Here is a 54981-nt window from a genome sequence, read left to right as displayed (position 1 = left end):
TCGAGCTGGGCGACGCGCAGGTGAATTCCCGCGCCTATTGCTCCTCGTTCAACTTCAAGGGCGGTGATCAGCAGAAGAGGCTGAACCTGCTGTCCGGCGGTGAACGCAACCGGGTTCACATGGCGCGGCTGCTGAAAGAAGGCGGCAACGTGCTGCTGCTTGACGAGCCGACCAACGACCTGGATGTGGAAACCCTGCGGGCGCTGGAAGACGCGCTGGTCGATTTCGCCGGCTGCGCGGTGGTGATCTCGCACGACCGTTTCTTCCTCGACCGGATCTGCACCCATATTCTGGCCTTTGAGGGCGATGCCCATGTGGAGTGGTTCGAGGGCAACTTCGAGGACTACGAAGAGGACAAAAAGCGCCGCCTGGGACCGGACGCGCTGGAGCCCAAGCGCCTGAAGCACAAGAAGTTTGTGCGGTAATCATGCCGAAGCGGTGGCTCTTGGGTTTGGCCTTGGGGGCCGCATTTCCTCTTTCTGCTGAAGAGGTGCGCCTAAAGTCCGGCGTCAGCGCTGAACTTGCAAGTTCAGCGCTGGTAACTGCCCCTTCAAAATTTGGCGGGGCAGCAGCCGGCAACGCATTGGAGCTGACGTTTACGGTATCAGACACCGGCTACTTCCTGCAGCAGGATGCTCAATCCCTTTGCCGGGTAAATTGGTCCCGGCATTTCAACGCTCTCAAGGCGAAACTGGCGGCGGTTCAGATCAACTCCGGCGTCAGGCTGGTCAACACCAACGCTCCTCTTGTTGCCGTCAAAATCACTTTTAAGCCGGCGGCGTCAGAAACCGGAAACCAAGTGTCTATCGCCACGTTTCTGTGGCTGAATATGCGAGGTTTGAACAAATGCCAGCCTTAAACTTATGCAGCAACGCATGAGCAGAGCAGCTTCACCATCGGCGCAAACCTCTTTGTAGTTTCGCCTTCTTGCTCTTCCAGCGCAGCACAAGGCCCGCGCCTGACCTTGGGGAGGTGCGAATGCGCCTTCCCGGGGGGAAGGTCAGGCGCGGGCCGTGCCGCTGCGCGCCACGTCCCAGAGGGAACTCCTGCCGGCGATGCCCTTTGACTTGGACCGCTGGTTGCGCAGGGCTCCGCCCGTCCGAACCTCAAACGCTCCCCCGGAGCGTTTGCCGCTGCGCGGACCGGTTCGAACTCCGGGGGAGTTGAGACCGTCCAGGAAACTGTCCGGGGGACAGTTTCAGGTCGAAACGGGCGAAGCCCAAGGCGCGGGCCGTGCCGCTGCGCGCCACGTCCCAAGGGGCAGGACGTTACGCTCCCTTCTCCATTTCGCCTTTTCGCCGCTCTGCGCTACCATCGCGGCAGGCGCCCCGGCGCCATCTGTTGGGTAAAGCGTTGGAAAGGATCCCGCATGGCTTTGAAACCGGAAGAGGTGAAGGCACAGGTCGAGGCAACCAAGGGCAAGAAGGCCAAGCGCAAGAAGCTCAAGACTGAACCCGAAGGCACCTCGGAGAAGAAACTGCCCGGCGATCTGCGCAAAGGGCTGGAGGCGCATTTCGGCGGCAATCTGGGCAAGGTCAGGGTGCATGTCGGCGGCAATGCCAAGGACGTCTGCAAGGAACTGAAGGCCAAAGCCTTCACCGTCGGCAACAATATCTATGTGATGAAGCCTGCATTCGCCAAGGATTCCGAACTGCTGGCGCATGAACTGGCCCATGTTCTGGAGCAGGGCAAAGGCAAGATGCCAAAGGCCAAGGACGGCGTGGCGCTGACCTCAAAATAGCCCCGCACCTTCCTTTCGCGCTGTGCCGCTCTGCTTGTTGACACATTTTAAACCTTTTTTAAGCAAAATTGCCCGCAAGATAGCCTTGAGAGACACTGGGGCGGTCAGGCTAGATTGCTCCCGGAGAAGGAGTTGCCATGGTTTGGGCTGGATTGTTCGCAGGTATGATCACCGGGATGTGCGCAACGGCCTTTGGGTTTTTCGTGGCCGCGCTGCCGCTGTGGATGAGCCTGCTGCTGTATCCAGCAGCCGGCCTGGGCGCGACCGTGCTGGTTATTGCTGTTCTTTCCTTGCGCTGCTGGCTGCAATCGCAGCCGGTCCTCGGGCAGGCCTACGGCAACCGCGCCTAACCGCGCAGCCAGCTGACGATCCGGCCCTGCGGCATCGCGCCGGCCTGGCGCTTTTTCTCCTTGCCGCGCTCAAAGGCGACCAGGGTCGGGATGCCGCGGATCCGGTAGCGCGCACCGGTGGACGGGTGATCCTGGGTGTTCAGCTTGACCAACCGCGCTTTGCTGCCCAATGTCTTGGCAGCCTTGGCAAATTCCGGCGCCATCGTCCGGCAGGGCCCGCACCAGGGCGCCCAGAAATCGGCCACCAGCGGCAGATCGTCATTCTGCGCCGCCTTCTGCAAGATGGCCGGATCCACATCCACCGGCTTGCCCGGCATCAGCGCCGCGCCGCAACTGCCGCAATTGGGGCCTTTGCCCAGCTTGTCCTCCGGCACCCGGTTCAGCTGGGCACAGGCCAGGCAGGTCAGGGTCTTGGCGCCCATGATGGCTCCTCCGCATAAATCCTGCCCTGATATAGACGACCGCCGCGGGGCCGCAAGGGAAGCCGCCGGAGCTTCACAAACCTGTAATCAGCACTGGAAGCCGCAGGCCGCCGCTTCAATATCAAGGACATGCAACAGATACTCCGCCTCCTGCCGCCGCTTGCGGCCGTTCTGGCAGCCGCCGAGCTGGCGCATTTTATGAACCTGACCGCAGGACTGGGGGCACATCCCTGGTGGGCGGGCAAAGTGATCTGGCTGGGCGCCCTGCCCGGTCTTGCCCTGGCCCTTGCCGCCCGGCTGCTGCATCTGCCACGCTGGCTGACAGCCGCGGGTTTCGCGGTCTTCGGTGCTGCGGCCTTTGCCATCGCGGCAGCAGGCAAAGCGCAATTCGCCGCGTCTTACGCCGAGAACCTGTTGGCCGGGAAATTCTGGTACTTTGGCTGGATTGCCGTCTGCACCCTGGCTGCTGCTACGCTTGCAACACTTGCCGGCCCGTCTGCGGAAACCCGTTGACCCAGCGCATTCCGCGCCGGAAGATGATTAGAAGACACAACAGACATCCGGAGATTTAGCCATGATTTCACGCCGGAAAATTTTGAGCACTGGCACTGCGGCCGCCGCAGCAACCCTGCTTCCGCTGCCTGCGCTGGCCCGCAAGAAAGACCCCGCTCCCTTTGATCCCACCCCGCAGGAGGTCCGGATCCGCAAGGATTTTGCCCCGGGGCAAATCCTGGTGCTGCCGCGCTCTTACTACCTTTACTTTGTCACCGACAAGCGCAAGGCGATGCGCTATGGCGTTGGTGTCGGCAAGGCCGGTCTGGAGTTCACCGGCACCGCGGTGATCGAACGCAAGAAGGTCTGGCCCACCTGGCGCCCGACCGACGAGATGATCGAACGCGATCCGCGGGCCTATGCCAAATTCGTCGACAATGAGTACATTCAGCCCGGCGGGCCGGAAAATCCGTTGGGTGCGCGGGCCCTGTATCTGTTTCAGAACGGCATCGACACCTACTTCCGCATCCATGGCACCAACCAGCCGCAGACCATCGGGCACTCTGTATCCAACGGCTGCATCCGGATGATGAACGAGCATGTTATGGATCTGTATCAGCGGGTTCCGCTCGGCACGGTTGTGACAGTGCTTTAGGCACGGTTCTGCCGGAGACCCCGCGTCACTTTGGATTTTTTCTTGCGCCAGGGGTGATTCCTACTCAATTCTGTCACCGCAACGTTACGCGGGTATCATCACTGTTGCCTTACCGGCGCGGTCATGACCCTCTAGGTACCGCTGCCGTTCTGCCGCATGAAGCGGGCAGAGAATTGAGACGACTTAGGAGAATACGACGATGGCGACTGGCACCGTCAAATGGTTCAACACCACCAAAGGCTATGGCTTTATTGCACCCGACGATGGCGGCAAGGATATTTTTGTCCACATTTCCGCAGTTGAGCGATCGGGGCTGACCGGCCTGGCAGACAATCAGAAAGTGACCTTTGAGCTGCAGGCGGGCCGGGATGGCCGCGAGTCCGCGGTTGATATTGCACTGGCCTCCTGATCCGAACTTCTGATCACGCTTGAAAGCTTTCAAACAGCCCTGCCCGCCGGGGCTGTTTTCACTGGGTGATCATCTCGACCAGCTGCAGGGCAGCCGGCCCGATCGCAGCCACATTCAGCGCAACGCCCCGGGCATTGGGGTGGATACCGTCATCCTGCATATAAGCCTGCGCCGCAGCAGGGTCGCCACCCGCCTTTGCTGCAATGCCCGCAAAGGCATCCAGGTGCAGAACCGCGCCGAATTCGGCGGCCAGATCCGGGTAGATCGCATCAAAAGCGGCTTTATACTCCGGCCCGTAGTTGCCCGGCGCCTTCATGCCGACCAGAAGTGCTTTAATGCCCAGGGCCTTCGCTTCCTGCAGGATGAGGGCCAGGTTGGCCCGCGCCTCCTCTGGCGCCAGACCGCGCAACAGGTCATTGCCCCCTAAAAGCACGATCAACCCGTCGGGATTGTCCGACAGCGTCCACGCGGCCCGTTCCGCCCCGCCCGCTGTAGTGTCGCCGGACACACCGGCGTTCTGCAGAACCACTTCGGCGCCGTTTTCATTCATCCAGCGCTCCAGCTGCGGCACCAGGCCCTGGTCCTGCGGCAGCCCGTAGCCCTGCACCAGACTGTCGCCCAGGGCAGTGATCCGCAGCGGCTCAGCCCAGGCAGGACATGAAAAAAGCAGCAAACTCAACAGCGCCAGTATCTTGTGCATCGCCGCAAACACTCCATATCCGATAGGTGGATCCAACAGGCAGGCCCTATGACTGACAATAACAGCCCCGTTCTGCATCTGTTAGATGCATCCTTGACCCTGAATAGCAATACCGGCCCGGTAGAGATTTTGCACGGCATCTCGCTGGACATGCAGCAGGGGGAGACTTTGGGGCTGGTCGGGCCGTCCGGGTCCGGCAAGTCGTCGTTGCTGATGCTGATGGGCGGGCTGGAACAGGCAACCGGCGGCACGATCACCGCGCTTGGCCAGGATCTGACGGCGATGGGCGAGGACGCGCTGGCCCGGTTCCGCCGCAATAACATGGGCGTGGTATTCCAGAGCTTTCACCTGATCCCGACCATGACCGCGCTGGAAAACGTGGCAACGCCGCTGGAGCTGGCGGGCGTCAAGGATGCCTTCCCGCGCGCCCAGGCAGAGCTTGAAGCCGTCGGGCTGGGCCACCGGGCAGGCCATTTCCCAGCGCAGATGTCGGGTGGCGAGCAGCAGCGGGTGGCGCTGGCGCGGGCGTTGGCGCCGCGGCCTGCGATCCTCTTGGCGGACGAACCCACCGGCAACTTGGATGAAGCCAATGGCGAGGCGGTGATGGAGCTGCTGTTCGGTCTGCGCGACCGCTATGGCGCGACACTGGTGATGGTCACCCACGCGCCCGAACTGGCCGCGCGCTGCGACCGGGTGGTCCGGCTGCGCGACGGACGGGTCGATGACGAGGCCGCGCGCGAGGCCGCGGAATGAGCACTTCCGCCTTCCGTCTCGCCTGGCGCTTTGCCCTGCGCGAGCTGCGCGGCGGCCTCAAGGGCTTTCGCATTTTCCTGGCCTGCCTGGCGCTGGGAGTCGGGGTAATTGCTGCCATCGGCTCCATCCGGGCATCGATCGAGACCGGCCTGTCGCGCGAAGGCGCGACCATTCTGGGCGGCGATGCCGAGCTGAACTTCACCTACCGCTTTGCCAATGAAGACGAACGCGCCTGGCTGGACCGGAACGCGGTCCGCTATTCCGAGATTGCCGAGTTCCGCTCAATGGCCACGGTGGGCGAGGAACGCGGGCTGACCCAGGTGAAGGCGGTGGACGGGCTGTACCCGTTGAAGGGCGCGATGGACCTTGCGCCGAAGATGCCGCTGGAGACCGCCCTGGCCGGAGCGGAGGGCTTGCCCGGCGGGGTGATGGACCGGGTGCTGGCGGACCGGTTGGGGCTGCAGCCGGGCGATAGCTTCCGATTGGGGACTCAGGATTTCCGCCTGATGGCAGTGATTACCTTGGAGCCGGATGCCGCTGCCTCGGGCTTTGAACTGGGGCCGCGCACTATGGTGAGCACCGGGGATCTGGCGGAGTCAGGCCTGTTGGAGCCGGGCACGCTGTTTGACACCAAATACCGGATGGAACTGCCGGCGGGCAGCGATCTGAACACACTGCAGGCCGAGGCCGAGGGTCTGTTTGAAACCACCGGCATGCGCTGGCGGGATGCCCGCAACGGCGCGCCGGGGATTTCCTCCTTTGTCGAGCGTCTGGGCGGGTTTCTGGTGCTGGTGGGCCTGTCCGGACTGGCGGTGGGCGGGGTTGGCGTTTCCGCCGCCGTGCGGGCCTATCTGGCGACCAAAACCGCCACAATCGCCACCCTGCGCACGCTGGGGGCGGAGCGGCAGACGATTTTCCTGACCTATTTCCTGCAGATCGGCGCATTGACACTGATCGGGGTGGGTATTGGGTTGGTGCTGGGCGGCTTGGGGCCAGTGCTGCTGGGGCCGCTGATTGCGACGCAATTGCCGTTCCCGGCGGTGTTCTCGATCTATCCCTCGGCCCTGACTGAGGCCGCAATATATGGCGTGCTGACTGCTTTCATCTTTGCCTTGTGGCCGCTGGCGCGGGCCGAGCGCATCCGCGCCGCCTCCCTGTTCCGGGACGCTTTTGCCAGCCAAACGCGGCTGCCTGCGCCGCGCTATCTGCTGGCGACCGCGATGGCGCTGGCCGCACTGGTGGGACTGGCCGCCTGGTTCAGCGGCTCGGCGCAGCTGACGTTGTGGACAGCGGGCGGGCTGATGGGCGCGCTGATGGTGCTGCTGGCCGCGGCGCTTGGGATTGGCTTCCTGGCGCGCCGCGGCTCCGGTGCCTCCCGCGGGCGGCCCGCCCTTCGCTGGGCGCTGTCCTCCATTGGCAGTGCGCGGGACGGCGCAGTGCCTGCGGTGCTGGCGCTGGGGCTGGGGCTGACGGTACTGGCTGCCATCGGCCAGATCGACGGCAACATGCGCCGCGCTATTGCGGGCAACCTGCCGGATGTGGCGCCCAGTTATTTCTTTGTCGACATCCAGCGCAGCCAGATGCCCGGGTTTCTGGAACGGGTCGAGAATGACCCGGCTGTGAACCGGGTAGAGAACGCGCCGATGCTGCGCGGGGTGCTGACCCGGATCAACGGCCAGGCGGCCACGGAAGTTGCCGGTGATCACTGGGTGGTGCGCGGCGACCGCGGCATCACCTATGCCGCTACCCAGCCGGAGGCGACTGAGGTCACGGCAGGCAAGTGGTGGCCGGAGGATTATACCGGCGAACCGCAGATCAGCTTTGCCGCAGAAGAGGCGGAGGAACTGGGCTTGAAATTGGGCGATACGCTGACGCTGAACATCCTGGGCCGCGATATCAACGGCACCATCACCAGCTTTCGCAACGTGGATTTCTCCACCGCCGGGATGGGGTTTGTGATGGTGCTGAACGAGTCTGCCCTGGCCGGTGCACCGCACAGTTTCATCGCCACAGTTTACGCCGAGGAACGGGCCGAGGCCGCAATCCTGCGCGATCTGGCGCGCGAGATGCCGAACATCACTGCGATCCGGATGCGCGATGCGATTGACCGGGTGTCGGACATCCTGCGCCAGCTGGCCGCCGCCACCGCCTATGGCGCCGCAGCAACGCTGTTGACCGGGTTTCTGGTGCTGCTGGGCACCGCCGCGGCTGGAGAGCCTGCGCGCCGGTATGAGGCGGCACTGCTGAAAACACTGGGCGCGCCGCGCAAACAGATCCTGCTGAGTTTTGCCCTGCGCTCAGCCCTGCTGGGAGCGGCCGCCGGGCTGGTGGCGCTGGCGGCGGGCATTGCCGGGGCCTGGGCCATCAATGCCTATGTGTTCGAGACCAGCTATGCGGTGATCTGGCCCAATGCTCTGATGGTGATTTCAGGCGGGGTGCTGACAACCCTGCTGGCCGGACTGGCTTTTGCCCTGCGTCCGCTAGCGGCAAAACCCGCCCGCATCCTGCGCGCAAGGGAATAAATGGCGCTGCGGCGGCCTTAGCGGGCGCCGCAGGAAACCGGCTGCAGGATCCGCATCAGATCGTGGTTGTCACAGACCAGCGCTTCCAGTGTGATGTCATCCAGCGAGGTGTAAAACGCCTGCGCAGCATCAGCCAGTGCCACTTTCAGACGGCAGGCATCGGTCAACGGGCAGGTGTTATCTGCATCGGCAAAGCATTCCACCATCGGCAGGCCGCCTTCGACATCGCGGAACACGTCGCCGATGCGGATCTCTATTGCGGGTTTACCGAGGTTCATGCCACCGTTGCGGCCCCGCTGGGTCGCCAGATAGCCAAGCTGGCTCAGCTGGTTTATCACCTGCGCCAGGTGGTTTTCAGAGATGTTGCAGCATTCGGCAATCTCGGCCTTGGTCACCAGACGGTCTTCATGCGCGGCGCAATACATCAGCAGCCGCACGGCAATGTTGGTCCTTTTGGTAATGCGCATGGGTCGCTCCCGCAGCTATGGTGCATCGCTTATTGCACAGGCCGGGAAAAAGCGGTTTGACATACATCAATAACCGGAAACACCGCAGAAAGGCAGAGCGGATGACAGCCCCTTACTTCTTTGGCTACGGCAGCCTGGTGAACACGGTCACGCATGACTATGGCGGCGCCCGGCCTGCACGGTTGCAGGGTTGGCGGCGGGCCTGGGTTCATACCGCTCTGCGCGAGGTTGCATTTCTGTCGGCTGTTCCCTGCGCGGACAGCGTGATTGACGGGTTGATCGCCGAGGTGCCCGGGGCCGACTGGGCGGCGCTGGACGAACGCGAGTTCGCCTATGACCGGCTGCCTGCATCAGACAGGGTGCAGCACGGGTTGGAAGGAACGCCCGATATTTCTGTCTATGCCATTGCGGCGGGCAAGAAAAATGGCGCCACCGAGCAGCACCCAATCCTGCTCAGCTATCTGGATGTGGTGCTGCAGGGCTATTTGCAGATCTTTGGCGAGGCCGGGTTGCACGATTTTGTTGCAACCACTGATGGCTGGGACGCCCCGGTTCTGAATGACCGGGCCGCGCCGCGCTATCCGCGCCATCAGCCGGTTTCAACGGCCGAACGCAAATTGTTTGATGAACTGATCGGCAGTACAGGCGCGCGTCGGATAGACTCAGGGTCATGATAGAAAAGGCGCTGTTGCACCTCGGCCGGATTGCACGGCAGCTCTGGTTCAGGGTTGTTCTGATTTCCCTTTTTTCCCTGCTGGCCCTGCTGCTTGCGCCGCTGGCAAAACCGCTGCTGCCGGACGGTCTGAGCGAGGATTTCGGGCGCGAGGCGGTGCTGCCGGTGCTGACGATCCTTGCCTCTGGAATGCTGGCGGTCACCACATTTTCGCTCAACGTCATGGTCAGCGCCTACCGCACCGCGGCCTCGACGGCGACACCGCGGGTCTACCGGCTGCTGCTGGAGGACACCGTCACCCAGCGGGTGCTGGCGACATTTGTGGGCGGGTTTATCTATTCGCTGAGCGCGGTGATCCTGTTCCGGGCCCGCTATTACACACCGGAAGGCGCGCTGGCGGTCTTTGGCCTGACTATCATCGTGGTGATCTTGATCGTCGGCGCCATCCTGCGCTGGATTGATCACCTGTCCAGCCTTGGCAGCATGGACCACACCCTGCGGCTGATCGAGAACCGCACCCGCGCTAGCCTGCGCACCCGGGTGAAAAAGCCCTGCCTGGGCGGATTGTGCGCACGTGAAGATGCCAAACCCGAAGACGCAGTGGATATCCCCGCCGCCCAAAGCGGATTTGTCCGCTACGCGGGGCTGGCCCAGCTGAATGAGCTGGCCGCAGAGGCAGGCACGCAGATCACCCTGGCGCGCGCGCCGGGGCAATACATCCTGCGCGGCCAGCCGGTGGCCTGGGCCACGGGGGGCGGCAGCAAGTTCCGCAAGACGGCTTCTGCTGCGATCGACATCGGGGATGTGCGCAGTTTTGATCAGGATCCGTCTTTCGGCCTGACATTGCTGGCGGAGACCGCGCAAAAGGCGCTGTCGCCCGGTGTCAATGATCCCGGCACCGCGGTTGAAGTCATGGGCCGGCTGGAACGGTTGCTGTGGGAGAACACGCCGGCGGATGAGACCAGTGACGCCCGCGAGGCCGCCTACCCCAATGTCTGCATCCCCCCTGTTACCGCACAGCATCTGCTGGCATGCGCCTTTCCGCCGATTGCCCGCTGCGGCAGTGAGGCCCCATCAGTCATGCGCTGGATGGAAAAGTCGCTGGATGCGCTTGGCGAACATCCGAACCCGGAGATGGCAAAGGCTGCCAAGGAGATGTGCCAGGAGCTGAAAGACGGCAGCTGGGGCTGATCCGCCTGTGATTGGCGAAAGGGTATGCTCCCGCCTGTTCCGGCGCATGAAATATGCGCAGTGCACAGTTGGGCATGGCACCGCTCCCCATGGGGAGCGGTGCAGCGCCGCGCCTCAGCGCGGCGCCGGGCCCAACCGGTGGTACGGTATCTTTGATGCCGGTCCGACGGGCGGGAGCGCTCCGGAAAGAAAATGACGGCACCCTGAAGCGCCGCCATTTTTAATCTCTGACAAACTTCGATCAGCCGCGGGCGCGGACCTTTTCCATCAGCGACAGAAGTGCCGACATGTCCGGGCCGCGTTCCATGCCGGTTACCGCCTTGCGCAGCGGCATGAACAGCCCCTTGCCCTTGCGCCCCGTGGCCTCTTTCACCGCAGTGGTCCAGGTTTTCCAGCTGTCGGCGTCGTAGGGGCCTTCGGGCAGCATCGCCATAGCTTCGGCGATAAAGTCCTTGTCCTCATCCGCCACCAGCGGCTCGGCACCGTCGCGGCACAACTCCCACCAGCCTGCCAAATCTTTCAGCGTTGTGATGTTCTCTTTGGCCATGTCCCAGAAGGCGGCCTGCTTTTCGATTGGAACACCCAGCGCGTCCACGTGGCTCTGCACCGCCTCCAGCGGCAGCGACTGCAGATGGCGGGCGGTCAGCGGATAGAGATCCTCGGCATCGAACTTGGTCGGCGCCGCACCAAAGCGGTTGATGTCGAAACCTTCGATCAGCTCGGCCATTTCCGAACGCAGTTCGACCGGGTCGGAAGACCCCAGGCGCGCCATCAATGACAACAGCGCCATCGGCTGCACGCCCGCTTCGCGCAGGTCGCGCAATGCCAGCGTGCCCAAACGCTTGGACAGCGCCTCGCCCTGCGGGCCGGTCAGCAGCGAGTGGTGCGCGAACGACGGCACGGTGCCGCCCAGCGCCTCGATGATCTGGATCTGGGTCGCCGTATTGGTCACGTGGTCGGAACCGCGCACCACATTGGTCACACCCATTTCGGTGTCATCCACCACCGAGGCCAGGGTGTAAAGGAATTGGCCGTCGCCGCGGATCAGCACCGGATCGGAGACCGAAGCTGCATCGATGGAGATATCGCTGAGGATTCCATCGGTCCACTCGATGCGCTGATGGTCCAGCTTGAAGCGCCAGACACCGTCGCCGCGCTCCGCGCGCAGGGCGGCTTTCTCGTCGTCCGACAGGGCCAGCGCCGCGCGGTCATAAACCGGCGGCTTGCCCATGTTCAGCTGTTTCTTGCGCTTCAGGTCCAGCTCGACCGGGGTCTCGAACGCCTCGTAGAAACGGCCGATTTCGCGCAGTTTATCAGCGGCGGCGACATAGCGGTCCAGGCGTTCAGACTGGCGCTCAACCTTGTCCCAGGTCAGGCCCAGCCATTCCAGGTCCTGCTTGATGGCATCGACGTATTCTTCCTTTGACCGCTCCGGGTCGGTATCGTCGATGCGCAGGATGAAGGTGCCGCCGGCCTTGCGGGCGATCAGGTAGTTCATCAGCGCGGTGCGCAGGTTGCCGACGTGGATATAGCCGGTCGGCGACGGGGCAAATCGGGTGGTGGTCATCACGGTTCTCCTGTTGCCGTTGCCTTGTCACATGGGTCGCGGTTTGTCCAGTTTCAGGGGCGTTAACGCGCCTTTGGCGCGGTGCCTCCCCTCTCGGCGGCAAAGCCGCCTGCCGGCCTGCGGGCACGAGTATTTTCAAAAAGATGAAGAGGCTGCCGGGTCAATCCGGCTGCACCGGCCACATCGCATTAAGGTCTTTTAATCCGGTGCGAATGAGTTCGGACAGCACCTCCAGGTCGATATCGGCGAGCTTGTTCACGTAAAGGCAGCTTCTGCCCAGCTTGTGTTTGCCCAGGCACGCAAGGAAGGCGCCGTAGTCCTGATAGCCCGGCATGATGTAGATCGAATGGCGCGTCTTGCGTGGCGAGAAACCGGTGGCGAGAAAGTCTCCTTCGCGTCCCGTTGCATAGCGGTAGTGGTAGCGCCCGTAGCCGATGATGGAAGGGCCCCACATCTGCGGCTTGAAACCGGTGGTTTGGCAGAACAGGGCATCCAGCTCTTGTGCTTCTGCCGCCTTGCGCTCTGGTTCAACCGTGGCAAGGAAATCTGCAACGCTTTCTCCGGTCGGGACGGTCTTGTTTTGGCTCATGGCGGGAGCCCTCCTTCCTGCATCCTAACCCGCATCACGGGATTGTTTACAGCCCACTGCCGCCGCAGCGCTAGGATGCGGGCAGTCCAATGCAACTTGGAGGTTCCCTAATGACTGTTTCCCTGTCCCGCCGTGCTGCCTTGGCCGGCGCTGCCGCCCTGCCCCTTGCCGCAGCTGCAACACCTGTTCTGGCCGGCGCCCACGGCGGCCGTGCCGAAGCGCCCACCGCCCATTCGTTCAAACTGGGTGAGATGCCGGTCACCACACTGCTGGATGCCTCATCCTTGCGTGACGGACCGAAGCCGCTGTTTGGCGCAGCGGCCAGCGATGCGGAGTTTGCCGAAGTTTCTGCTGAGAACTTCGTCTCAGCAGAAACACTGCAGTTCTATTTCACTCCTACCCTGGTGGATACCGGCGCCGAGCTGGTGCTATTTGACACCGGGCTTGGCGCAGGCGGCATCGCCAAGGCGCTGGCGGCAGCCGGGGTCACGCCCGACCAGATCAATGTGGTTGTGATCACCCATATGCACCCGGACCACATTGGCGGGCTGATGACAGACGGTGCGCCCACCTTTGCCAATGCCCGCTACATCATGGGATCTGCCGAGTATAACTTCTGGTCCAAAATGGAGGCCGGCAACCGGGTCGGTGATCTGGTGGCCAGCAATGTGACGCCGCTGACAGAGAAGACCACGTTCATTGACAACGGCGCCAGCGTGGCGCCGGGGGTCACTGCGATGGCAAGCTTTGGCCACACGCCCGGGCATATGGGCTTCATGCTGGAAAGCGGCGGCCGGCAGCTGTTGCTGACTGCAGATCTGGCCAATCACTATGTCTACAGCTTTGCCCGGCCCGACTGGGCGTTCAGCTTTGATGCCGATGCCGAGGCGGCCAGCGCGTCACGCCGCCGGGTACTGGGGATGCTGGCCGCCGACAAGGTTCCGATGATCGGCTATCACATGCCCTTCCCCGCCGCCGGTTTTGTCGAAACGCGTGGCGAGGGTTTCCGCTATGTACCGGTCAGCTATCAGCTGATGGGCTAAGCGGCCCGGTTCAATAGCCGGTTTGCGGCCCGTATCCGCAGCCGTCCGTGAAACGGGACAGGCGGAAGTCGTGCGGGTCCACCACGGGTGCACCGCCGGTCACCAGATCGGCGGCCAGCTTGCCTGCCGCCGGGCCGATGCCAAAGCCGTGGCCAGAGAAGCCGGTAGCGACAAACAGCCCCGGCAGCCCATCGGCTTGCGAGATCACTGGAATCGCATCCGGTGTCACGTCGATCAACCCGCCCCAGCTCTGTACCACATCGGCACCTTGCAGCACCGGAAACGCCTTTTGCGCCGCCGCCCAGCCGCTTTTCAAGGCCTTTTGCGATGGGGCCGGGTCCAGCACCCGACACAGTTCAAACGGTGTGGTCTGGTTCGGCTGCCAGCGACGGGCCTCGGCCGCTTCCTCAGCCCAGCGGTTTGACAGGCGGAATTGCAACGCCCGCCACTCCTGGCGGTAGCTGGGCAGGAATTTCCAGCCCAGCCGGAAACTGTCGGGCACGATATCGACGATGTTTTCATGGGCATCGGCCACGGTGTAGCCGCCATCGGCGCGCTTGCGCAGGCCAAGGTTGGTAGCACGGATCGCGGTTTCCGGCCCGCCCTGTACTGGCGAAGTGCGCAGGACCGAATTCAGGACTTTCAATTGCGGCAGGTGCACACCGGCATTGCCCAGGAACAGCCGCGACCAGGCCCCGCCTGCCACAACAACAGCAGAGCAGGCAACCCGGCCGCGTTCGGTCATCACCCCGCTGATGCGGCCTGCGGCGGTCTCAACGCTGCGCACGGCGCATTCTGTCATCACCTTGGCGCCTGCGGCCTGCGCGGCGGAGGCAATCGCATGAGTGGCCAGTTGCGGTTCTGCCCGCCCGTCCATCGGCGTCAGCAGTCCGCTGCGGGTCTTGGTCTGGTGGCCCGGCATCAGCTGGCCGATCTGGTCGCCGCGGACCATGCGGGCGTTCTGTTCCCAGCCGTCAAGATTGCGCCGCCAGCGTTCCAGCTGGGCTTCGCGCTTACTGGTTTCCGCCGTGTAGAGGATGCCAGAGCGGGTAAAGCCCGTCTCGTGCCCCGTGCGGGCGTTCAGACCTTCCCAAAGCCGCAGCGCCTCGGCCATCAGCGGGATTTCCCGCGGATCACGGCAGGAAATCCGCACCCATCCCCAGTTGCGCGAGCTTTGCTCACCGGCGATCTGGCCTTTTTCGCACAACAGCACTGAACAGCCGCGCTCGGCCAGCTCAAGTGCGGTGGCGGCGCCAATGATGCCCCCGCCGATCACCACGGTGTCGACGGTTTTGGGCAAGGCCAGATCGGATTGAAAGTGAGGCAGCTTTGGTCCGGGCATGCAGGCATCTATGCCCGCTGCGGAATCGCCGGTCCAGCATGCAGGCGCGCGCCATGCGCTGGTTTCCGGCATTGTGATTTTTCCGCCGCATATCAGAGCGTTGCCGACGCCAGGCAAGGCTTTAGAGGCGGCCAAGATACCGTGAAAATATCCACGGCTTCAAAGGGTTAACGACCGAATCAGGATGGGTCGCGCCAGCGGTTCACGATCGGGTAGCGCCGGTCCAGCCAGAACGCGCTTGGAGTCAGGCGGGCGCCGGGCGCGGACTGGAAGCGTTTGTATTCGCTGATGTAAACTAGATGCTCAACCCGTTTGGCCACATCCCGGTCAAAGCCCGCCGCGACGCAATCTGCAATTGAACCGTCCTTGTCCACTAGAATTTCCAGCAGCGCGTCCAGCTCCGGGTAATCTGGCAGGCTGTCGCTGTCCTTCTGGTCCTCGCGCAGTTCGGCACTGGGCGGCTTGTCGATCACATTGGGGCGGATCACTTCGCCTTCAGGCCCCATCATCCAGGGACGATGATGGGCGTTGCGCCAGCGGCAGGTTTCAAACACCCGTGTCTTGTACATGTCCTTGATCGGGTTATAGCCACCGTTCATGTCACCATAAATGGTGGCATAGCCCACCGCGACTTCGGATTTGTTTCCGGTGGTCAGCAGCATTTCCCCGAACTTGTTGGACATCGCCATCAGCAGCAGACCGCGCAAGCGGGACTGGATGTTTTCCTCAGTCAGGCCCGGCTCCATTCCGGCGAACAGCGGTGCCAGCGTATTGGTGATTGCTTCGCGGCCCTCGGAAATCGGTACATAGTCGTAATGCACGCCCAGCGCCTTGCCGACGGCTTCGGCATCCTCCAGCGACTCGTCGGAGGTGTACTCAGAAGGCAGCATCACGCAGCGGACGTTTTCAGCGCCAAGCGCGTCCACCGCAATGGCCGCCACGATGGCCGAGTCCACGCCGCCGGACAGCCCCAACAGCACCCTCCTGAAACCGGTTTTTCCCATGTAGTCGCGCAAAGACTCGACCATCACACGGTAATCCTGCTCCCACGCGTCCGGCAGATGCGCTTTATCGCCCTCCACCGCGCACCAGCCCTCGTCTGTGCGTTCCAGGTCCAGATGGGCATAAGCCTCGTCAAACACCGGCATCTGCAGCGCCAGCGCGCCGCCCGGGTTCAAGACGAAGGAGCCGCCGTCAAACACCTGATCATCCTGGCCGCCCACCATGTTCAGATAGATCACCGGCAGATGGGTTTCGACAGCGCGCGCCACCATGTGGTTAAAGCGCACCTCCATCTTGTTGCGGAAATAGGGCGAGCCGTTTGGAATCAGCAGAAATTCGGCACCGGTTTCGGCAAGGGTTTCGGCGACATCCTCGTGCCAGCCATCCTCGCAGATGGGGGAGCCGATGCGGGTGTTGCCAACCGCGTAAGGGCCACCCAAAGGGCCGGCATCAAAGATCCGGACTTCGTCAAAGACGGTCTCGTTCGGCAAGTGGTGCTTGAGGCTGCGCGACGCGATCTTGCCGCCCTTAAGGATCAGATAGGCATTGTAGAGCTTACCGCCCTCGATCCACGGCCCGCCGATTGCCAGCGCCGGACCCTCGGCGCATTCCACCGCCAGTTTTTCGACCTCGGCAATCGCCGCCTGATGAAAGGCCGGTTTCATCACCAGGTCCTGCGTGTTGTAACCGGTGATGAACATTTCCGGCAGCGCCACCAGATCGGCGCCAGCCTTGCGGCCCTCCTCCCAGGCGGCTTTGGCCTTGGCGGCATTGCCGGCCAGGTCGCCCACTGTGGGGTTCAGCTGCGCCAGTGTCACGCGAAAACGGTCTGCCATGCTGCTTTGGCCCTTTGCAAAACTCACTCACAGCCATTTACCAGATTGAACGCCAAGTAAAAGAGCAAGGCGCGGAGGCCGGGTAAAAGACATTGCGGCTCCGCTTGCGGTAGCTTAGTTTCCGGGCGAGCAACCCAATATGGCAGCAGCACCGTAATTCCTGGGCAGGCAGAGGTTTCAATGACCCGTTTCGGCACCGCATTCGCGTTTTCCACACTTCTGGCACTGGCCGCACCGGCGCTGGCCCAAGAAGGTGACGTTATCACCACTCAGGACGAAATCGGCGGTGTCTATGAAGGCACTTTCAAGGGCGGACTGCAGCATGGCACCGGCACTTACAAGCTGCCAAGCGGCTATGAATACACCGGTGAATGGGTCGATGGTGAAGTGCGCGGCCAAGGCGTGGCACGCTTTCCGGACGGCTCGGTCTATGAAGGCGGGTTTGCGCAAGGCAAGCCGCACGGGCTGGGCAAATTGACCCGCGCCGACGGCAGCACCTATGAGGGCGGCTGGCAGTACGGGCAAATCCATGGCGACGGCACCTCGGTTTATGCCAGCGGCGTGCGGTATCACGGCAGCTTTGCCGATGGTAAGCGGCACGGCAAGGGCGTGATGTCTTCCCCCGATGGCTATTCCTATGATGGCGATTGGGTTGCGGGCCGCCAGCAAGGCCAAGCTAAGATCACCTACGGCGAGGGCACAGTTTACGCGGGTGCTGTGGCTGACGGCCAGTTGCAGGGCCAAGGCAAGCTGGAAACCTCGGACGGGCTGGTTTACGAGGGCGAATGGGCCGCAAGCCAGATGCATGGCACCGGCCGCCTGATGCAGCCCAACGGCGATGTGTACGAAGGCGAGCTGCAAAACGGCCGCCGTCATGGCACCGGCAAGCAGACCTATGCCAACGGCGACGTCTACGCCGGCGACTTCCTGGACGATAAGCGCCACGGCATGGGCACTTTCACCGAAAAAGACGGCTACACCTATACCGGCGAATGGGTGAAGGGACAGATCGAAGGCAAAGGCAAAGCTGTCTATCCGGACGGGTCGGTTTATGAGGGCGATTTCCGCGATGACCTGGCTGAGGGCCAGGGCAAGATCACCTATCCCGACGGCTCCACCTACCAAGGCGCTTGGATGGCCGGCGTGATCGAAGGCAAAGGCACCGCGACCTACCCCAACGGCATCACCTATACCGGGGATTTTCAGAACGCCAAGAACCATGGCCAAGGGGTGATGACCTATGCCGACGGTTACCGCTACGAGGGCGGCTGGCAGGACGGGCAGCGCCATGGCGACGCCAAGGTGACCTATGCCGATGGCTCGGTCTATACCGGCCAGTTCGCGGACAGCCAGCGGCACGGCCAGGGCAAGATCGAAATGCCCGACGGCTTCGTCTACGAAGGCAGCTGGCAAGAGGGCAAGATCTTTGGCGAGGGTGTAGCGACCTATGCCAATGGCGACGTTTACGAGGGCAGCTTTGTCAACGGCAAGCGGCAGGGGTCGGGCACGATGAAATACGCCAGCGGCCAGCAGGCGGACGGCACTTGGGAAAACGGCGCGTTGGTGAGTCGCGAAACCGAGTAAGCAAAAAACGTTAAGCCAAATCAACAGGTGCGCCTAAAAGCGCACCTGCTCTCTTTCAGCCAATGCGGATGCGGCTCAGGTGATCGGGCATTGCCACGCCTTCCAGATTGGCAGGGTCCGGCTGCGGCGGCTTAAGCTCCATTGCCATTGGCACAACCCCGGCCCAGATCGGCAGCGTGTAATCCTCCTCGTCATCCTTGGGCGGGCCGGAACGGATCTTGGCGGCGCCTTCCTCGATCGGCATTCGCAGCAGGGCTGTTGCTTTCAGCTCCTGGCCGGTCATCGGGCGCAGCGCGTCCCAGCGGCCCGGGAAGATATGATCCACCATGGTTTTGAGGCTGGCAGCCTTGGCGTCTTCATCTGTCACCTTCTCCGCCACGCCGAACAGCATGGCAGAGCGGAAGTTGACCGAGTGGTGGAAGGCCGAGCGCGCCAGCACATAGCCATCCATGCAGGTGACTGTCAGACAGACATCTGACCCTTGCATGGCGCGGATAGCGCGGCTGGCTGCGGAGCCGTGCCAATACACGTGATCGCCCTCGCGCCATTGCAGCGTCGGCAAAACCGACGTGCTGCCATTGATCTGGTAGCCGATATGGCCAAGCGGCATGGCATCGAGCACCTGATAGACGGCTTCGCGGTCATAAAGCCCGCGCTCATGCGCGCGGCGCAGGCGGCTGCGTTCGGATTTCAAAGCGGTTTCCGGTTCGGGCTGGCTCATCGGCTGATCTCTTGTTCTTGATTGTCTTTTCACGACAGCTATGCGCAAATTGGCCTATGATTAAGTTCCAGTTTCTTGCAAAATCGGCAGTCCACTGTGATTGATCTGTCCTCTGTGCTTTCCAGCACAAATGCTGAACCGCTGTATCAGCAGATTGTTTCGGCACTGCGCCGCCGGATCAGTGAGGGCAGCCTGGCGATCGGCACCCGGCTGCCGTCATCGCGGGCGCTGGCGCAGGATCTGGGGGTGGCACGGTCCACTGTGGTGACGGCCTATGACCAGCTGGTGGCCGAGGGGTTCGCCGAACCTCGGCGCGGAGCGGGTATCTTTGTCTGCGATGTGGCACCGATCCGCCCGCCCGAGGCCCCGTCCCGGCCTTTGCCGGCGGTGACACCGCCTGCCCCGGGCATGCTGCAGCCCGGCGCGCCGGACCCGGAGGTATTTCCGGCCCGGCCCTGGGCGCGCTGTGTTTCACGTGTGGCAAGAATGGATCCGTTGAGCCTCAGCCACCAGGAAGATGCCTTTGGCGATCCTGAACTGCGGCGCGAGATCGCCGCCTATGCAGCCCGTTGGCGGGGGATAGAGTGCAGTGCCGAACAGGTTCTGGTCACCAGCGGCGCCCGCGAAGCGCTGGAGCTGACAATGGATTTTCTGGTCGGCGGCGAGGATATTGCACTGGAAGCGCCTGGCTTCACACCCACTCAGCGGTTTGCGGTGTCGCGCGGCTGGGACGTACGCTGGCTGCGGGCCGGGGCACGCGGGGCGGCAGTGCCGCCGCAAATGGCTAAGGTCACGCTGCTGACCCCGTCGCATCAGTTCCCGCTCGGCGGCACCCTTCCCGTTCCCCAGCGGCAGGCCTTTCTGCAAGCGGCCAAGGACCGGGACGGCTGGATCATCGAAGACGATTTCGACAGCGAGTTCCGGTATGCCGGGCAGCCGGTTCCCGCCATGGCCGCGCTCGACCGCGAGGGGCGCTGCATCTATGCGGGCACATTTTCCAAAACATTCTCCCACGCACTGCGTCTGGGATATGCGATTCTGCCGCCCGCGCTGGTGCCAGAGTTCCGCGCCCAGTTTATCCACCCCAGTGCAGGCGCCGCGATCACCGCGCAGCGGCCCCTGGCCGAGTTCATGGCCTCGGGGCAGTACGACCGCCACATCCGCCGCGCCCGCAGGCTTTATGCCGAACGTTACTCTGCGGCGGCGGAGGCTCTGTCAGCATGGCCAGAGGATTTGGGCTCCTTCCAGCGCCACAATGCCGGGATGCAGATCGCCTTTCATCTGGCAAGCAAGCGATGCGACACACAGATCTGCCGCGATGCTGCCAAAGCTGGCTACGCCGTTCGGCCTTTGTCCCCGCATGATCCAGCCAAACGGTCACAGGGGCTGCTGATCGGATTTTGCCAAAGCCGCGCCGATGTGCTGCCCGGCCAAATCGGAACGCTGCGCCGGATCGTAGAGCAAAGCTGAAATTCTCTGCCTATGGGCTTTTCATTTACCATTGCCTCTGTATAAATCCCTGCATGACCATTTGCGCAGATATCCCCTTTGCCGACGCCGCGTCCCGCGGTGCCGCTCTGCGCGCCCTACTGATCCTAGCCCGCCTCTGAGCGTGCCCTTCCGGCGCGCCCGCTCAGAGGATTGCCGCACGCGCGCCATCAAAGGCTTATGATGCCCCAAAGGGCTTAGGACAGAGACAAGAGATACCGACATGACCAACAATTCCCCGACTGCCGGCCCGAATTCCGGCGACAAATCCCGTGTTGTCATTTTCGACACAACCCTGCGCGACGGCGAGCAAAGCCCCGGCGCCACCATGACCCATGACGAGAAGCTCGAGATTGCCGGGCTTCTGGATGATATGGGCGTCGACATCATCGAGGCCGGCTTTCCGATTGCTTCTGAGGGCGACTTCCGCGCGGTATCCGAGATTGCGGAACGCTCAAAAAAATCGGTGATCTGCGGCCTGGCGCGCGCCAGCTTCAAAGACATCGACCGCTGCGCCGAGGCCGTGCGCAAGGCTGCGCAGCCGCGCATCCATACCTTTATCGGCACCTCGGCGTTGCACCGCGCCATCCCGAACCTGACCATGGACGAGATGGCCGACAAGATCCATGAAACGGTGACCCATGCCCGCAATCTGGTGGACAACGTGCAGTGGTCGCCGATGGATGCGACCCGGACAGAATGGGACTACCTGTGCCGGGTGATCGAGATCGCGATCAAAGCCGGCGCCACGACCATCAATATCCCCGACACCGTGGGTTACACCGCGCCGATGGAAAGCGCTGACCTGATCAAGCGGCTGATCGAGACCGTGCCGGGCGCAGATGAGGTGGTCTTTGCCACCCACTGCCACAACGACCTTGGCATGGCGACCGCCAACGCGCTGGCCGCAGTTGCGGGCGGTGCACGCCAGATCGAATGCACCATCAACGGCCTTGGCGAACGCGCGGGCAACACCGCGCTGGAAGAGGTCGTGATGGCGCTGAAGACGCGCAACGACATCATGCCCTGGCACACCGGCATCGACACCACCAAGATCATGCATATCTCGCGCCGGGTTTCGACCGTCTCCGGCTTTGTGGTTCAACCGAACAAGGCGATCGTCGGCAAGAACGCCTTTGCCCATGAAAGCGGCATCCATCAGGACGGGATGCTGAAGAACCGCGAAAACTTCGAGATCATGCGGCCTGAGGATGTGGGCCTCTCCGGCACCTCGCTGCCGCTTGGCAAGCATTCCGGCCGTGCCGCGCTGCGCGACAAGCTGGAACACCTTGGCTATGAGGTTGGCGACAACCAGCTGAAGGACGTTTTTGTCCGCTTCAAAGAGCTGGCCGACCGCAAGAAAGAGGTGTTTGACGACGACCTCATCGCGCTGATGCGCACCGGAGTGGACGCTGAGAACGACTATCTGAAAGTGGTCTCGATGAAGGTGGTCTGCGGCACCGGCGGCCCGGCGGAAGCCACCCTTGAGATGGAGATCGATGGCAAGGACGTCACTGAGACGGCTGAGGGCGACGGCCCGGTCGATGCGACCTTCAAGGCGATCCGCATGATCCATCCGAACTCTGCCCGTCTGCAGCTGTATCAGGTGCATGCGGTGACCGAAGGCACCGACGCGCAGGCAACTGTGTCGGTACGGCTGGAGGAAGACGGTATCATCGCCACCGGCGAAAGCGCCAATACCGATACGGTTGTTGCTTCGGCCAAGGCTTATGTGAACGCGTTGAACCGCCTGATCGTGCGCCGCGGCCGGGTTGGTGAAGGTGCCGATACGCGTGAGATATCCTATAAAGATCTGGCTTGATCCAAGGCCGGACAGACAGAACAAACAAAGGGCGCCCGCTGCGGCGCCCTTTGTTGCTCAATGCGAAACCTCCGGCCGGACAGAGCGGATGGTGCGCGGTTACTTGCGGGAAATCCCCTCGAACAGCGCCGACAGCCGGGCAGCTTCTTCTGCGATGCCGTAGGGGGCATTGACCACGAACATGCCGCTGCCGATCATCCGGTGCCCATCACGGACCGGCGGAAAGGAGACCTCGTGGCGCAATGCCCCGGGCAGGCCTTGCGCCTCCAGTGCCTTGAGCATCTGCTTGTGGGAGCCGTCCTTGAGGATTGGATACCACAAGGCGATGATCCCGACATTCCACTTCTTGTGCAGCTGGCCGATGATGCCGGGGATGCGGGCATAGTCGGTTTTAATCTCGTAACTGGGGTCAATCAGCATGAGGCCGCGGCGGGGTGTTGGCGGCGCCAGCGACATGGCCAGCTCGAACCCGTCCTGCTGATGCACTTTGGCCCGCCAGGGCCTCAGCGCGGCGCGCAGGGCGGTGCTTTCCTGCGGATGCAGCTCGGCAAAATGCATTGCGTCGCCCGGGCGCAGCAAAGACGCCGCAACCAGCGGCGAACCCGGATAGGCAGTCCCGCCATGCTTTTTGCGGGTTTCCGTCAGGGCGAGGTGCAGCGGGTGATCCGCTGCCAGGCCTTGGTCCGCCAAAACACGGGTGATGCCTTGTTCCGCCTCGCCGGTCTTGACCGCCTCAGCCGCGTCCAACTGGTAGAGGCCCCGCCCCGCATGGGTTTCGATATAGCTGAGCGGTTTGCCCTTGCGGGTAAGATAGGCCAGCATCCAGGCAAGCAGTGCGTGCTTCTGGACATCGGCCAGGTTCCCGGCGTGGTATATGTGCTGATAGGAGAGCATAAGCCCCCTCTAGCGGCAATTGCCGGAGGGCGGAAGGGGCAGCGCACGCCGGGTAAACGGAATCTCAACCTCAACACAGCAGACTGCAGCCAGTCGAGATACCGCAGAATGCAGGTCCCTTATGCCCCTCAGAACGAGCGCCGTTGCCCTCTTCCTTACACTTCTGGCTATGCTGCTGTGCGCCGCGGCAGCGGTCAGCGCGCAAGGCTATTCGCTGGTCGGCAGCCAGTTCTTCCTGCACAAAGCCTCTGCCCCGCAACCCGGTTCTGCGCCAGGCACGGCACCGCAGGCAATTGCCAGCCTGCTGCCCGATACCCTGCCCGGAGCCGGCACCGGGCGCGGTGCGGTGTCGCTGGACCCCGGTGCCGCCAGCCTGTTCCGCGGCCGCAGCGGCGGCAGCCTGTTTGCCCCGCTCCTCAGCGCGCCGCCAAGCGTAAGCCGCCTGCTGTCGCTGATCGCCAGCGCCGAGGCAGGCAAGGCAAACTATGATGCCGTGCAGCACGGCGCCAAACGCAAGCCGCCGAAGAAACCCACGCAGATGACCGTTGCCGAGATAAACGCCTGGATCAATGCAACGCCAGGACAGCCCCACGCCATCGGGCGCTATCAGCTGATCCCCGCAACCTTCCGGCGGCTGGTCAAGCATCAGGGTGTGAAACCGCAGGCCCGCTTCTCGCCCGAGCTGCAGGATCAGCTGGCGCATCAGCTGATCGAAGAGGCCGGCTACAGCGCCTTCCTGCAGGCTGAGATGCCGCGCAAGACCTTCATGCTGAACCTGGCCAAGATCTGGGCCGGGCTGCCGACCTCCAGCGGCAAATCCTATTACGAGGGCTATGCCGGCAACAGCGCCAGCCTGACCTGGTCGCATTTTGATGCTGAAATGAAGCGGATTTTCTCCAGTTGACCTGGGCCCGCTGCTGCCGGCCCAGGCGGGGTTCTGCGCCAGTCCCGGTCTTCCCGCTGGGACAGAGCCGGTAATGACGCCGTGGACTTGGCGGAAAGGCGCTGTTTCACCATAATACGCCCTTTCGCGGCACTGCACTGCCGCTTATAAGGTTGGTGCTGGCGGCCCCTCCGGGAGTCGCCTAAGGTACAATGGCAGCACTCACAGGATCCCTTCTATATGGCGCTTTTCGGAAACTTGGGCGGCCTGTTCTCTTCGGACATGGCCATCGACCTCGGCACTGCGAACACGCTGGTTTACGTCAAGGGCCGCGGTGTCATCCTTTCCGAACCGTCCGTGGTGGCCTATCACGTCAAGGACGGCGTCAAGAAAGTGCTGGCTGTGGGTGAAGACGCCAAACTGATGCTGGGCCGCACCCCCGGCTCAATCGAAGCGATCCGGCCGATGCGCGAAGGCGTGATTGCCGATTTCGACACCGCCGAAGAAATGATCAAGCACTTTATCCGCAAGGTGCATAAGCGGTCGACTTTTTCCAAGCCCAAGATCATCGTCTGCGTGCCGCATGGCGCCACCCCGGTTGAAAAACGCGCGATCCGCCAGTCGGTTCTGTCCGCAGGCGCGCGCCGTGCCGGGCTGATTGCCGAGCCTATTGCCGCGGCCATCGGCGCCGGGATGCCGATCACCGACCCGACCGGCAACATGGTTGTCGATATCGGCGGCGGCACCACAGAGGTGGCGGTTCTGTCGCTGGGCGATATCGTTTACGCGCGCTCGGTCCGGGTTGGCGGCGACCGGATGGACGAGGCGATCATCAGCTACCTGCGCCGCCAGCAGAACCTGCTGGTAGGTGAAGCCACCGCTGAACGCATCAAAACCTCCATCGGCACCGCCCGGATGCCCGATGACGGCCGCGGCCAGTCGATGCAGATCCGCGGCCGCGACCTGCTGAATGGCGTGCCAAAGGAAATCGAGATTTCCCAGGCCCAAGTGGCCGAGGCGCTGGCCGAACCGGTGCAGCAGATCTGCGAGGCGGTAATGACCGCGCTGGAAACCACACCGCCGGATCTGGCAGCCGACATCGTTGACCGCGGCGTGATGCTGACCGGCGGCGGCGCGCTGTTGGGGGATTTGGACCTGGCCCTGCGCGAACAGACCGGCCTCGCTGTGTCGATTGCCGACGAAAGCCTCAACTGCGTGGCGCTGGGCACCGGCAAGGCGCTGGAATATGAAAAGCAGCTGGCCCACGCCATCGACTACGACAGCTAAACGCCCCTGACCGCCGGAACGGCGCCAGCTGACAGGGTGCTGGAGGGGCGGCTGGAAGGAGAGACGTGGCAAAGGACAAGTCACAGCGCGACGAGTATGCAACCCCGCTGCGGCGTCTGCTGACAGCAGTGCTGTGCCTGTGCTTGGCTGCAGTGTTCATCGTCTGGCGGATCGACAGCCCAAGAGTGGAACGGTTCCGCGCCCAGGTGGCGGACAAGGTGGTGCCCAGCATGGACTGGGCCATGGTGCCAGTCACTGCCGCAGTCAACCTGGTGCGCGATTTCCAAAGCTATCAGCGGCTGGCAGAACAGAACCGCGAACTGCGCAGCGAGCTGCGGCAGATGCGGGCCTGGAAGGAGGCGGCGCTGCAGCTGGAACAGGAAAACGCCCGGCTGCTGGATTTCAACAACGTGCGGCTGGACCCGCAGCTCACCTATATCACCGGGGTGGTGATGGCCGACAGCGGCTCCCCCTTCCGGCAGTCTGTGCTGCTGAATGTGGGCAGCCGCGACGGGGTGCATGACGGCTGGGCAGCGATGGACGGGATCGGGCTGGTGGGCCGGATTTCCGGCACCGGGCGCGACACTGCACGCGTGATTCTGCTGACCGATGCCGCCAGCGCCGTTCCGGCAACCATTCAACCTTCCGGACAGACCTCGCTGGTCACCGGTGACAACAGCGCCGCACCAGTACTGAGTTTTCTGGAAAACCCTGATCTCGTGCGGCCCGGCGACCGGGTGATCTCCTCCGGCGATGGATCAGTGTTTCCGGCGGGCCTGCTGATCGGCCAGGTGGCCAAGGACCGCTCGGGCCGGATGCGGGTGCGGCTGTCCGCGGATTACAGCCGGTTGGAGTTTCTGCGGGTGCTGCGCCACCACGGCACAGAGGTGATCCAGGATCCCGGCGGGCTGGTGGGCGCCGCCCCGGGGGATCCGGTTCCGCAGCCGCGGCCCGAAGGGCTGGGAGACGGCAGCGTTGAGGGCACTGCTGAGGCCGGCAATGGCTAATACCTCGCCCGCCCGGATCTGGACTATGCGCGCAGCCTTTCCCGCGCTGGCGCTGCTGATCATGTTTTTTCATCTGCTGCCGTTGGACACTGAACCGCGGTTCTGGGCGCCGCCGGATTTCCTGCTGCTGATGGCGATGGTCTGGTCGATGCGCCGCCCCGATTTTGTGCCTGCGCTGTCGATTGCGCTGGTCATGCTGCTGGCCGATCTGCTGTTTCAGCGCCCGCCTGGATTGCTGGCCTTGCTGACGGTGCTGGCCCGCGAGTTCCTGAAGGCGCGTGCGGCCCCGCACCGGGAAAGCACATTCGCCAGCGAGTGGCTGGCAGCCGGCGTGACCCTGATCGGGATTGCCGCATTGAACCGGCTGGTTCTTGTAATGTTTGGCGTGGAGCAAGCGCCGCTTAGCCTGACCGTGATCCAGATTGTGATGACCATCGCCGCCTATCCGCTGGCAGTTTGGGTCAGCCAGGCTATTCTGGGTGTGCGCAAATTGTCCCCTTCCGAGGCCGAAACTCTGATGAGCCGCCGATGAAACGCAATTCCAAGGAACTGGACGCCTCTCATGGCAAGATGACCCGGCGGGCACTGCTGCTGGGCGGTCTGCAGCTGGCCTTTGCCGGCGGGCTGGCAGCAAGGATGCGCTTTCTGCAAGTGGATCAAGCGGATGAGTTCCGCCTGCTGGCAGAGGAAAACCGGATCAACATCCGCCTGCTGCCGCCCGCCCGCGGGCAGATATTTGACCGCAACGGGCTGATCATTGCGCAGAACTCGCCGTCCTACCGGATTACTGTGGTGCCCGAGGACGCCGGCGACGTCGAGGCGGTGATCGACAAGCTGTCGAGCCTGCTGCCGCTGGACCCGGAAGACCTGGAACGCGCCCGCACCGAAATGCGCCGCTCGCCGCCGTTCCTGCCGATCACGCTGGCCGACCGGATCGGCTGGGAGGATATTTCCAAGGTGGCGGTGAACGCGCCAGCCCTGCCTGGCGTCACACCAGAGGTGGGCCTGACCCGGGTCTATCCGCAGTTGGGCGATTTTGCCCATGTGGTGGGCTATGTCGGCCCGGTTTCTGATTATGACCTGAGCAAGATGGAAGATCCTGAACCCGTGCTGCTGATCCCGCGCTTCCAGATCGGCAAGGTCGGGTTCGAGGCCAAACGCGAGGACGTGCTGCGCGGCAAGGCAGGCGCCAAGCGGGTTGAGGTCAATGCCACCGGCCGAGTGATGCGCGAGCTGGACCGGCGCGAGGGTATTTCCGGCGCTGATATGCAGCTGACCACCGACGCGGAGCTGCAGAATTACGTCCAGGCGCGGCTGGGCCGCGAAAGCGCCGCCGCCGTGGTGATTGACTGCGAAGACGGCGATATCCGCGCGATCTGCTCCTCGCCCAGTTTTGACCCCAATCTGTTCGTGCGCGGTATCTCAGTCGCTGACTACCGGATGCTGACCGAAGACAACTACCGCCCGCTTTCCAACAAAACCGTGCAGGGCACCTACCCGCCCGGCTCTACATTCAAGATGATCACCGCACTGGCAGCGCTGGAACAGGGCGTGATCGGGCCAGAGGAAACCGTGTGGTGCCCGGGCTATCTGAAGGTTGCCGGCCGCCGGTTCCACTGCTGGAAGCGGGCGGGCCACGGGCATGTGGACCTCAACACCTCGCTGAAACGGTCCTGCGATGTCTATTACTACGACGTGGCGATCAAGACCGGGATCGACAATATCTCAGCCATGGCCAACAAATTCGGCCTCGGTATCAAGCATGACCTGCCAATGTCGGCGGTCGCCCAGGGGATCACCCCGACCAAGGAATGGAAAGCCCGCTCTTATGGCAAGGACTGGCTGATCGGCGACACCGCGAACTCCTCGATCGGCCAGGGCTTCACGCTCGCCTCGCCGTTGCAGCTGGCGGTGATGACCGCACGGATCGCCACCGGGCGCAGTGTCACGCCGCGGCTGCTGAAGTCGCTCGACGGGGTGGAACTGCCCAGCGGCGCGGGCGACCCTTTGGATGTCAGCGAAAACAGCCTGCGCATGGTGCGGCGCGGCATGTATTCGGTCAGCAACGACCGCCGGGGCACCGGCTACCGCTCCCGCATCATCGCTGATAACATACGGATGGCCGGCAAAAGCGGCACCAGCCAGGTGCGTAACATCACCGCCGCCGAACGGGCCGCGGGGGTGATCCGCAACGAGGATCTGCCCTGGGACCGGCGCGACCACGCGCTGTACGTCTGTTTCGCCCCCTATGACAAACCGAAATACGCGGTGGCTGTGGTGGTTGAACATGGCGGCGGCGGCTCCAGGGCGGCGGCGCCGATTGCCCGCGACGTGCTGCTGCAGGCGCTTTACGATGGCACCCCGCCGCTGGAGGCCTACCCCAAAGGGGACCGCAGCCGCATCAAGGCGCAGCAGGAACGGCTGGAGCGCGAACGCGTCAAGCGCCCCCTGGGCAGCAGGAGCAGCAAGGCATGAGCTATCTTGAGTATCATGCCAAGTCGACCCCCTCCGGCCTGCGCAAAATACTGTATTTGAACTGGGGGCTGACCCTGCTGCTGATCACGGTCTCCAGCGTCGGCTTCCTGATGCTCTATTCCGTGGCCGGCGGCTCATTCAGCCCCTGGGTCGAACCGCAGGTCAAACGCTTTGCCCTGGGCCTGGGTGTCATGTTTGTGGTGGCGATGATCCCGATCTGGTTCTGGCGCAATGTCTCGGTGCTGGCCTACCTCGGCTCTCTGGCACTGCTGGTCGCGGTGGAACTGTTCGGCACCGTGGGCATGGGTGCGCAGCGCTGGATCGACATAGGCTTCATGCGCTTGCAGCCTTCCGAAGTGACCAAGATCGCCTTGGTGATGCTGCTGGCGGCCTATTATGACTGGCTGCCTGCCGAGAAGACCTCGCGGCCCTTGTGGGTGCTGCTGCCGGTGTTCCTGATCCTGCTGCCAACGGCGCTGGTGCTGAAACAGCCGGATCTTGGCACCTCGATCCTGCTGATGGCCGCAGGCGGCGGGGTGATGTTCCTTGCGGGCGTGCATTGGGCTTATTTCGTGGCGGTAATTGCTGCTGGCGTGGGGCTGGTCAGCGCGGTGTTCCAAAGCCGCGGCACCGACTGGCAGTTGTTGAAGGACTACCAGTTCCGCCGCATCGACACATTTATGGACCCCTCGCAGGATCCCTTAGGCGCGGGTTATCACATCACCCAGTCGCAGATTGCGCTGGGATCCGGCGGCTGGTCCGGACGGGGCTTCATGCAGGGCACGCAATCGCGGCTGAACTTCCTGCCGGAAAAACACACCGACTTTATATTTACCACCCTGGCGGAGGAGTTCGGCTTCATCGGCGGCGTTACCCTGCTGTTCATTTACATGCTGATCATCCTGTTCTGCATTGCCTCGGCGATTGCCGCCAAAGACCGGTTTTCTTCGCTGGTAATCCTGGGCATTGCCATCACCTTTTTCCTGTTCTTTGCCGTCAACATGTCGATGGTGATGGGGCTGGCACCAGTGGTCGGCGTGCCGCTGCCGATGGTCTCATACGGCGGCTCGGCAATGCTTGTGCTGCTCGGGGCCTTCGGCATTGTGCAAAGCGCCCATATCCACCGCCCGCGCCATTCCTCGCGCTGAAGATCAGGGAGTTTCCATGACCGCCAATGTCCTGTTTGCCGGCCGCACCGATGCCTGGCCCGCTTACGAGCCGCTGCTGAACGCGGAATTCGCCCGTTTGAATCTGGATGCCGAACTGCGCAATGATTTCGCTCCGGAAGAGGTGGATTACATCATCTTTGCGCCCAACGGACCCATCAGCGGCTTCACCCGTTTTGATCGCGTAAAGGCCGTGCTGAGCCTTTGGGCAGGTGTGGAAAAGGTCGTGCCCGTCGTGCCTGCCGCCGTGCCCCTCACGCGGATGGTGGATAGCGGGCTGGAACAAGGCATGACCGAATGGGTGGTTGGCCACACTCTGCGCTATCACTTGGGAATGGATGCGCATATCCACGGGCAGAACGGCCACTGGGAGCCGCTGGCGCCGCCATTGGCCAGGGACCGCTGCGTGACGGTGCTGGGCCTGGGGGCGCTGGGAACGGCTTCGGCCAAGGCGCTGGCTGCGCTCGGGTTCCAGGTTTCAGGCTGGAGCCGGAGCCAAAAGGAAATCAACGGCGTCACCTGCCATGCCGGAGCGGACGGGCTGAAGGCGGCGCTGGCGCAGGCGGAAATCGTGATCCTGCTGTTGCCGGACACCCCCGCCACCGAAAACACGCTGAATGCAGAGACCCTGGCCATGCTGCCCAAGGGGGCAAAGATCATCAACCCGGGCCGCGGACCGCTGATAGATGATGACGCCTTGCTGGCAGCACTCGGCAGCGGCCAGATCGGGCATGCGACATTGGATGTGTTCCGTGTCGAGCCGCTGCCGCCGGAGCATCCCTATTGGGCTCATCCGAATGTGACAGTGACGCCGCATATCGCATCGGAAACCCGGGAAAGCACCGCTGCCGAGGTGATCGCTGAAAACATCCGCCGCAATGAGGCGGGCGAGCCGCTGCTGCATCTGGTGGACCGCAGTCTCGGGTACTAGGGGCGTTGCCCCTCGCGCCTGCGGCGCTCACCCCAAGGTATTGACGACCAGAAAGAAGCCAAAGGCCCTTCTGCTTCTTTCTGGTCTTATATACCCAATTCCAATGCCGCGCCCAACGGAACGCCTGTTATTCCGCAGCCAGCCCGCGGCCTTTCAGCAGCGCCTCCACCCCTGGCAAGCGGCCGCGGAAGGCGGTGTAGAGGTCTGCCGGATCGACAGATCCGCCAGTTGAGAGGATGTGCTCTTCCAGTGCTTTGGCGCGTTCCGCATCAAAGGCGCCGCCCGCTTCTTCAAAGGCTGCAAAAGCATCAGCGTCCATCACTTCAGACCACATGTAGCTGTAATAGCCGGAGGAATAGCCGTCGCCGGCAAAGACATGAGCGAAATGCGGGGTGGCGTGGCGCATGGTGATGGCACGGGGCATGCCGATGGTTTCGAGCATTTCGGCCTGTTTCGCCATCGGATCGGTCGGCGCCGCGCCATCGTGGAACGCAAGATCCACCAGTGCCGAGGCCACATATTCCACCGTCTGGAAGCCCATGTCGAAATTGGATGCGCCCAGCACCTTCTCCAGCATCTCCTGCGGCATTGGTTCGCCGGTTTCCGCGTGGGTAGCATACTCCTGCAGCACCTCCGGCACTTCCAGCCAGTGTTCATAAAGCTGGCTGGGCAGTTCCACAAAATCGCGCGCGACCGAGGTGCCAGAGATGCTCTCATAGGTCACATCCGACAGCATCTGATGCAACGCGTGGCCGAACTCGTGGAACAGGGTGCGGGCATCATCCCAGGACAGCAGCGCCGGGTCGCCTTTGGCGAAGTTGCAGACGTTGATCACCACCGGCGCCTGCACCTCGGGGAACCTGGCCTGCTGCCGCATTGCCGAGCACCAGGCGCCGGAGCGTTTCGAGCCGCGGGCAAAATAGTCGCCAATGAAGACCGCGATATGTTCGCCGTTGCGGGTCACTTCCCAGGCGCGGCAATCCGGGTGGTAGAGCGGTACATCCAGCGGTGCAAACTCCAACCCGAACAGGCGGTTTGCGCAGACGAAGCTGGCTTCGATCATCCGGTCAAGCTGCAGGTAAGGTTTCAACGCCGCCTCATCCAGGTCATGCTCGGCCTTGCGGCGCTTTGCGGCGTAGTAGCGCCAGTCCCAGGGCTCCAGATCGCCATTGATGCCGTCCGCCTGCATCATCGCGGTCAGCACCTTTGCGTCGGCCTCTGCGCGGGACTTGGCCGGACCCCAAACATCCATCAGCAGCCCGCGCACCGCGTCCGGCGTCTTGGCCATTTCTGTTTCCAGCTTGTAGGCCGCAAAATTTTCATAACCCAATAGCTGCGCGCGCTCCTCGCGCAGCTGCAGAGTTTCCGCTGCGATGGCCCGGTTGTCTGTCCTTCCGCCACCCGCACCGCGGGCGGCCCAGGCGTTAAAGGCTTTCTCGCGCAGATCCCGTCGCGGGGAGAATTGCAGGAACGGCGTTATCAAAGAACGCGACAGGGTCACCACCGGACCGTCTTTGCCCATTTCTTTGCCGGCGGCACGGGCGGCACTGATCACGAATTCCGGCAAGCCTTCCAGATCGTCTTCGGACAGCTCCATGAACCAGTCCCGCTCATCCGCCAGCAGGTTCTGGGTGAACTCTGTGCCAAGAGTGGCCAGCCGTCCTTTGATCTCTTGCATCCGATTATCGGCTCCGCCTTCCAGTGCTGCGCCGCCACGGACAAAACCGCGGTGGGTCAGCATCAGGACGCGCTGCTGCTCCTGCGTCAGATCCAGCGCCTCGCGTTGATCCCAGACCGCCTTGACCCGTGCATACAGGGCCTTGTTGGCGGTGATCGCCGAGAAATGCGCGGCCAGTTTGGGCGAGAACGCCCGCTGCAGCTCTTCGCGCTTGGGGTTGCTGTCGGCGCCTGCCACAGCAAAGAACACGCCCAGCACCTGCTCCAACTCACGGCAAGGGGTTTCCAGCGCCTCGACCACATTCGCAAAACCAGGCGCCTCGCTGTTGTTTGCGATGGTGTCGATCTGTGCGGAGTGCGCCGCAAGAGCCTGCTCCAGCGCAGGGGCAAAATCGTCGTCAGAGATGTTGTTGAACGGGGCAATTTCAAACGGCGTGTCCCAGCGGGACAGAAGCGGATTGGGCATATACGGATCTCCTTTGCTGGGAACGCTAACGGGAAAGCCGTGGAGCTGCAATTAGGCTTGCAACGCCTCGACTCGCACCCGCAGCGGGACCTAGTGCAGGCGCAGATGTCGAATACATCCGGCATGATTGTATTCCAGGCGGTGGCCTGCCGCAGGGCAGGCCGTGGCGCAGTAGATGATCGGCCAGCTGCAGGTCATGCAACATGCGGAGTCGCCGGGGGCCACCGTTCTCTGGCGTTCTGGATGGAGGCGGCAGAGCTGATGGAGACTTCATTCCGCCTGTCCGCCGGTCTGGAAGACGCCGAAGATCTGATTACCGATCTGGACCGGGTGCTCTGACCTTGTGGCGCAGGCGGGTCAGCCGCCCGCGCCATCGCCTTTGGTCAGCGCCGCTGGTACGATGCGGATCGGCACATCCGCGATATTGGCCGCCCGGGCGATGCGCCACTCGAAACGGACCATTCGGCTATCGGTATCGATAAGAACCACCACCGGCTCCTTGCCGGTGATCTCTGCCGCGAACAACGCCTGCTGGATGCTGTCCAGGCTGCTACGCTTGTCGAGACCGAATTCGATGACCCGGTTACTATTCTCGCAATCTGTGCGGATCGACGCCGCACCGCCGGGATAGGTGAACTGATGCACTCTCTCCGGCTGGCCCCCGAACAAGGCGCCGCAGAGCAGCGAAATGAAATAGGCTTCGTTCACAGGGAGGTCCCGTCAGGAGTGTCCGGCGCTGCCGCAGACCGGGCAATCCGGCTGCCTGGCCATGCGGATCTTGCGGGTTTCGCCATAAAGCCCGTCATAGATTAGCATCTCACCTTGCAGAACCGCACCGGCACCAGTGATCTTCTTGACCGCCTCCACCGCCATCATTGACCCGACAACACCGGGCAGCGGACCGATCACCCCGGCCTCTGAGCAACTTGGGGCAAGCCCGGGCGCAGGCGCCTCGGGGAAAATACACTGATAGCAGGGTCCGCCTTGGGCCGGGTGAAAGACGCTCAGCTGTCCTTCCCATTGCGACAGCGCGCCAGAGATCAGCGGCTTGCGCAGCGCCACTGCGGTACGGTTGGCCAGATAACGGGTTTCGAAATTGTCGGTGCCGTCCAGGATCAGATCATACTCCGCGAACAGTTCCTCCGCGACCTCCTCCGTCAGGCGGCGGTTGTAAGGACGCACCTCGATGTAAGGGTTCTGTGCCTGCATCGCGGCCTGAGCCGAAAACACCTTGGGCTTGCCGATGTCTGCATCCCGATGGATCACCTGGCGCTGCAGGTTGGCATTGTCGACCAAATCGTCGTCGATCACCCCGATGGTGCCCACCCCCGCGGCCGCCAGATATTGCAGCGCAGGCGCACCAAGGCCGCCAGCACCAATCATCAGCACCTTGGCCTGCTTCAGCTTCTTCTGTCCCGGCCCGCCCAGTTCCCGCAGGACAATATGACGGGCATAGCGGTTAAGCTCGCTTTCGGTGAAGGTGCTGGCAGGCTGGCTCATCTTCGTTTCCTGAGGCTGGGCACGGGTCTTCAGGCCAGCCACGATACGCGCATAGAAGCCAGCCACAATGGCAAAACCGCCCAAGAGAAGCCAAGGCGCTGCCGAACCCCCGGTGCCTTCCCGCAATGCGTGCCCGTCCGGCAGGGTCAACTGCACTGCCAGCACAGCCGCAAACAGTACTGCCAGCAAACCAAAACGCAGATTGCGCGGCAGGCCAAAGAACCGCCCGCCCCACCAGATCAGCGCCGCCAGGATCAGAATGCGCAGCATCAGCCGCGCCCAGTGGAACCAAAGCCGCCGTCGCCGCGGGTGGTGCCGGAGAGCGTCTCCGCAATCTCAAACCGGGCTTGCAGCACTGGCGCTGCAACCATCTGCGCGATGCGTTCGCCATGGCGGATTTCAAAGGGCGCCTGCCCCGCATTCAAGAGAATTACCCCCAGCGGCCCGCGGTAGTCACAGTCGATTGTACCGGGCGTGTTGGGCAGAGTGATCCCGTGCTTCAGAGCCAGACCCGAGCGCGGACGGATCTGCACTTCGTAGCCTGCAGGAATTTCGATGCGCAGCCCGGTCGGCACCAGTGCCCGCGCCCCCGGTTCAAGCGTCAGCTTACCCCGATCCGGCAGATTGGCACGAAGGTCCGCCCCCGCAGCGCCAGCCGTCTCATATGCGGGCAGCGGCACATCCCGGTCCGCGCCTTCGTCGTGGATCACACGGATTGTTACCATCCCCGCCCCCTGCTTCATCTTTGTTCAAGTACTCAAATTCACCCGGCCAGCGCCACAGCGATCCGCGCAGCCAGCTTGCGGGCGACGTCATCCTTGCCCATCCGCGGCCACTCCTCGGCGCCGTCATCAGAGATCAGAACCACGGCGTTTTCGCTGCCGCCCATGATGCCGGTTGCGGGAGAGACATCATTTGCAACGATCCAATCGCAGCCCTTGCGCTTGCGCTTCGCGGTGGCGTTTTCCACCACATCGTTGGTCTCAGCAGCAAATCCAACCACCAGTTTGGGACGGTCCTTTGTCATCCGTGCAACTGCTTTCAGAATGTCAGGGTTTTCTGCAAATTCCAGCACCGGCAGCCCGTCCTTGGACTTCTTGAGTTTGCGGTCCGAGGCGCTGGCGACCCGCCAGTCCGCCACCGCGGCGGCAAAGATCCCGGCATCGGCGGGCAGCGCCGCCTGCACCGCGGCTTCCATCTCGCGGGCGCTTTCAACCGCCACAACCTGCACGCCCTCAGGCGGGCGCACCGCTGCCGGGCCCGTGATAAACACCACTTCCGCGCCAGAATCGCGCAGAGCACGGGCCACCGCTGCCCCTTGCGCCCCGGAGGAGCGGTTGGCGATATAGCGCACCGGATCAATCGGCTCATGCGTCGGGCCGGAGGTCACTAGGATGCGTTTGCCTTTCAATGGCCCATCCGAAAGCTTGGCGGTGATCGCAGTCAGGATCTCATCCGGTTCCGCCATCCGGCCCGGGCCGAATTCACCGCAGGCCATGCTGCCGTCATTCGGACCCACGAAAGACACCCCATCCTCCTTCAGGATCGCGATGTTGCGCTGTGTTGCCGGATGCTCCCACATCCGCACATTCATGGCAGGCGCCAGCATCACCGGCGTATCGGTGGCCAGCAGCAGGGTCGAGGCAAGATCGTTTGCCAGACCCTGCGCCATCTTGGCCATCAGATCCGCAGTGACCGGTGCCACCACCAAGAGGTCGGCGCTGCGCGATAGCTGGATGTGGCCCATCTCGGCCTCGGACGTCAGGTCGAACAGCTCCTGATGCACAGGGGTTCCGGCAAGGGCCGAGACCGACAGGGGCGTTACAAATTCCGCGCCGGACTTGGTCAGAACCGGGGTCACGCGCGCGCCCTTGTCCTGCAAACGGCGGATCAACTCCAGCGACTTATAGGCCGCGATGCCGCCGCTGATTATCAGAAGAATATGTCTGCCAGCCAGCATTTGTCCGCCCTTGTCCCGTTTCCCGCGACCTTACTGCGCTGCGGCGAAAGTGTGAAACGGTTTTCCGAGCGTGAGACGGCCAAAGCCAAAACAAAGGCTCCCGCCCCCGCGCGGCACGGACCCGCGGCCCCGGCAGCGTTGGGCAGGGCGCCGTGCTGCGCACGGCGCGGTACCGTTTCCAAACAGACCGGTGCTTAGCCCCCGATGATTTTTAGCCGCCGCTTTGGAAGGCCAGGCAGGGATCCGGACGGACGGCCGCGCCCGCGTCAAGCAGCAGATCAAATGTCCCGCTGATCTGCCCGCCCTCGGACTGGCCCAAGCTGCGGATCTGCACCGCTGGACGGGCCTTGGCCAAGTAGACCGCCAGCCCGCGGTCGGTGCGAGCATGGCCATTGCCGGTGATCACAGCCACCGGACCACCGGTTTCCGCAAGCGCGGTATCCGCGGCTTTTGCCAGGGCGGCGTCCCGCAGGCGTTGGAAGTCCACCAGGACAGGCAGCATCTCAACCGGCATCGCATTACAGTGATTCGTCTGCTGGTCCGCCTCGCGCTCGGCCTGTTCTACCTCCGGTAGCGGCTGATCAAGGCCAAAGCGGGCCGCATCTTCAGCCCGGAAAAAGGCAGCCACGCCGCGTTCCCAAGCTTCCGCAGCCTCTGCCCGCGGCACCTGTGCACCATACTGGCGGGCATCGGCAGCAGCTGCAAACACCGGCGCATAAAGGCTGAAGTCCGGCCAGCCGGAATTCTGCCAATCCAGTTGCCGGGCCGTCAGCCTAGCGTTCGCCAGCGTTTCAGGATCCAGTGCGGCTGCTTGCTCCGCAGTGATCATCTCCCAGACCACCGCCCTAGGCTGCAGCTTTGCCAGCAGAATTGCCTGCCGCTGATGATGCACTGGATTGTCATGCACCTCGCCGAGAATCACAACATCAGCGCCGCTCAGCAGCCGGGCAGCCGCGGACACTTCATCCGCTCGGACGCCAGACAGGCTAAGCGCCGCCAGACAGGCGGCGCTTAGCATTACTTTCAGAAAATTGATCTGCTTTCTCATGAAAGCAATCTGTGCACCTCGCGCGACTGGCCTTCAAGGCATTTGCGCATTTTCTGGAACGCCCCGGCCTCCAGCTGGCGGACCCGTTCCTTGGAAAGACCCAGTTCGGTGCCCAGGCTTTCCAAAGTGCGCGGGCGTTCGCGCAGCTTGCGTTCAGTGATGATGAAGCGCTCACGGTCATTCAGCGCCTGCAGCGCCCCCACCAGCCATTTGCGCAGCTGGCGGCGGTCGTGCCGCTCTTGAACCAGTTCATCGGCCTGAGACGTGTCATCTTCCAGAGCGTCGATCCATTCGCGGCCCTCTTCATCGGTGGACTGCACCGCGTTGAGCGAAAAGTCGGCACCGGACAGGCGCCCCTCCATCATCTCAACATCGCGCAACGGCACCCCGATTTCAGTCGCAATCTTCTGATGCAGCTGATGCCGGTCCAGCCGCGCGCCCGAGGCACGCGCCTCGCGCTCCAGCTGCGCCTGCACCCGGCGCATGTTGAAAAACAGCGATTTCTGCGACGAGGTAGAGCCTGTGCGCACCATCGACCAGTTGCGCATGACGTAGTCCTGGATCGATGCCTTGATCCACCAGACCGCATAGGTCGAGAAGCGCACCCCCCGATCCGGATCGAATTTGTCGGCCGCCTTCATCAGGCCCAGGCCCGCCTCCTGGATCAGATCGTTCATCGGCGCCCCGTACCGCTTGAACTTGGCCGCCATGGAAATCGCCAGGCGCATATACGCATTGATGAGCCGGTGCAGCGACTTCACATCGCGGTCATCGCGCCACGCGTAGGCCAGACGCCGTTCAGTTTCGGCATCCAAAAGCTCTGCCTTCATTGCCTGCCGCGGCAATGGGTTTTCGAATGTGGAATCTAGTGCCATTTTATTTCCCCCCGGAAACTAATTAACAAACTGCCGCCTTGGAGACGCGCATAGAACAAAGTTGAGCCCGGGTCTTCTAAAGGTCGGCAATATCACTGCACTGGATACGACTCTTGGCACATCCACGGGCCAAACAATGGAAAAGCAAAATGGTTTTTTGGCCCCTGTGCAGACTTTCCCGGCCTTAATAAGTGGAACCCGGGATACTGCGGTCTCTTGTCTTAACCGGGCCCTGCGTTTACCCACAGGAACGGCTTCGTTCTTACAGGTTAGCAAAAAATGCCTGCAAATGTAACTTTTATTCTAGGGGGGGCGGCCTCTGGGAAGTCGGCCTTTGCCGAGCAGCTCTGCATAAACGCTGAAAAAGACAGAGTTTACTGGGCTACTGCACAAATTTTTGACAGCGAAATGCGCGAAAAAGTGTCCCTCCACCTCAAACAAAGAGGGCAAGGCTGGACAACTGTTGAGGAGCCGGAAACGGCCGGCAGGGTTCTGGACGCGCTGACTGCGGGGCAAATCTGCCTGATGGACTGTGCCACCATGTGGCTGACCAACCATCTGCTGGCGGAACATGATCTGGACCTTGCGCAAGGGGACCTGCTGGCCGCCGTCGACCGCTGCCGCGCGGATCTGGTGATCGTTTCCAACGAAACCGGCCTTGGCATCGTGCCTGAGAACAAGCTGGCCCGCCGCTTCCGCGAAGCGCAGGGACGGCTCAATATCGCACTGGCAGCGCGTGCAGAGACTGTTGTGCAAGTGACCGCCGGGCTGCCGCTGGTGCTGAAGGGGGCGTTATGACAACCCGGCTCTTCCTGGTGCGGCACGGGCCAACGCACGCCAAATGCATGGTTGGCTGGTCAGACCTGCCCGCGGACCTGTCTGACACCGCCGCGCTGAAACGCCTGTCGGATTACTTGCCGGCGGACGCGCTGATCGTCTCGTCCGATCTTTCCCGCGCAGTGGAAACCGCCAGCGCCATCCAAGGCAGCCGTCAGCGGCTTCCCCATGTTGAAGCGCTGCGCGAGATCCATTTCGGCGACTGGGAGCTAAGAACCTGGGCCGAGGTGGACGCCGAGGATCCGGACCGGATCCGGGCCTATTGGGAGACGCCCGGCGATGTAACACCGCCGGGCGGCGAGAGCTGGAATCAGGTCTGCAACCGGGTGAACGCGGCAATTGATGGGCTGATCATTGCGAATCAGGGCCGCGATTTGGTTGTTGCAGGGCATTTCGGTCAAATCCTGACCCAGATTCAGCGGGCGGAGATGCTGACCGCAGAAGAAGCCTTTGCCCATCGCATCGACAATCTGTCGGTCAGTGAAATCGCGTTCGGCTCCGAAGGCTGGCGGGCGGGGGTTATCAATCATCTGCCGTGACGGATGCCATCACAAACATTCCATTTCACGATAAAACACACCGCGCTAGCCTTTGCGCATGGCTTATGAAATTTATATCGGCGACCGCATGTTCTCCAGCTGGTCATTGCGCGGCTGGCTCATGCTCGAAAAATTCTCTTTGCCCCATACTGTGCATATGGTGGGGCTGTTTTCAGGAACCATGGCCGCGGAAATGGCGCATCTGGCCCCGGCACGGCTGGTGCCCGCCCTGCGCACGCCTGAGGGCACGGTCGTTGGCGAAAGCTTGGCGATAGCCGAGACGCTGGCCGAACAAAACCCGGACGCCGGGCTTTGGCCCGCGGACCCGGCACAGCGTGCCGCTGCACGCTGGCTGGCGGCAGAAATGGTTGCGGGCTTTAGCGCGCTGCGCAGCGAATGCCCGATGCAGCTGGCACATATCTACGAAGGGTTTGAGACGTCCAGCGCAGTTCAGGCGGATCTGGACCGGGTCGAAACGCTGTTTGCCCATGCGCGCCAGGTGTCCGGCCAGTCAGCGGGCTGTCTGTTCGGAGAGTATTCGCTGGCGGATGCGTTCTATACCCCGGTTGCCGCACGCATCATCGGTTACGGGCTGCTGGTTTCTGCCGCCACGCGCGCCTATTGCAAGCTGCTGCTGTCCGACCCGGCTGTACTGTGCTGGCAAGAGCAGGCGCATGAGGTCAGCTATGACCCGGAACCTTATGCGCGGGATCTGCCGCGGCGGCCCTGGTCACTGGACTGAACCGGCGGCAAGCGCGAATTCTGCGTGAATTCACCGGGCGGCACCGCTGGCGTTAATACTTCGGAAACCACGATCACCAAGCATTTCCCCTGAACCAGAAGGGGCGGGGAGAAATGACGGCACGGTCGTACACAGTTGCCTTTCAAGGGGTTGAGGCCCGGCTGGTCGAGGTGCAATGCGCCGTCGCCCCCGGCCTGCCGGCGTTCTCGGTGGTCGGATTGCCGGACAAAGCCGTCTCCGAAGCCCGCGAACGGGTGCGGGCGGCCTTTGCGGCGATGTCGATCGCCCTGCCCTCGCGCCGGATCACCATCAACCTGTCACCCGCGGATCTGCCCAAGGAAGGCAGCCATTTCGACCTGCCGATTGCGCTGGCCTTGCTGGCAGCGATCGGCATTATCCCAGCGGAAAAGGCCGAAGAAACCATAGCCCTGGGTGAACTGTCGCTGGACGGCCAGCTGATGCCTGTCGCGGGCGCCCTGCCCGCAGCCGTTACCGCGGCAGAGGAAGGGCGCATGCTGCTCTGCCCGGAACCCTCCGGATCTGAGGCCGCTTGGGTCGATGCAGCACAGGTTATCGGTGCGGCCACGCTGACCGGTGTGGTCCAGCATTTCACCGGCCAGCGGCGCATTGAACCGTCCGCGCCGGGTGAAGCCCTCAGCGGGCTTGGCGGCAAGGACCTGCGCGACGTCAAAGGCCAGGAGCAAGCCAAGAGAGCGCTGGAGATCGCCGCCGCCGGGCGCCACCACATGCTGATGATCGGCCCGCCCGGATCCGGCAAATCGATGCTGGCGGCGCGGCTGCCATCGATCCTGCCGCCGCTGTCGCCTGCCGAGGCATTGGAAACGTCAATGATCCACTCCTTATGCGGGCTGATCGATGCGGGCGGGATCAGCCGGGCCCGCCCTTTCCGCGAACCGCATCACACTGCCTCCATGGCGGCGATTGCCGGCGGCGGGCGGCGGGCGCAGCCGGGGGAGATCAGCCTGGCCCACAATGGCGTGCTGTTTCTTGATGAGCTGCCGGAATTCGGCCGCCCGGTTCTGGAAACCCTGCGCCAGCCGCTTGAATCCGGAGAGGTGATGGTGGCACGTGCGAATGCCCATGTGAAATACCCCAGCCGTTTTATGCTGATCGCCGCTGCCAATCCCTGCAAATGCGGATATCTGGCTGATGCCAACCAGGCCTGTTCGCGGGCACCAATGTGCGGTGCGGATTATCTGGGGCGTATTTCCGGCCCGCTGCTGGACCGGTTCGATTTGCATCTGGACGTACCGCCGGTGAATGTGTCCGACCTGGAATTGCCACCCTGTGCCGAAGGCTCGGCACAGGTGGCGCAACGAATCGCAGTTGCCCGGGAAACACAGACAGAACGGTTCCGGAACCATCCCGGCCTGCGCCAAAACGCAGATGCCGAAGGCGCTGTGCTGGAAGACATGGCAATGCCGGATGCCGAAAGCCGTGATCTTTTGCTGCGTGCCGCCGAACGGTTTGGCCTCAGCGCCCGCGGCTACCACCGGGTTCTGCGCGTTGCACGCACCATTGCCGATCTGGCCTGCGAAGACCGGGTGCAACGCCAGCATTTCGCCGAGGCGCTGAGCTTCAGGCTGCCCTCAACCCGCTGAGCCGCCGTCGAAGGCGGAAACCGCAAAGGCAGCAGCTTCGTCCAATGCAGCCTGCCCTTCGGGCAGATGGCCTGCCATAAATTGCCAGACGTGCGGCACATCGCGCCAAAGGCTGAGCCGCACTGCGCCACCTGCCTGCTCCAGGCGCTGCACCATACGCTGCGCATCTGACAGCAATACCTCGGTGTCTCCGGCCTGTACCAGCACCGGCGGCGGGTTAGGGAAGTCAGCGAACAACGGAGAGGCGCGAGCATCCGAAGGATCCGCACCTGCCAAATACTGATCAACGGCTTCTTTCATCCGCCCTGCCGGGATGATCACATCCTTGGAGCGGTTGGCCTGAATGCTCACCCCGCTCAGCGTCAGATCGCACCAGGGGGAAAAGGCCACAAGGCCGGCCGGGCGTTCCCCTTCCCCCAGAAGAGCGGCGAGCAAGGCCAGCGCCAGCCCGCCGCCGGCACTGTCGCCGGCAAGCAGGATATCGGCAGCGGCAAACCCCGACCGGCGCAGATGCTGCCAGGCTGCCAGGGTATCTTCGAACGCAGCCGGGAAAGGCGCATCCTGCAGCAGCCGGTAATCTGGCACCGCAATTTCCATCCCGGCAGCCAGAGACAGACGGGACAGCATCCCCTGATAGGCACGGGCGCTGCCTGCCAGATAGGCGCCGCCATGCAGGAACAGAATGATCTGCCTGCGGTGCGTCCGGCCCACTGAAATCAGGTTCAGCGGCACCGGTGCGGGCCGCGGCAGCAGCCGGGTGAAGGGCACTGCAGGGTAAAGCCGCGGCGCCATCAGCTCAAACACCCGCCGCGCCAAATCGGGGCTGCTGGTGCGCTGCAGCGCCGGTTTCATACCATAGCGCATCCATGCGTTAATGGCCCGGCGCTGCCAGCTCATCAACTGACCTTGGCTTCGATCGCCTGCCAGACTTTTTCGGCTACATTCACCCCGTCAAACCGCTCCAGCTCCTGAATGCCGGTCGGCGAGGTCACGTTGATCTCGGTCAGGTAGTCGCCGATCACGTCGATGCCTACAAAGATCTGGCCCTTTTCGCGCAAAAGCGGGCCGATGGCGGCACAGATTTCCAGGTCGCGCTCGCTCAACCCGATTTTCTCAGGGCGGCCGCCCACATGCATGTTGGAACGGGTTTCACCCGCAGCAGGCACCCGGTTGATGGCGCCGACCGGCTCGCCGTCGACCAGGATCACCCGTTTGTCACCGTTGCTGACGTCCGGCAGAAACTTCTGCACAATCAGCGGCTCGCGGCTGAAGCCGGTGAACAGCTCATGCAGCGAGGTGAGGTTGCGGTCGTTGGCATCCAGCCGGAACACGCCGGCGCCGCCGTTGCCATAGAGCGGCTTCAGAATCACATCGCCATGCTTTGCCTTGAACGCCTTGATGGTCTGCAGGTCGCGGGCGATGGTTGTGGGCGGGGTCAGATCCGGGAAGGTCAGAACCAGCAGCTTTTCCGGGTAATTGCGCACCCAGAACGGATCATTCACCACCAGCGCCTGGCCCTTAAGCATGTCCAGCAGATGGGTCGAGGTGATGTAGTGCATGTCAAACGGCGGGTCCTGGCGCAGCCAGACCACGTCGAAATCAGCCAGATCCGCCTCGCGTTCCGGTCCGAGAACCGCCGGAGCATCCGCCACCCGCTGCACGGTCATGTCGTGACCGCGGGCAGTGATGCGGCCCTCCTGATAGGCCAGCTGGTCGGGGGCGTAGTAGAACAGCTCATGCCCCCGCGCCTGGGCTTCCTCGGCCAGGCGGAAGCTGCTGTCCGCGTTGATGTCCACGCCCATGACCGGATCCATCTGAAAGGCGATTTTCATGGCAGTATCCCTTGTAAACTGGCCAAATACATGGCCCAGCGCTGCCTGGGGTTCAATGGGTCAGGCGCAGTTCAATCCAAACCAAAGGCGTTTTCGATGACCTCCACCGCGCCAGTACCGTCCACCAAAGCCGCATCAAAGCGCACCGGCGTCAGCTGGCCCTGCGGTTCGGTCTCCAGGAATTGCCCGGCGCTGGCATAGATGCGCTCCACCTGCCGGGGTGTAATCCGCAAGGCAGCGGCATTGCTGCTGGAACTCTGCTTCACTTCGACAAACACCAGCTCTTCCGGACCGCGCAGAATCAGGTCGATCTCGCCGCCCAGCCCGCGCCAGCGGCGCGCGGCCACAGTGTAGCCGTGGTTTTCATAATGGCGTGCAACAATCTCCTCTGCCGCCTCCCCGGCAAGATGGGCGCGGGAACCGCGATGCTGGCGGGCGCGGGTCAAGGCTCAGCTGCCCTTGGCCATCTGCAGCGCCAGCTGATAGATCTTGCGGCGCGGCAGCCCGTGCATCTCAGCCACGATCCCGGCGGCATCCTTGACCGAATTATCCTTTAGCGCTGCCTGCAGGTCGCTTTCCAGATCCCCTTCACTGACTTCAGTCTCCTGCGCCCGGTCCACCAGCAGCACAATCTCTCCCTTGACCGGGTGTTCCTCCAGCGCCGCAGCCAGATCAGCCAGCGGCGCGCGGCGGACTTCTTCGAATTTTTTGGTCAGCTCCCGGCACATTGCAGCGGGACGGTTGCCCAGCACCGCGGCCATATCGGCAACGGAGGCTGCAACGCGTTTCGGCGATTCATAGAAAATCAGCGTGCCGGGGATTTCGCGCAACTCCTCCAGCCGCTTGCGCCGGGCGCCGGAGGCATTGGGCAAAAAACCGGCAAAGAAGAACGCATCCGTGGGCAGTCCAGCCAGCGTCAGCGCCGTGGCCGCCGCCGAGGCGCCAGGCGCGCAAGTGACCGTATGACCTGCCTCTGCCGCCGCCCGGCTGAGGTCGAAACCGGGGTCAGCAATCAGCGGCATCCCGGCCTCGGAGGCATAGGCAACCGATTTCCCCTCTGCCACCGCCTCAAGCAGTTTGGCACGCGCACCGGCTCCGCTGTGATCATGATAAGCGATGATCCGCCGCCCGCCCAAAGGCACGCCGTGAATCTCCATCAGCTTGCGCAGCGAGCGTGTATCCTCAGCGGCAAGCACATCCGCCGAGGCCAGCACATCCAGCGCACGCAGGGTAATGTCGCGGGCCGTCCCAATGGGCGTGGCAACAAAGTAAAGCCCTGGGGCCAATATGACATTCTGGTGATTCAACGCTGGACCCGCCTTTTTGGTCGTTTATGATCCGCCCTTAAACCCACACGGCGCAGCGGCGCCGGGAGAACGGAGTTTCAAGTCCATTATGTTTGCTGTTTTCAAACGCGCCCGCAAGGCGGCACTGACAGCCGCCGCGGCACTTTCCGCCATTGCCCTGACCGCCTGTGACCCGGTTTCTCTTGGCACCGGCCCGACAATCAACACGTCCAAACCTGTGCCGGTGGCGCTGCTGGTGCCGCGCGGCTCGGCGCAGCAGGGCGACAGCGTGCTGGCGCAAAGCCTGGAGAACGCCGCCCGCATGGCGATTGCCGACCTGCAAGGCGTGCAAATCGATCTGCGGGTCTACGACACAGCAGGCAGCCCCGATGTGGCTTCCGGTGCGGCGCAGCAAGCTCTGAAAGACGGCGCCCGCGTCATCCTGGGCCCGGTCTATGCCGAAGCCGCCAATGCCGCAGGCATCGCAGCGCGCCAACGCGGCGTGAACGTGCTGGCCTTCTCCAACAACACAGCGATTGCCGGCGGCAACGTCTTTATCCTGGGTCCGACCTTTGACAATACTGCGCGCAGGCTGACCAGTTTTGCAGCCCGCAATGGCAAACGGAACATTCTGATTGTCGGCGGCAACGATGCTGCCGGAGTTGCCGGGCGCACTGCCATTCAGCGCGCGGCCAGCCAGACCGGTGCCAATATCGCAGGCAGCGTCGGCTATGAGCTGTCGCAGCAGGGCGTGATCAACGCCATTCCCGCAATCCGCAATGAATCGCGCCAGGCGGATGCGGTGTTCCTGACCTCGACCACCGCCGGCGCCTTGCCGCTGCTGGCTCAGCTGCTGCCCGAAGCCGGTGTGGATCCGGCAGAAAAGCAGTACATCGGCCTGACCCGCTGGGATATTCCGGCCCAGACCCTGGCCCTGCCCGGCGTACAGGGCGGCTGGTTTGCGATGCCCGACCAGGGCAAGGTGCAGCAGTTCAGCGCCCGCTACCAGGCGAGCTATGGCGGATCGCCGCATTCGATCGGCAGCTTGGCCTATGACGGGATTGCCGCAATCGGTGCGCTCGTGGCTGCTGGCAAATCGGACGCCCTGACTGGCGCGGCGCTGACCCAAGGCGCTGGTTTTCAGGGTGCGGGCGGCATCTTCCGCCTGCTGTCTGATGGCACCAACGAGCGCGGCCTGGCGGTTGCCACCATCCAAGAACAGAAGGTCGTGATCATTGACCCTGCCCCAAGCAGCTTCACCGGCGCCGGATTCTGAACCCGCTGCCAGCGCCGCGCAACACGCGGCCAACGGCTTTCCCGAACCGCTGGGACCGCTGATCTGTGATCCTGCGGACATCTTTGATGCCGCCGCGGTCCGGGCCCAGATCAAGGCCCTGGCGGAAGACAACGCCCCCGCGGCCCTGCGCGGGGAAACCGTCAAGATCCTGAAGGCGGCAAACAAGGCTGGGCGCGCGGCGATTGCCGCGGCCTTTGCCGCGGCCCCCTTTGCCGCGCGGAATTTGACACGCTCCTACACATTTCTAACCGACGGCCTGGTGACCACGGCGCTTTATGTGGCGGGCGAATTGCTGCATCCTTTGGCCAACCCGACCCGGGGCGAGCGTATCGCGGTGATCGCGGTCGGAGGCTATGGCCGGGGTGAAATGGCCCCCGCGTCAGACGTCGACCTGCTGTTTCTGACACCCTACAAGATCACTGCCTGGGCGGAGAGCGTGATTGAATCCATGCTCTATATCCTGTGGGATCTGCGGTTGAAGGTCGGCCATTCCAGCCGCACCATCAAAGATTGCATCCGGCTGGGCGGCGAAGATTACACCATCCGCACCGCAATGCTGGAGCACCGGTTCCTGGCGGGCCACGCGCCGCTGGCAAAGGAACTGGAAAAGCGGCTGAAGGCAGAGCTGTTCTCGCAGGACGCGCCTGACTTCATCGAGGCAAAACTGGCCGAGCGCGACGCCCGCCACCTGAAGCAGGGCCAGCGCTATATGGTCGAGCCCAACGTGAAAGAGGGCAAAGGGGGCTTGCGCGACCTGCAATCTCTTTTCTGGATCGCCAAGTATCTTTACCAGGTGCAGGACGTTGAAGATCTGGTGCCGCTGGGCCTGTTCCGCCCCGCGGAGATGGAGCGGTTCGCCAAAGCCGCAACTTTCCTCTGGGCAGTGCGCTCGCATCTGCATCTGGCCACCGGCCGTGCCACCGAGCAGCTGACTTTCGACCTGCAGGTCGAAGTGGCCAGCCGCATGGGATACCAGGACAAGGCCGGCCGCCGCGGGGTGGAAATCTTCATGCAGGAGTATTTCCGCCATGCAACGCGGGTCGGCGACCTGACCCGGATCTTCTTGACCAAACTGGAGGCCAGCCAGCAAAAAGGCGCGCCGCTGCTGGAGCGCATCTTCCGTCGGCGCCCGCGGATTAAACCCGGCTACAAGGTGGTGCATAACCGGCTGGACATGCTGGATCCCGAAGCCTTTCTGGCCGACCGGGTGAACCTGCTGCGGATTTTCGAGGAAGCCCTGCGCACCGGCATGCTGATCCATCCGGATGCCATGCGGCTGGTCACCGCCAATCTGCGTCTGATAGATGACGGCATGCGCAACGACAAGGAAGCCCGGCGCATCTTTCTGGACCTCTTGCTGAAACACGGCAATTCCGAACGGGCGCTGCGGCGGATGAACGAACTTGGCGTGCTGTCCGCCTTCCTGCCCGAATTCGAACCCATCGTGGCGATGATGCAGTTCAACATGTATCACTCCTACACGGTGGACGAACACACCATCCAAGTGATCGCCAACTTTGCTGCGATTGAACGCGGCGAGCTGGAGGACGAGTTGCCGTTGTCCTCGTCGATCCTGCGCAAGGGGCTGAACCGCAAGGTGCTAATGGTGGCGATGCTGCTGCATGACATCGGCAAGGGCCGGGTGCAGGACCATTCGATCCTGGGTGCGCAGATCGCCCGCAAGGTGGCGCCGCGGCTGGGATTGAAACCCTCCGAATGCGAGACCGTGGAATGGCTGGTGCGCTATCACCTGCTGATGTCGGACATGGCGCAGAAACGCGACATTGCCGACCCGCGCACGGTGCGCGATTTCGCCAAGGCGGTGCAAACGGTCAAACGGCTGGATCTGCTGCTGCTGCTGACCGTCTGTGACATCCGCGGCGTCGGCCCGAACACCTGGAACAATTGGAAAGCCGCCCTGCTGCGCGCGCTCTACGGCCAGACCCGCGCCGCATTGGAAGGCGGCATGGAGGCGCTGAACCGCGAGCACCGCGGCGCCTCGGCCAAAAAGGCCCTGCGCGAAGCGCTGCCGGATTGGTCCAAAGCCGAACTCAAAACCGAAACCGCCCGGCATTATCCGCCGTACTGGCACGGGTTGCACGTCACCGCGCATGTGGATTTCGCCGAGATGCTGCGCGACTACACCGCCAAAGGCGACGCGGGCGAGGTGATGATCCGGCTTTATCCGGACGTGGACCGCGACGCGACCCGCGCCTGTTTCGTGATGGAAGACCACCCCGGCATCTTTGCCCGCATCGCCGGCGCTCTGGCGCTGGTCGGCGCCAATGTGGTGGACGCGCGCTCCTACACCACCAAGGACGGTTACGTGACCGACGCCTTCTGGATCCAGGACAGCGAAGGCCATCCTTTCGATCCGATCCGCCTGCACCGGCTCAAGCAGATGATCGAAAAGACCCTCAAAGGCGAAGTGATCACCCGCGACGCGCTGAAATCCCGCGACAAGATCAAGAAACGCGAGCGCGCCTTCAAGGTGCCGACCCATATCACCTTCGATAACGACGGCTCGGAAATCTACACCATCATCGAGGTCGACACCCGCGACCGTCCCGGCCTGCTCTATGATCTGGCCCGGGCACTGGCAGCCGCCAATGTCTATATCGCCAACGCGGTGATCGCGACCTATGGCGAACAGGTGGTCGATGCCTTTTATGTCAAAGACATGTTCGGCCTGAAATACTATGCAGAGTCCAAACAGCGGACGCTGGAAAAGAAACTGCGCGAGGCAATTGCTGCTGGCGCAAAACGGGCGGATACATGAAACCGATCAAACTGCTTTCGGGCTTCCTGACCGTCGGGTTCTGGACGCTGGCAAGCCGTGTACTGGGCTTTGCACGCGAGATCCTGATCGCCGCCTTCATCGGCCCCGGCCCGGTGCTGGATGCCTTTATCGTGGCCTTCCGCCTGCCTAACATGTTCCGCCGCTTCTTCGCCGAAGGTGCCTTTAACGCCGCCTTTGTGCCGGCTTTCTCCAAACGCTACGAGGCCGGCGAGGACGCGCAGTCTTACGCCCAGCAGGCCTTCAACCTGCTTGCCGCAGCAGTACTGGCACTGGTTGGGCTCGGCATGGTGGTCATGCCCGGGCTGGTCTGGCTGACGGCGGGCGGGTTTGTCGGCGATGCCCGGTTTGATATGGCAGTGGGATACGGCTACATCGTCTTTCCCTACATCCTGTTCATGTCTCTGGCGGCATTGTTTTCCGGGGTTCTGAACGCCACAGGGCGCTTTGCCGCCGCTGCCGCCGCACCGGTTCTCCTCAACATATTTGCCTGTGCAGCCATGGCTGCCGGTGCCCTGCTGGGCGGAGAGGTTGTGATTTGGCTGGTCTGGACCATTCCGGTTGCAGGTGTGGCCCAGCTGGCGCTGGTCTGGGTTGCCGCCGCCCGTGCAGGCATTGTCCTGCGCCCCGGCCTGCCCCGCTGGAACACCGAGATGCGCAGCCTGATGAGCGTTGCCGTGCCGGCGGCGCTGGCCATGGGGGTCACCCAGATCAATCTGGTGGTCGGGCAATATGTGGCGTCGGACATCGAAAAAGCGGCCAGCTGGCTGTTCATTGCCGACCGGCTGTACCAGCTGCCGCTGGGTGTTGTCGGCATCGCGGTCGGCATCGTACTGCTCCCTGCCCTGTCCCGCCGCCTGCGCTCCGGAGACAGCGCTGGTTCGCAAGACGCCCTGTCGCGCGCGGGAGAATTCTCGCTGCTGCTGGCCGTGCCCTCCGCCATCGCCTTCATCACCGTGCCCGTGCCTCTGGTCTCGGTCCTCTACGAGCGCGGCGCCACCGGACCTGAGGATGTGGCCGCCATCGCCATCGCCGTCGCCATCTATGGCGCAGGCCTGCCGGCCTTCATGCTGCAAAAAGTACTGCAGCCGCTCTACTTCGCGCGGGAGGACACCAAAACGCCGTTCCGCTACGCGCTGGTTGCCATGGCCGTGAACGCCGCGCTGGCATTCGGCTTGAAGCCTATACTGGGCTGGATCGCCCCCGCCATTGCCGCCTCGGCCGCTGGCTGGGCAATGGTGGGGCTGCTGGCGATCGGCACCCGCAGAATGGGCGAGGAGGCCCGGTTCGACACCCGCTTCCGCACCCGCGCCTGGCGCATCCTGGCAGCCTCTGCTGTGATGGGGGCGGTGCTCTATGCTGTAGCCGTATCCGCGGGCTGGCTGTTTATGCTGGACTACTGGCGCTACCTGTCCCTGTTAGGGCTGGTGGTGCTGGGCGGCGTGGTCTACTTCGCCGCAGGCCAAGCGCTTGGCGCCTTCCGTCTGTCAGAGTTCCGCACTGCCCTCAGCCGCCGGAAACAGGCCTGACCCCGCGCCCCTTCAGGCTGGTCTCGGGTCAAGGGCGACATAGCCTCCGCGCATCAGCGCGGCCCGGCCCAACGGCTGGAAATGCCTCATTGGGGCATAGGCCGCGGGCGGGAGCGCCCCGCTCTCAATCGTGGCGGATGCGGTTGCGGATCCGCGCCCAGCCGCCCGGCGCCAGGAAGAACGACAGCCCAAACCCGGTGGCAAAGCCTGCCAGATCCGCGACCCAGTCCTTCTGGCCGCCAAACAACAGCCCGAACAGCAGCTGCGCACCCATCAAGAAGGCGATCAGCGAAAACGCCCGGCTCTGCTGCGCCCCGACCGAGGCCAGCGAGCGCCACAACAGGAAGGTAAACGCCCCGATCAGCCCGTAAACCGCCGGAAAGCCGCCGATCAAAGGCTGGCCGCCGCTGACCAGCAGCGCATAGCCCAGCGCGCCGCCGGCACCGGACAACACAAAGATGATCACCATCGCCAGGTCGCCCATCACCTCGCCCACCATCTTGCCCATCGCCAGCACAAAGACGCAGACAAACAGCGCGTGGGTAAAGGCGCCATGCACAAAGGGATACGACACAAAGCGCAGCAGATGCTCCGGCAGCCAGCGGCCGCTGTCCTGCATCCACCAGAAGATCTCGCTGGAAAACGCATAGGACTGGATTGCCTCCAGCCGCCAGCCGATCGCCCCCGGCCCGCCCAGGATTCCGCGGGCGCCAAGCGAGAACACCGCCTCAATCCCGATGATGATCAGCACTATCGCAACCACGGCTGCAGGCAGCGGGTTTACGGGTGCGGTGTTATGCGGGCTGCTCATTGTGTCTCCTTGCAGTGCAGAACCCTCCGCACCTGTTGACCTATCCAAGCCCCATGGGTAAGCCACCGGGGTTGCTATTTCCAGACGGGAGTTACGCCTAGATGAGCGAAACCACATTCACCCCGCGCGTCTTTTCGGGGATTCAGCCCTCCGGCAACCTGCACCTGGGCAATTACCTTGGTGCCCTGAAGCGGTTCGTCGACTGGCAGGCCAAGGATGTGGAGTCCATCTATTGCATGGTGGACCTGCATGCGATCACCGTCTGGCAGGATCCCAAGGACCTGATGAAATCCACCCGCGAGCTGTGCGCAGGCTTCATCGCCGCCGGCCTGGACCCGGAGAAATCCATCCTGATCAACCAGTCCCAGGTGCCCGAACACGCGCAGCTGGCCTGGATTTTTAACTGCGTCGCCCGCATGGGCTGGATGCAGCGGATGACCCAGTTCAAGGACAAGGCCGGCAAGAACGCACAGAACGCGTCCCTTGGCCTGTTTGCCTATCCGGCGCTGATGGCAGCGGACATTCTGACCTACCACGCCACCCATGTGCCGGTGGGCGAGGATCAGAAACAGCATCTGGAACTGACCCGCGACATCGCTGCCAAGTTCAACCACGACTATGGTGTCGATTTCTTCCCAATGACCGAACCGGTGATTGAGGGCGCAGCCACCCGCGTGATGAGCTTTCGCGACGGCTCCAAGAAAATGTCGAAGTCGGACCCCTCCGATGCCAGCCGCATCAACATGACGGATGACGCCGACACCATCGCCAAGAAGATCCGCAAGGCCAAAACCGATCCCGAAGGGCTGCCCTCCGAGGCGAAAGGCCTGGAAGAGCGCCCCGAGGCGCGCAATCTGGTGAACATCTATGCGGCGCTGAACGAACAAAGCGTCGATCAGGTGCTGGCCGATGTCGGCGGCAAGCAGTTCTCCGAGTTCAAGCCGATGCTGGCGGATCTGGCGGTGTCGAAGCTGGCGCCGATCTCAACCGAGATGGCGCGGCTGATGGGCGAGCAGGACGAGATCGACCGTATCCTGACACGCGGGTCCGAGCGCGCGCGTGAAATCACCGCACCAATCCTGCGCAAAACCTATGAGATTGTCGGCATGGTGCCGCCGGTCCAGCTGTAAACACCCCACGCTGCGTCAGCGGGCCAATCAGGCTTGCTGACGCAAACCACAGCCGTGTTCTCTATTCTGCGTCTGGTGCGGGTTGCCGACGGGAAATCAGCCCGTATTTCAGCGCAAAAGACCGCAGTGAAAATCTGCCGCCAAAGGATTTGAGCTGCGGCCGGCCCGATTGACGGTCGAATTCGTGGTTGTCGATCACCCGCTCCGCGCAGCCGCAGCCTTCGCCCAGCCCGACCTTCTTGTAATAGAACTTTTCGAAACTCTCAGAGTTTGCCATGCCGCCCTCCTATGGAGCCGCAAGCCTAGCGCAGGCAGGCGCAAACACCAAAGAAACTCTGCTGCGTTGTCAGTTCAAGTTTTCGTGCCGGACTTGAGGCTCCTCAAAGCCCTTTGATTCCATTCAGAACCAGATCCGCCGCCAGCCGCGCATAGTCGTCGCGTGCCTTCGGGCCTGCGCCGGAATTCCACATGTAATACCAGTTCAGCATACCAAAGACCGACATGGTCGCGCCGCGCAGCTTGGCCGTTGCGCCCTCAAACACTTCGGGCGCCACCGCCGCCAGCGCATCACTCACAAACTGCACCATTTCACGCTGATAGGCGCGCAGCAGCTTTTGCTGGTCTTCAGGCAGCGCGCCCATGGCGCTGATCTGCACCTGATGCTCATGGTCGGCCCCCTGATAGGCCAGCATGATTTCCGACACGATGCGGCGCAGCCGGTCCTCGGGGCCGCAGCCCTCCAGCTCCACCCCGCAGACCCGGTCGCGCAACTCGCAAAGATAGGTATCAAGAAGGCCGAACAGCACGGCGTCCTTGCTGTCATAGTAGTGGTAGATATTCGCCTTGGAGATCCCGCATTCGCGCGCCAGCTGGGTCATCGACGCCCGGTCATAGCCTGCCTCCGCAAACACTTTGGCTGCGGATTTCAGGATCAGCGTGCGTTTCTGATCATGGTCTTTTGCGATGGTGCGGGCCAAAACTCACTCCCCCGTTCAGGACTTGCCACGGTTGTCAACGACGCGCTTGGCCTTGCCTTGGCTGCGCTCAACGGACCCCGGGTCGCCTACAATGATCTCGGTGGAAACGCCAACCATATCCTTGATCCGCTTGGTCAGCATCCGCGCCGCGGCGGTCTTGCTCAGCTCATCCGTGGCATCCGGATTGGCCTCAACATAGACCCGCATCGCATCCATCCGGCCGGATTTATACAGCTCGATCTGGTAATGCGGCGCCAGCCCGCCAGTGGCCATCAGCTGTTCCTCCACCTGGCTGGGAAAGACATTGACGCCGCGCAGGATGATCATATCGTCGCTGCGCCCGGTGATCTTCTCCATCCGCCGCATCGTGCGCGCGGTGCCCGGCAGCAACCGTGTCAGGTCGCGGGTGCGGTAGCGGACCATTGGCAAGCCTTCCTTGGTCAGCGTGGTGAACACCAGCTCCCCCATTTCGCCGTCCGGCATCACCTCACCCGTCACCGGGTCAATGATTTCCGGCAGGAAGTGATCCTCCCAGATGACCGGACCGTCCTTGGTCTCGACGCATTCATTGGCGACACCCGGCCCCATGATCTCGGACAGGCCGTAAATATCGACCGCGTGCATGTCAAAGGCCTCTTCGACCTCGCGGCGCATCGCATCGGTCCAGGGTTCGGCGCCAAAGACACCAACCTTCAGCGAGCTTTCCCGCGGATCCATGCCAACCTTATGATACTGCTCCAGAATGTTGAGCATATAGGACGGCGTCACCATGATACCATCGGGCTGGAAATCAGTGATCAGCCCCACCTGTTTCTCGGTCTGCCCGCCCGACATCGGAACGACTGTGGCGCCCAGCCGTTCAATCCCGTAATGGGCACCCAAGCCCCCGGTGAACAGCCCGTAGCCATAGGCGTTATGCACCATGTCGCCCTTGCGCAAACCAGCCGCGCGCAAAGACCGCGCCACCAGATCGGCCCAATTGCTGATGTCATTTGCGGTGTAGCCCACCACGGTCGGCTTGCCGGTGGTGCCGGAGGACGCATG

Annotated in this window: 55 protein-coding genes (2 of these 55 cut by a window edge); 31 read left to right on the top strand and 24 right to left on the bottom strand. The window is 63.0% G+C overall.

Annotated elements, in window-relative coordinates; genetic code table 11:
• The 4 genes from ettA to AQUI_RS27695 all read left to right on the top strand — a co-directional run.
• Nucleotides 1-425, top strand: partial view of an energy-dependent translational throttle protein EttA gene (gene ettA / locus AQUI_RS0111810; RefSeq protein ID WP_027257709.1) — the 3' end only. 1243 nt of this gene lie to the left of the window's left edge; the window shows 425 of its 1668 coding nt (coding positions 1244-1668); its start codon lies beyond the left edge, outside the window; its stop codon occupies nt 423-425.
• 20 nt (nt 426-445) lie between these two features.
• Nucleotides 446-859 (top strand): hypothetical protein, encoded by a 414-nt coding sequence (locus AQUI_RS0111805; RefSeq protein ID WP_211236010.1) that lies wholly within the window; start codon nt 446-448, stop codon nt 857-859.
• A gap of 510 nt (nt 860-1369) precedes the next feature.
• Nucleotides 1370-1741, top strand: coding sequence for an eCIS core domain-containing protein (locus AQUI_RS0111800; protein WP_027257707.1), 372 nt, complete (start codon nt 1370-1372; stop codon nt 1739-1741).
• A 164-nt stretch (nt 1742-1905) separates the two neighbouring features.
• Nucleotides 1906-2091, top strand: coding sequence for a hypothetical protein (locus tag AQUI_RS27695; RefSeq protein ID WP_156916812.1), 186 nt, complete (start codon nt 1906-1908; stop codon nt 2089-2091).
• Here AQUI_RS27695 and trxC read toward each other — a convergent pair.
• On the bottom strand, nt 2088-2513 hold the full coding sequence (gene trxC / locus AQUI_RS0111790) for a thioredoxin TrxC (RefSeq protein WP_027257706.1): 426 nt from the start codon (nt 2511-2513) through the stop codon (nt 2088-2090). The genes AQUI_RS27695 and trxC overlap by 4 nt on opposite strands.
• A gap of 129 nt (nt 2514-2642) precedes the next feature.
• On the opposite strand from trxC, the gene AQUI_RS0111785 reads away from it, so the two are divergent.
• The 3 genes from AQUI_RS0111785 (at nt 2643) to AQUI_RS0111775 (ending at nt 4069) form a co-directional block, all read left to right on the top strand.
• The gene (locus tag AQUI_RS0111785; protein WP_035919932.1) at nt 2643-3026 is read left to right on the top strand and encodes a hypothetical protein; all 384 of its coding nucleotides are present in this window, start codon (nt 2643-2645) and stop codon (nt 3024-3026) included.
• A 61-nt stretch (nt 3027-3087) separates the two neighbouring features.
• Nucleotides 3088-3660: a L,D-transpeptidase gene (locus AQUI_RS0111780; protein WP_027257704.1), complete on the top strand. Its 573-nt coding sequence runs from the start codon at nt 3088-3090 to the stop codon at nt 3658-3660.
• A 199-nt stretch (nt 3661-3859) separates the two neighbouring features.
• Nucleotides 3860-4069, top strand: coding sequence for a cold-shock protein (locus AQUI_RS0111775; RefSeq protein WP_027257703.1), 210 nt, complete (start codon nt 3860-3862; stop codon nt 4067-4069).
• 58 nt (nt 4070-4127) lie between these two features.
• Here the strand turns inward: AQUI_RS0111775 and AQUI_RS0111770 are convergent, their stop codons facing one another.
• A complete protein-coding gene (locus AQUI_RS0111770) occupies nt 4128-4769 on the bottom strand; it encodes an arylesterase (protein WP_027257702.1) in 642 nt (213 codons plus the stop codon).
• 48 nt (nt 4770-4817) lie between these two features.
• On the opposite strand from AQUI_RS0111770, the gene AQUI_RS0111765 reads away from it, so the two are divergent.
• Nucleotides 4818-5522 (top strand): ABC transporter ATP-binding protein, encoded by a 705-nt coding sequence (locus AQUI_RS0111765; RefSeq protein ID WP_027257701.1) that lies wholly within the window; start codon nt 4818-4820, stop codon nt 5520-5522.
• Nucleotides 5519-8044 carry an ABC transporter permease gene (locus AQUI_RS0111760; RefSeq protein WP_027257700.1) on the top strand — a complete coding sequence of 842 codons (2526 nt, stop codon included), beginning with the start codon at nt 5519-5521 and terminating at the stop codon, nt 8042-8044. Before AQUI_RS0111765 ends, AQUI_RS0111760 begins: the two co-directional genes overlap by 4 nt.
• Nucleotides 8045-8061: 17 nt before the next feature.
• Here AQUI_RS0111760 and AQUI_RS0111755 read toward each other — a convergent pair whose 3' ends face one another.
• Complete coding sequence (locus AQUI_RS0111755) at nt 8062-8511, bottom strand: RrF2 family transcriptional regulator (protein ID WP_027257699.1); 450 nt, start codon at nt 8509-8511, stop codon at nt 8062-8064.
• 101 nt (nt 8512-8612) lie between these two features.
• Between AQUI_RS0111755 and AQUI_RS0111750 the strand changes: the two genes are divergently transcribed.
• Both AQUI_RS0111750 and AQUI_RS0111745 read left to right on the top strand, forming a co-directional pair.
• Nucleotides 8613-9185: a gamma-glutamylcyclotransferase family protein gene (locus AQUI_RS0111750; protein WP_027257698.1), complete on the top strand. Its 573-nt coding sequence runs from the start codon at nt 8613-8615 to the stop codon at nt 9183-9185.
• The gene (locus AQUI_RS0111745) at nt 9182-10375 is read left to right on the top strand and encodes a DUF2254 domain-containing protein (RefSeq protein WP_027257697.1); all 1194 of its coding nucleotides are present in this window, start codon (nt 9182-9184) and stop codon (nt 10373-10375) included. The genes AQUI_RS0111750 and AQUI_RS0111745 overlap by 4 nt, the downstream gene beginning before the upstream one ends.
• Nucleotides 10376-10616: 241 nt before the next feature.
• Here AQUI_RS0111745 and gltX read toward each other — a convergent pair whose 3' ends face one another.
• Nucleotides 10617-11942: a glutamate--tRNA ligase gene (gene gltX, locus AQUI_RS0111740; protein ID WP_027257696.1), complete on the bottom strand. Its 1326-nt coding sequence runs from the start codon at nt 11940-11942 to the stop codon at nt 10617-10619.
• A gap of 160 nt (nt 11943-12102) precedes the next feature.
• Nucleotides 12103-12531 (bottom strand): DUF1801 domain-containing protein, encoded by a 429-nt coding sequence (locus AQUI_RS0111735; RefSeq protein WP_027257695.1) that lies wholly within the window; start codon nt 12529-12531, stop codon nt 12103-12105.
• 110 nt (nt 12532-12641) lie between these two features.
• On the opposite strand from AQUI_RS0111735, the gene AQUI_RS0111730 reads away from it, so the two are divergent.
• Nucleotides 12642-13574, top strand: a complete 933-nt coding sequence (locus AQUI_RS0111730; RefSeq protein WP_027257694.1) for an MBL fold metallo-hydrolase — start codon at nt 12642-12644, stop codon at nt 13572-13574.
• Between the two features lie 10 nt (nt 13575-13584).
• Here AQUI_RS0111730 and AQUI_RS0111725 read toward each other — a convergent pair whose 3' ends face one another.
• Both AQUI_RS0111725 and AQUI_RS0111720 read right to left on the bottom strand, forming a co-directional pair.
• On the bottom strand, nt 13585-14916 hold the full coding sequence (locus AQUI_RS0111725) for an NAD(P)/FAD-dependent oxidoreductase (protein ID WP_027257693.1): 1332 nt from the start codon (nt 14914-14916) through the stop codon (nt 13585-13587).
• A 179-nt stretch (nt 14917-15095) separates the two neighbouring features.
• The gene (locus tag AQUI_RS0111720; protein WP_027257692.1) at nt 15096-16754 is read right to left on the bottom strand and encodes an NAD+ synthase; all 1659 of its coding nucleotides are present in this window, start codon (nt 16752-16754) and stop codon (nt 15096-15098) included.
• A gap of 180 nt (nt 16755-16934) precedes the next feature.
• On the opposite strand from AQUI_RS0111720, the gene AQUI_RS0111715 reads away from it, so the two are divergent.
• The gene (locus AQUI_RS0111715; protein ID WP_027257691.1) at nt 16935-18338 is read left to right on the top strand and encodes an MORN repeat-containing protein; all 1404 of its coding nucleotides are present in this window, start codon (nt 16935-16937) and stop codon (nt 18336-18338) included.
• Nucleotides 18339-18393: 55 nt separating this feature from the next.
• On the opposite strand, the gene AQUI_RS0111710 is transcribed toward AQUI_RS0111715, so the two are convergent.
• The gene (locus AQUI_RS0111710) at nt 18394-19059 is read right to left on the bottom strand and encodes a pyridoxamine 5'-phosphate oxidase family protein (protein ID WP_027257690.1); all 666 of its coding nucleotides are present in this window, start codon (nt 19057-19059) and stop codon (nt 18394-18396) included.
• A gap of 96 nt (nt 19060-19155) precedes the next feature.
• On the opposite strand from AQUI_RS0111710, the gene pdxR reads away from it, so the two are divergent.
• Together pdxR and AQUI_RS0111700 are read left to right on the top strand one after the other, a co-directional pair.
• On the top strand, nt 19156-20529 hold the full coding sequence (gene pdxR, locus AQUI_RS0111705; RefSeq protein ID WP_035919931.1) for a MocR-like pyridoxine biosynthesis transcription factor PdxR: 1374 nt from the start codon (nt 19156-19158) through the stop codon (nt 20527-20529).
• A gap of 241 nt (nt 20530-20770) precedes the next feature.
• Nucleotides 20771-22369, top strand: a complete 1599-nt coding sequence (locus tag AQUI_RS0111700; RefSeq protein WP_027257688.1) for a 2-isopropylmalate synthase — start codon at nt 20771-20773, stop codon at nt 22367-22369.
• A gap of 99 nt (nt 22370-22468) precedes the next feature.
• Here AQUI_RS0111700 and AQUI_RS0111695 read toward each other — a convergent pair whose 3' ends face one another.
• Nucleotides 22469-23263, bottom strand: coding sequence for a 23S rRNA (adenine(2030)-N(6))-methyltransferase RlmJ (locus AQUI_RS0111695; RefSeq protein WP_027257687.1), 795 nt, complete (start codon nt 23261-23263; stop codon nt 22469-22471).
• Between the two features lie 121 nt (nt 23264-23384).
• Here AQUI_RS0111695 and AQUI_RS0111690 point away from each other — a divergent pair, with 121 nt between their 5' ends.
• The 7 genes from AQUI_RS0111690 to AQUI_RS0111660 all read left to right on the top strand — a co-directional run bounded on the left by AQUI_RS0111690 (nt 23385) and on the right by AQUI_RS0111660 (nt 31012).
• Nucleotides 23385-24167, top strand: coding sequence for a lysozyme family protein (locus tag AQUI_RS0111690; protein ID WP_027257686.1), 783 nt, complete (start codon nt 23385-23387; stop codon nt 24165-24167).
• Nucleotides 24168-24386: 219 nt separating this feature from the next.
• Complete coding sequence (locus tag AQUI_RS0111685) at nt 24387-25433, top strand: rod shape-determining protein (RefSeq protein ID WP_027257685.1); 1047 nt, start codon at nt 24387-24389, stop codon at nt 25431-25433.
• A gap of 65 nt (nt 25434-25498) precedes the next feature.
• Complete coding sequence (gene mreC, locus AQUI_RS0111680) at nt 25499-26440, top strand: rod shape-determining protein MreC (protein WP_027257684.1); 942 nt, start codon at nt 25499-25501, stop codon at nt 26438-26440.
• Nucleotides 26433-26972, top strand: coding sequence for a hypothetical protein (locus AQUI_RS0111675; protein ID WP_027257683.1), 540 nt, complete (start codon nt 26433-26435; stop codon nt 26970-26972). Before mreC ends, AQUI_RS0111675 begins: the two co-directional genes overlap by 8 nt.
• Entirely contained in the window at nt 26969-28915 is a 1947-nt protein-coding gene (gene mrdA, locus AQUI_RS0111670; protein WP_027257682.1) for a penicillin-binding protein 2, read from the top strand. The genes AQUI_RS0111675 and mrdA overlap by 4 nt, the downstream gene beginning before the upstream one ends.
• A complete protein-coding gene (gene rodA, locus AQUI_RS0111665) occupies nt 28912-30063 on the top strand; it encodes a rod shape-determining protein RodA (protein WP_027257681.1) in 1152 nt (383 codons plus the stop codon). Before mrdA ends, rodA begins: the two co-directional genes overlap by 4 nt.
• Nucleotides 30064-30079: 16 nt before the next feature.
• Nucleotides 30080-31012, top strand: a complete 933-nt coding sequence (locus tag AQUI_RS0111660) for a 2-hydroxyacid dehydrogenase (RefSeq protein WP_027257680.1) — start codon at nt 30080-30082, stop codon at nt 31010-31012.
• 127 nt (nt 31013-31139) lie between these two features.
• Here the strand turns inward: AQUI_RS0111660 and AQUI_RS0111655 are convergent, their stop codons facing one another.
• Entirely contained in the window at nt 31140-33155 is a 2016-nt protein-coding gene (locus AQUI_RS0111655; protein WP_027257679.1) for a M3 family metallopeptidase, read from the bottom strand.
• A 105-nt stretch (nt 33156-33260) separates the two neighbouring features.
• Between AQUI_RS0111655 and AQUI_RS30695 the strand changes: the two genes are divergently transcribed.
• Entirely contained in the window at nt 33261-33494 is a 234-nt protein-coding gene (locus AQUI_RS30695) for a hypothetical protein (RefSeq protein WP_156916810.1), read from the top strand.
• A gap of 18 nt (nt 33495-33512) precedes the next feature.
• Here the strand turns inward: AQUI_RS30695 and AQUI_RS0111645 are convergent, their stop codons facing one another.
• The 6 genes from AQUI_RS0111645 to AQUI_RS0111620 form a co-directional block, all read right to left on the bottom strand.
• Nucleotides 33513-33863 carry a hypothetical protein gene (locus AQUI_RS0111645; protein ID WP_027257678.1) on the bottom strand — a complete coding sequence of 117 codons (351 nt, stop codon included), beginning with the start codon at nt 33861-33863 and terminating at the stop codon, nt 33513-33515.
• A gap of 12 nt (nt 33864-33875) precedes the next feature.
• On the bottom strand, nt 33876-34925 hold the full coding sequence (locus tag AQUI_RS0111640) for a HesA/MoeB/ThiF family protein (RefSeq protein WP_027257677.1): 1050 nt from the start codon (nt 34923-34925) through the stop codon (nt 33876-33878).
• Nucleotides 34925-35380 carry a dUTP diphosphatase gene (gene dut / locus AQUI_RS0111635; RefSeq protein ID WP_027257676.1) on the bottom strand — a complete coding sequence of 152 codons (456 nt, stop codon included), beginning with the start codon at nt 35378-35380 and terminating at the stop codon, nt 34925-34927. The genes AQUI_RS0111640 and dut overlap by 1 nt, the downstream gene beginning before the upstream one ends.
• Before the next feature lie 38 nt (nt 35381-35418).
• Nucleotides 35419-36615 (bottom strand): bifunctional phosphopantothenoylcysteine decarboxylase/phosphopantothenate--cysteine ligase CoaBC, encoded by a 1197-nt coding sequence (coaBC, locus tag AQUI_RS0111630; protein WP_027257675.1) that lies wholly within the window; start codon nt 36613-36615, stop codon nt 35419-35421.
• A 211-nt stretch (nt 36616-36826) separates the two neighbouring features.
• Nucleotides 36827-37663, bottom strand: coding sequence for a ChaN family lipoprotein (locus AQUI_RS0111625; RefSeq protein WP_027257674.1), 837 nt, complete (start codon nt 37661-37663; stop codon nt 36827-36829).
• Nucleotides 37660-38538 carry an RNA polymerase factor sigma-32 gene (locus AQUI_RS0111620; RefSeq protein ID WP_027257673.1) on the bottom strand — a complete coding sequence of 293 codons (879 nt, stop codon included), beginning with the start codon at nt 38536-38538 and terminating at the stop codon, nt 37660-37662. The genes AQUI_RS0111625 and AQUI_RS0111620 overlap by 4 nt, the downstream gene beginning before the upstream one ends.
• Before the next feature lie 279 nt (nt 38539-38817).
• Here AQUI_RS0111620 and cobU point away from each other — a divergent pair, with 279 nt between their 5' ends.
• From cobU to AQUI_RS0111600, 4 genes are all read left to right on the top strand, one after another.
• Nucleotides 38818-39336: a bifunctional adenosylcobinamide kinase/adenosylcobinamide-phosphate guanylyltransferase gene (cobU, locus tag AQUI_RS0111615; RefSeq protein ID WP_027257672.1), complete on the top strand. Its 519-nt coding sequence runs from the start codon at nt 38818-38820 to the stop codon at nt 39334-39336.
• Nucleotides 39333-39914, top strand: coding sequence for a histidine phosphatase family protein (locus AQUI_RS0111610; RefSeq protein ID WP_027257671.1), 582 nt, complete (start codon nt 39333-39335; stop codon nt 39912-39914). Before cobU ends, AQUI_RS0111610 begins: the two co-directional genes overlap by 4 nt.
• A gap of 58 nt (nt 39915-39972) precedes the next feature.
• Nucleotides 39973-40656 carry a glutathione S-transferase gene (locus AQUI_RS0111605; protein ID WP_027257670.1) on the top strand — a complete coding sequence of 228 codons (684 nt, stop codon included), beginning with the start codon at nt 39973-39975 and terminating at the stop codon, nt 40654-40656.
• A 113-nt stretch (nt 40657-40769) separates the two neighbouring features.
• Nucleotides 40770-42278, top strand: coding sequence for a YifB family Mg chelatase-like AAA ATPase (locus tag AQUI_RS0111600; protein WP_027257669.1), 1509 nt, complete (start codon nt 40770-40772; stop codon nt 42276-42278).
• Here the strand turns inward: AQUI_RS0111600 and AQUI_RS0111595 are convergent.
• The 4 genes from AQUI_RS0111595 to rsmI all read right to left on the bottom strand — a co-directional run bounded on the left by AQUI_RS0111595 (nt 42267) and on the right by rsmI (nt 45417).
• Nucleotides 42267-43175, bottom strand: coding sequence for an alpha/beta hydrolase fold domain-containing protein (locus tag AQUI_RS0111595; protein WP_027257668.1), 909 nt, complete (start codon nt 43173-43175; stop codon nt 42267-42269). The two genes, AQUI_RS0111600 and AQUI_RS0111595, sit on opposite strands and share 12 nt — an antisense overlap.
• Nucleotides 43175-44110, bottom strand: a complete 936-nt coding sequence (gene gshB / locus AQUI_RS0111590; protein WP_027257667.1) for a glutathione synthase — start codon at nt 44108-44110, stop codon at nt 43175-43177. Before gshB ends, AQUI_RS0111595 begins: the two co-directional genes overlap by 1 nt.
• Before the next feature lie 71 nt (nt 44111-44181).
• Complete coding sequence (locus AQUI_RS0111585) at nt 44182-44556, bottom strand: YraN family protein (RefSeq protein ID WP_027257666.1); 375 nt, start codon at nt 44554-44556, stop codon at nt 44182-44184.
• A gap of 3 nt (nt 44557-44559) precedes the next feature.
• Nucleotides 44560-45417, bottom strand: coding sequence for a 16S rRNA (cytidine(1402)-2'-O)-methyltransferase (gene rsmI / locus AQUI_RS0111580; protein WP_027257665.1), 858 nt, complete (start codon nt 45415-45417; stop codon nt 44560-44562).
• An 88-nt stretch (nt 45418-45505) separates the two neighbouring features.
• Between rsmI and AQUI_RS0111575 the strand changes: the two genes are divergently transcribed.
• From AQUI_RS0111575 to murJ, 3 genes are read left to right on the top strand one after another with little or no spacing between them, the layout of a single operon-like run.
• A complete protein-coding gene (locus tag AQUI_RS0111575; RefSeq protein WP_027257664.1) occupies nt 45506-46672 on the top strand; it encodes a penicillin-binding protein activator in 1167 nt (388 codons plus the stop codon).
• Nucleotides 46632-49472 carry a [protein-PII] uridylyltransferase gene (locus AQUI_RS0111570; RefSeq protein WP_027257663.1) on the top strand — a complete coding sequence of 947 codons (2841 nt, stop codon included), beginning with the start codon at nt 46632-46634 and terminating at the stop codon, nt 49470-49472. The genes AQUI_RS0111575 and AQUI_RS0111570 overlap by 41 nt, the downstream gene beginning before the upstream one ends.
• Nucleotides 49469-51019, top strand: coding sequence for a murein biosynthesis integral membrane protein MurJ (gene murJ / locus AQUI_RS0111565; RefSeq protein ID WP_027257662.1), 1551 nt, complete (start codon nt 49469-49471; stop codon nt 51017-51019). The genes AQUI_RS0111570 and murJ overlap by 4 nt, the downstream gene beginning before the upstream one ends.
• Nucleotides 51020-51143: 124 nt before the next feature.
• Here the strand turns inward: murJ and AQUI_RS0111560 are convergent, their stop codons facing one another.
• Complete coding sequence (locus tag AQUI_RS0111560; RefSeq protein WP_027257661.1) at nt 51144-51830, bottom strand: rhomboid family intramembrane serine protease; 687 nt, start codon at nt 51828-51830, stop codon at nt 51144-51146.
• A 101-nt stretch (nt 51831-51931) separates the two neighbouring features.
• On the opposite strand from AQUI_RS0111560, the gene trpS reads away from it, so the two are divergent.
• Complete coding sequence (trpS, locus tag AQUI_RS0111555; RefSeq protein ID WP_027257660.1) at nt 51932-52960, top strand: tryptophan--tRNA ligase; 1029 nt, start codon at nt 51932-51934, stop codon at nt 52958-52960.
• A 61-nt stretch (nt 52961-53021) separates the two neighbouring features.
• Here the strand turns inward: trpS and AQUI_RS0111550 are convergent, their stop codons facing one another.
• The 3 genes from AQUI_RS0111550 to paaK form a co-directional block, all read right to left on the bottom strand.
• On the bottom strand, nt 53022-53237 hold the full coding sequence (locus tag AQUI_RS0111550; protein WP_027257659.1) for a hypothetical protein: 216 nt from the start codon (nt 53235-53237) through the stop codon (nt 53022-53024).
• A 103-nt stretch (nt 53238-53340) separates the two neighbouring features.
• Nucleotides 53341-53937 carry a TetR/AcrR family transcriptional regulator gene (locus AQUI_RS0111545; protein ID WP_027257658.1) on the bottom strand — a complete coding sequence of 199 codons (597 nt, stop codon included), beginning with the start codon at nt 53935-53937 and terminating at the stop codon, nt 53341-53343.
• A 15-nt stretch (nt 53938-53952) separates the two neighbouring features.
• A protein-coding gene (paaK, locus tag AQUI_RS0111540) for a phenylacetate--CoA ligase PaaK (RefSeq protein ID WP_027257657.1) crosses the window boundary here: on the bottom strand, nt 53953-54981 show its 3' portion. 282 nt of this gene lie beyond the right edge of the window; only the last 1029 of its 1311 coding nucleotides appear in the window; its start codon lies beyond the right edge, outside the window; the stop codon is at nt 53953-53955.

The organism is Leisingera aquimarina DSM 24565, assembly GCF_000473165.1.
Classification (GTDB): domain Bacteria; phylum Pseudomonadota; class Alphaproteobacteria; order Rhodobacterales; family Rhodobacteraceae; genus Leisingera; species Leisingera aquimarina.
The sequence above is the reverse complement of the archived record's forward strand: the minus strand, read 5'-3'. Positions and strand labels throughout refer to the sequence as shown.

What these genes read in the sequence shown, in the direction of transcription:
- AQUI_RS0111800 (WP_027257707.1), top strand. Translation starts at nt 1,370, where the DNA reads ATGGCTTTGAAACCGGAAGAGGTGAAGGCACAGGTCGAGGCAACCAAG.
- AQUI_RS27695 (WP_156916812.1), top strand. Translation starts at nt 1,906, where the DNA reads ATGATCACCGGGATGTGCGCAACGGCCTTTGGGTTTTTCGTGGCCGCG.
- trxC (WP_027257706.1), bottom strand. Translation starts at nt 2,513, where the DNA reads ATGGGCGCCAAGACCCTGACCTGCCTGGCCTGTGCCCAGCTGAACCGG.
- AQUI_RS0111785 (WP_035919932.1), top strand. Translation starts at nt 2,643, where the DNA reads ATGCAACAGATACTCCGCCTCCTGCCGCCGCTTGCGGCCGTTCTGGCA.
- AQUI_RS0111780 (WP_027257704.1), top strand. Translation starts at nt 3,088, where the DNA reads ATGATTTCACGCCGGAAAATTTTGAGCACTGGCACTGCGGCCGCCGCA.
- AQUI_RS0111775 (WP_027257703.1), top strand. Translation starts at nt 3,860, where the DNA reads ATGGCGACTGGCACCGTCAAATGGTTCAACACCACCAAAGGCTATGGC.
- AQUI_RS0111770 (WP_027257702.1), bottom strand. Translation starts at nt 4,769, where the DNA reads ATGCACAAGATACTGGCGCTGTTGAGTTTGCTGCTTTTTTCATGTCCT.
- AQUI_RS0111765 (WP_027257701.1), top strand. Translation starts at nt 4,818, where the DNA reads ATGACTGACAATAACAGCCCCGTTCTGCATCTGTTAGATGCATCCTTG.
- AQUI_RS0111760 (WP_027257700.1), top strand. Translation starts at nt 5,519, where the DNA reads ATGAGCACTTCCGCCTTCCGTCTCGCCTGGCGCTTTGCCCTGCGCGAG.
- AQUI_RS0111755 (WP_027257699.1), bottom strand. Translation starts at nt 8,511, where the DNA reads ATGCGCATTACCAAAAGGACCAACATTGCCGTGCGGCTGCTGATGTAT.
- AQUI_RS0111750 (WP_027257698.1), top strand. Translation starts at nt 8,613, where the DNA reads ATGACAGCCCCTTACTTCTTTGGCTACGGCAGCCTGGTGAACACGGTC.
- AQUI_RS0111745 (WP_027257697.1), top strand. Translation starts at nt 9,182, where the DNA reads ATGATAGAAAAGGCGCTGTTGCACCTCGGCCGGATTGCACGGCAGCTC.
- gltX (WP_027257696.1), bottom strand. Translation starts at nt 11,942, where the DNA reads ATGACCACCACCCGATTTGCCCCGTCGCCGACCGGCTATATCCACGTC.
- AQUI_RS0111735 (WP_027257695.1), bottom strand. Translation starts at nt 12,531, where the DNA reads ATGAGCCAAAACAAGACCGTCCCGACCGGAGAAAGCGTTGCAGATTTC.
- AQUI_RS0111730 (WP_027257694.1), top strand. Translation starts at nt 12,642, where the DNA reads ATGACTGTTTCCCTGTCCCGCCGTGCTGCCTTGGCCGGCGCTGCCGCC.
- AQUI_RS0111725 (WP_027257693.1), bottom strand. Translation starts at nt 14,916, where the DNA reads ATGCCCGGACCAAAGCTGCCTCACTTTCAATCCGATCTGGCCTTGCCC.
- AQUI_RS0111720 (WP_027257692.1), bottom strand. Translation starts at nt 16,754, where the DNA reads ATGGCAGACCGTTTTCGCGTGACACTGGCGCAGCTGAACCCCACAGTG.
- AQUI_RS0111715 (WP_027257691.1), top strand. Translation starts at nt 16,935, where the DNA reads ATGACCCGTTTCGGCACCGCATTCGCGTTTTCCACACTTCTGGCACTG.
- AQUI_RS0111710 (WP_027257690.1), bottom strand. Translation starts at nt 19,059, where the DNA reads ATGAGCCAGCCCGAACCGGAAACCGCTTTGAAATCCGAACGCAGCCGC.
- AQUI_RS0111700 (WP_027257688.1), top strand. Translation starts at nt 20,771, where the DNA reads ATGACCAACAATTCCCCGACTGCCGGCCCGAATTCCGGCGACAAATCC.
- AQUI_RS0111695 (WP_027257687.1), bottom strand. Translation starts at nt 23,263, where the DNA reads ATGCTCTCCTATCAGCACATATACCACGCCGGGAACCTGGCCGATGTC.
- AQUI_RS0111690 (WP_027257686.1), top strand. Translation starts at nt 23,385, where the DNA reads ATGCCCCTCAGAACGAGCGCCGTTGCCCTCTTCCTTACACTTCTGGCT.
- AQUI_RS0111685 (WP_027257685.1), top strand. Translation starts at nt 24,387, where the DNA reads ATGGCGCTTTTCGGAAACTTGGGCGGCCTGTTCTCTTCGGACATGGCC.
- AQUI_RS0111675 (WP_027257683.1), top strand. Translation starts at nt 26,433, where the DNA reads ATGGCTAATACCTCGCCCGCCCGGATCTGGACTATGCGCGCAGCCTTT.
- mrdA (WP_027257682.1), top strand. Translation starts at nt 26,969, where the DNA reads ATGAAACGCAATTCCAAGGAACTGGACGCCTCTCATGGCAAGATGACC.
- rodA (WP_027257681.1), top strand. Translation starts at nt 28,912, where the DNA reads ATGAGCTATCTTGAGTATCATGCCAAGTCGACCCCCTCCGGCCTGCGC.
- AQUI_RS0111660 (WP_027257680.1), top strand. Translation starts at nt 30,080, where the DNA reads ATGACCGCCAATGTCCTGTTTGCCGGCCGCACCGATGCCTGGCCCGCT.
- AQUI_RS0111655 (WP_027257679.1), bottom strand. Translation starts at nt 33,155, where the DNA reads ATGCCCAATCCGCTTCTGTCCCGCTGGGACACGCCGTTTGAAATTGCC.
- AQUI_RS30695 (WP_156916810.1), top strand. Translation starts at nt 33,261, where the DNA reads ATGTCGAATACATCCGGCATGATTGTATTCCAGGCGGTGGCCTGCCGC.
- AQUI_RS0111640 (WP_027257677.1), bottom strand. Translation starts at nt 34,925, where the DNA reads ATGCTGCGCATTCTGATCCTGGCGGCGCTGATCTGGTGGGGCGGGCGG.
- dut (WP_027257676.1), bottom strand. Translation starts at nt 35,380, where the DNA reads ATGGTAACAATCCGTGTGATCCACGACGAAGGCGCGGACCGGGATGTG.
- coaBC (WP_027257675.1), bottom strand. Translation starts at nt 36,615, where the DNA reads ATGCTGGCTGGCAGACATATTCTTCTGATAATCAGCGGCGGCATCGCG.
- AQUI_RS0111625 (WP_027257674.1), bottom strand. Translation starts at nt 37,663, where the DNA reads ATGAGAAAGCAGATCAATTTTCTGAAAGTAATGCTAAGCGCCGCCTGT.
- AQUI_RS0111620 (WP_027257673.1), bottom strand. Translation starts at nt 38,538, where the DNA reads ATGGCACTAGATTCCACATTCGAAAACCCATTGCCGCGGCAGGCAATG.
- cobU (WP_027257672.1), top strand. Translation starts at nt 38,818, where the DNA reads ATGCCTGCAAATGTAACTTTTATTCTAGGGGGGGCGGCCTCTGGGAAG.
- AQUI_RS0111610 (WP_027257671.1), top strand. Translation starts at nt 39,333, where the DNA reads ATGACAACCCGGCTCTTCCTGGTGCGGCACGGGCCAACGCACGCCAAA.
- AQUI_RS0111605 (WP_027257670.1), top strand. Translation starts at nt 39,973, where the DNA reads ATGGCTTATGAAATTTATATCGGCGACCGCATGTTCTCCAGCTGGTCA.
- AQUI_RS0111600 (WP_027257669.1), top strand. Translation starts at nt 40,770, where the DNA reads ATGACGGCACGGTCGTACACAGTTGCCTTTCAAGGGGTTGAGGCCCGG.
- AQUI_RS0111595 (WP_027257668.1), bottom strand. Translation starts at nt 43,175, where the DNA reads ATGAGCTGGCAGCGCCGGGCCATTAACGCATGGATGCGCTATGGTATG.
- gshB (WP_027257667.1), bottom strand. Translation starts at nt 44,110, where the DNA reads ATGAAAATCGCCTTTCAGATGGATCCGGTCATGGGCGTGGACATCAAC.
- AQUI_RS0111575 (WP_027257664.1), top strand. Translation starts at nt 45,506, where the DNA reads ATGTTTGCTGTTTTCAAACGCGCCCGCAAGGCGGCACTGACAGCCGCC.
- murJ (WP_027257662.1), top strand. Translation starts at nt 49,469, where the DNA reads ATGAAACCGATCAAACTGCTTTCGGGCTTCCTGACCGTCGGGTTCTGG.
- AQUI_RS0111560 (WP_027257661.1), bottom strand. Translation starts at nt 51,830, where the DNA reads ATGAGCAGCCCGCATAACACCGCACCCGTAAACCCGCTGCCTGCAGCC.
- trpS (WP_027257660.1), top strand. Translation starts at nt 51,932, where the DNA reads ATGAGCGAAACCACATTCACCCCGCGCGTCTTTTCGGGGATTCAGCCC.
- AQUI_RS0111550 (WP_027257659.1), bottom strand. Translation starts at nt 53,237, where the DNA reads ATGGCAAACTCTGAGAGTTTCGAAAAGTTCTATTACAAGAAGGTCGGG.